This is a genomic window from Brevibacterium salitolerans (genome assembly GCF_039531405.1).
Classification (GTDB): domain Bacteria; phylum Actinomycetota; class Actinomycetes; order Actinomycetales; family Brevibacteriaceae; genus Brevibacterium; species Brevibacterium salitolerans.
The window spans coordinates 284,099-341,205 of the sequence record NZ_BAAAPZ010000017.1 but is presented as its reverse complement, the minus strand read 5'-3'; the positions used below and the strand labels follow the sequence as shown (position 1 = coordinate 341,205).

At 69.2% G+C, this 57,107-nt stretch carries 48 protein-coding genes (2 of these 48 running past the window's edge); 22 read left to right on the top strand and 26 right to left on the bottom strand.

Annotated features, from left to right (window positions below):
* Positions 1–1,182: the 3' portion of an MFS transporter gene (locus ABD240_RS14735; protein ID WP_344338082.1), read on the top strand. The gene continues 162 nt to the left of window position 1, outside the view; 1,182 of the gene's 1,344 nt are visible here — the last part of the coding sequence; the start codon falls outside the window, past its left edge; it ends in the stop codon at positions 1,180–1,182.
* A gap of 114 nt (positions 1,183–1,296) precedes the next feature.
* On the opposite strand, the gene ABD240_RS14730 is transcribed toward ABD240_RS14735, so the two are convergent.
* Positions 1,297–2,733, bottom strand: coding sequence for a YfcC family protein (locus ABD240_RS14730; protein ID WP_344338081.1), 1,437 nt, complete (start codon positions 2,731–2,733; stop codon positions 1,297–1,299).
* 186 nt (positions 2,734–2,919) lie between these two features.
* Between ABD240_RS14730 and ABD240_RS14725 the strand changes: the two genes are divergently transcribed.
* From ABD240_RS14725 to ABD240_RS14705, 5 genes are read left to right on the top strand one after another with little or no spacing between them, the layout of a single operon-like run.
* Positions 2,920–3,486 carry a helix-turn-helix domain-containing protein gene (locus ABD240_RS14725; RefSeq protein ID WP_291795812.1) on the top strand — a complete coding sequence of 189 codons (567 nt, stop codon included), beginning with the start codon at positions 2,920–2,922 and terminating at the stop codon, positions 3,484–3,486.
* On the top strand, positions 3,486–4,379 hold the full coding sequence (locus tag ABD240_RS14720) for an ABC transporter substrate-binding protein (protein ID WP_291795814.1): 894 nt from the start codon (positions 3,486–3,488) through the stop codon (positions 4,377–4,379). Before ABD240_RS14725 ends, ABD240_RS14720 begins: the two co-directional genes overlap by 1 nt.
* Entirely contained in the window at positions 4,376–5,236 is an 861-nt protein-coding gene (locus ABD240_RS14715) for an amino acid ABC transporter permease (protein ID WP_291795817.1), read from the top strand. Before ABD240_RS14720 ends, ABD240_RS14715 begins: the two co-directional genes overlap by 4 nt.
* A 13-nt stretch (positions 5,237–5,249) precedes the next feature.
* Positions 5,250–6,023 (top strand): amino acid ABC transporter ATP-binding protein, encoded by a 774-nt coding sequence (locus tag ABD240_RS14710; RefSeq protein WP_291795821.1) that lies wholly within the window; start codon positions 5,250–5,252, stop codon positions 6,021–6,023.
* A 17-nt stretch (positions 6,024–6,040) separates the two neighbouring features.
* On the top strand, positions 6,041–7,159 hold the full coding sequence (locus tag ABD240_RS14705; protein WP_344338076.1) for an FAD-dependent oxidoreductase: 1,119 nt from the start codon (positions 6,041–6,043) through the stop codon (positions 7,157–7,159).
* A 30-nt stretch (positions 7,160–7,189) separates the two neighbouring features.
* Here ABD240_RS14705 and ABD240_RS14700 read toward each other — a convergent pair whose 3' ends face one another.
* Complete coding sequence (locus ABD240_RS14700) at positions 7,190–8,173, bottom strand: LacI family DNA-binding transcriptional regulator (RefSeq protein WP_344338074.1); 984 nt, start codon at positions 8,171–8,173, stop codon at positions 7,190–7,192.
* A gap of 180 nt (positions 8,174–8,353) precedes the next feature.
* Here ABD240_RS14700 and ABD240_RS14695 point away from each other — a divergent pair, with 180 nt between their 5' ends.
* Entirely contained in the window at positions 8,354–9,745 is a 1,392-nt protein-coding gene (locus tag ABD240_RS14695; RefSeq protein WP_291795829.1) for an NCS2 family permease, read from the top strand.
* Between the two features lie 102 nt (positions 9,746–9,847).
* Positions 9,848–10,849, top strand: a complete 1,002-nt coding sequence (gene add, locus ABD240_RS14690; protein ID WP_344338071.1) for an adenosine deaminase — start codon at positions 9,848–9,850, stop codon at positions 10,847–10,849.
* A 22-nt stretch (positions 10,850–10,871) separates the two neighbouring features.
* Here add and ABD240_RS14685 read toward each other — a convergent pair whose 3' ends face one another.
* The 14 genes from ABD240_RS14685 to pdxA all read right to left on the bottom strand — a co-directional run bounded on the left by ABD240_RS14685 (position 10,872) and on the right by pdxA (position 27,561).
* The gene (locus ABD240_RS14685) at positions 10,872–11,615 is read right to left on the bottom strand and encodes a methylenetetrahydrofolate reductase (RefSeq protein ID WP_344338069.1); all 744 of its coding nucleotides are present in this window, start codon (positions 11,613–11,615) and stop codon (positions 10,872–10,874) included.
* A gap of 4 nt (positions 11,616–11,619) precedes the next feature.
* The gene (locus tag ABD240_RS14680) at positions 11,620–12,849 is read right to left on the bottom strand and encodes an amidohydrolase (protein WP_344338067.1); all 1,230 of its coding nucleotides are present in this window, start codon (positions 12,847–12,849) and stop codon (positions 11,620–11,622) included.
* 174 nt (positions 12,850–13,023) lie between these two features.
* A complete protein-coding gene (locus tag ABD240_RS14675) occupies positions 13,024–13,311 on the bottom strand; it encodes a HigA family addiction module antitoxin (RefSeq protein WP_291796021.1) in 288 nt (95 codons plus the stop codon).
* 10 nt (positions 13,312–13,321) lie between these two features.
* A complete protein-coding gene (locus ABD240_RS14670) occupies positions 13,322–13,600 on the bottom strand; it encodes a type II toxin-antitoxin system RelE/ParE family toxin (protein ID WP_344338064.1) in 279 nt (92 codons plus the stop codon).
* Between the two features lie 89 nt (positions 13,601–13,689).
* Positions 13,690–14,613, bottom strand: coding sequence for a ribokinase (locus tag ABD240_RS14665; protein ID WP_344338062.1), 924 nt, complete (start codon positions 14,611–14,613; stop codon positions 13,690–13,692).
* On the bottom strand, positions 14,610–16,298 hold the full coding sequence (locus tag ABD240_RS14660; RefSeq protein WP_344338060.1) for a dihydroxyacetone kinase family protein: 1,689 nt from the start codon (positions 16,296–16,298) through the stop codon (positions 14,610–14,612). Before ABD240_RS14660 ends, ABD240_RS14665 begins: the two co-directional genes overlap by 4 nt.
* Positions 16,299–16,307: 9 nt before the next feature.
* Positions 16,308–17,198, bottom strand: coding sequence for a dihydrodipicolinate synthase family protein (locus ABD240_RS14655; RefSeq protein WP_344338058.1), 891 nt, complete (start codon positions 17,196–17,198; stop codon positions 16,308–16,310).
* Positions 17,195–18,730: a tripartite tricarboxylate transporter permease gene (locus ABD240_RS14650; RefSeq protein ID WP_344338057.1), complete on the bottom strand. Its 1,536-nt coding sequence runs from the start codon at positions 18,728–18,730 to the stop codon at positions 17,195–17,197. Before ABD240_RS14650 ends, ABD240_RS14655 begins: the two co-directional genes overlap by 4 nt.
* A complete protein-coding gene (locus ABD240_RS14645; protein ID WP_291796036.1) occupies positions 18,727–19,215 on the bottom strand; it encodes a tripartite tricarboxylate transporter TctB family protein in 489 nt (162 codons plus the stop codon). Before ABD240_RS14645 ends, ABD240_RS14650 begins: the two co-directional genes overlap by 4 nt.
* A 38-nt stretch (positions 19,216–19,253) precedes the next feature.
* The gene (locus ABD240_RS14640) at positions 19,254–20,219 is read right to left on the bottom strand and encodes a tripartite tricarboxylate transporter substrate binding protein (RefSeq protein ID WP_291796039.1); all 966 of its coding nucleotides are present in this window, start codon (positions 20,217–20,219) and stop codon (positions 19,254–19,256) included.
* Positions 20,220–20,275: 56 nt separating this feature from the next.
* Entirely contained in the window at positions 20,276–20,956 is a 681-nt protein-coding gene (locus ABD240_RS14635) for a GntR family transcriptional regulator (RefSeq protein ID WP_344338054.1), read from the bottom strand.
* Between the two features lie 181 nt (positions 20,957–21,137).
* On the bottom strand, positions 21,138–24,029 hold the full coding sequence (locus ABD240_RS14630) for a penicillin acylase family protein (protein WP_344338052.1): 2,892 nt from the start codon (positions 24,027–24,029) through the stop codon (positions 21,138–21,140).
* Positions 24,030–24,154: 125 nt separating this feature from the next.
* Positions 24,155–24,937, bottom strand: coding sequence for a DeoR/GlpR family DNA-binding transcription regulator (locus tag ABD240_RS14625; RefSeq protein ID WP_291796047.1), 783 nt, complete (start codon positions 24,935–24,937; stop codon positions 24,155–24,157).
* Positions 24,938–25,014: 77 nt separating this feature from the next.
* Entirely contained in the window at positions 25,015–27,561 is a 2,547-nt protein-coding gene (pdxA, locus tag ABD240_RS14620; RefSeq protein ID WP_344338050.1) for a 4-hydroxythreonine-4-phosphate dehydrogenase PdxA, read from the bottom strand.
* 136 nt (positions 27,562–27,697) lie between these two features.
* Here pdxA and ABD240_RS14615 point away from each other — a divergent pair, with 136 nt between their 5' ends.
* Both ABD240_RS14615 and ABD240_RS14610 read left to right on the top strand, forming a co-directional pair.
* The gene (locus tag ABD240_RS14615; protein ID WP_291796050.1) at positions 27,698–28,678 is read left to right on the top strand and encodes an aldo/keto reductase; all 981 of its coding nucleotides are present in this window, start codon (positions 27,698–27,700) and stop codon (positions 28,676–28,678) included.
* Positions 28,679–28,700: 22 nt separating this feature from the next.
* Positions 28,701–29,594: a dihydrodipicolinate synthase family protein gene (locus tag ABD240_RS14610; protein ID WP_291796051.1), complete on the top strand. Its 894-nt coding sequence runs from the start codon at positions 28,701–28,703 to the stop codon at positions 29,592–29,594.
* 38 nt (positions 29,595–29,632) lie between these two features.
* Here the strand turns inward: ABD240_RS14610 and ABD240_RS14605 are convergent, their stop codons facing one another.
* Complete coding sequence (locus tag ABD240_RS14605) at positions 29,633–30,523, bottom strand: PucR family transcriptional regulator (protein WP_344338047.1); 891 nt, start codon at positions 30,521–30,523, stop codon at positions 29,633–29,635.
* A 306-nt stretch (positions 30,524–30,829) separates the two neighbouring features.
* Between ABD240_RS14605 and ABD240_RS14600 the strand changes: the two genes are divergently transcribed.
* Positions 30,830–31,171 carry a hypothetical protein gene (locus ABD240_RS14600; protein WP_344338045.1) on the top strand — a complete coding sequence of 114 codons (342 nt, stop codon included), beginning with the start codon at positions 30,830–30,832 and terminating at the stop codon, positions 31,169–31,171.
* On the opposite strand, the gene ABD240_RS14595 is transcribed toward ABD240_RS14600, so the two are convergent.
* The 5 genes from ABD240_RS14595 to ABD240_RS14575 form a co-directional block, all read right to left on the bottom strand.
* Positions 31,150–32,226, bottom strand: a complete 1,077-nt coding sequence (locus ABD240_RS14595) for a DUF917 domain-containing protein (protein ID WP_344338043.1) — start codon at positions 32,224–32,226, stop codon at positions 31,150–31,152. The two genes, ABD240_RS14600 and ABD240_RS14595, sit on opposite strands and share 22 nt — an antisense overlap.
* Before the next feature lie 20 nt (positions 32,227–32,246).
* A complete protein-coding gene (locus ABD240_RS14590; protein ID WP_291796056.1) occupies positions 32,247–33,374 on the bottom strand; it encodes an S-methyl thiohydantoin desulfurase family protein in 1,128 nt (375 codons plus the stop codon).
* Between the two features lies 1 nt (position 33,375).
* Positions 33,376–34,944 (bottom strand): hydantoinase/oxoprolinase N-terminal domain-containing protein, encoded by a 1,569-nt coding sequence (locus ABD240_RS14585; RefSeq protein WP_291796059.1) that lies wholly within the window; start codon positions 34,942–34,944, stop codon positions 33,376–33,378.
* An 85-nt stretch (positions 34,945–35,029) separates the two neighbouring features.
* A complete protein-coding gene (locus ABD240_RS14580) occupies positions 35,030–36,364 on the bottom strand; it encodes a purine-cytosine permease family protein (protein ID WP_344338039.1) in 1,335 nt (444 codons plus the stop codon).
* Positions 36,365–36,377: 13 nt separating this feature from the next.
* On the bottom strand, positions 36,378–37,082 hold the full coding sequence (locus tag ABD240_RS14575) for an aspartate/glutamate racemase family protein (RefSeq protein WP_344338037.1): 705 nt from the start codon (positions 37,080–37,082) through the stop codon (positions 36,378–36,380).
* A gap of 189 nt (positions 37,083–37,271) precedes the next feature.
* Between ABD240_RS14575 and ABD240_RS14570 the strand changes: the two genes are divergently transcribed.
* The 5 genes from ABD240_RS14570 to ABD240_RS14550 all read left to right on the top strand — a co-directional run bounded on the left by ABD240_RS14570 (position 37,272) and on the right by ABD240_RS14550 (position 45,345).
* Entirely contained in the window at positions 37,272–38,306 is a 1,035-nt protein-coding gene (locus ABD240_RS14570) for a LacI family DNA-binding transcriptional regulator (RefSeq protein WP_291798182.1), read from the top strand.
* Positions 38,307–38,544: 238 nt separating this feature from the next.
* Complete coding sequence (locus tag ABD240_RS14565) at positions 38,545–40,200, top strand: OPT/YSL family transporter (protein ID WP_291798185.1); 1,656 nt, start codon at positions 38,545–38,547, stop codon at positions 40,198–40,200.
* A gap of 67 nt (positions 40,201–40,267) precedes the next feature.
* Positions 40,268–42,307: a hydantoinase/oxoprolinase family protein gene (locus tag ABD240_RS14560; protein WP_344338034.1), complete on the top strand. Its 2,040-nt coding sequence runs from the start codon at positions 40,268–40,270 to the stop codon at positions 42,305–42,307.
* Between the two features lie 3 nt (positions 42,308–42,310).
* Positions 42,311–44,056: a hydantoinase B/oxoprolinase family protein gene (locus ABD240_RS14555; protein ID WP_291798190.1), complete on the top strand. Its 1,746-nt coding sequence runs from the start codon at positions 42,311–42,313 to the stop codon at positions 44,054–44,056.
* A complete protein-coding gene (locus ABD240_RS14550) occupies positions 44,053–45,345 on the top strand; it encodes a metal-dependent hydrolase family protein (RefSeq protein WP_344338033.1) in 1,293 nt (430 codons plus the stop codon). The genes ABD240_RS14555 and ABD240_RS14550 overlap by 4 nt, the downstream gene beginning before the upstream one ends.
* A gap of 88 nt (positions 45,346–45,433) precedes the next feature.
* On the opposite strand, the gene ABD240_RS14545 is transcribed toward ABD240_RS14550, so the two are convergent.
* Both ABD240_RS14545 and ABD240_RS14540 read right to left on the bottom strand, forming a co-directional pair.
* Positions 45,434–46,378: a phosphoglycerate dehydrogenase gene (locus ABD240_RS14545; protein WP_344338032.1), complete on the bottom strand. Its 945-nt coding sequence runs from the start codon at positions 46,376–46,378 to the stop codon at positions 45,434–45,436.
* Entirely contained in the window at positions 46,378–47,814 is a 1,437-nt protein-coding gene (locus ABD240_RS14540; RefSeq protein ID WP_344338030.1) for an Nramp family divalent metal transporter, read from the bottom strand. The genes ABD240_RS14545 and ABD240_RS14540 overlap by 1 nt, the downstream gene beginning before the upstream one ends.
* A gap of 387 nt (positions 47,815–48,201) precedes the next feature.
* Here ABD240_RS14540 and ABD240_RS14535 point away from each other — a divergent pair, with 387 nt between their 5' ends.
* Together ABD240_RS14535 and ABD240_RS14530 are read left to right on the top strand one after the other, a co-directional pair.
* Complete coding sequence (locus tag ABD240_RS14535; RefSeq protein WP_344338029.1) at positions 48,202–49,569, top strand: sodium/glutamate symporter; 1,368 nt, start codon at positions 48,202–48,204, stop codon at positions 49,567–49,569.
* A 173-nt stretch (positions 49,570–49,742) separates the two neighbouring features.
* A complete protein-coding gene (locus tag ABD240_RS14530; RefSeq protein WP_344338027.1) occupies positions 49,743–50,948 on the top strand; it encodes a Fic family protein in 1,206 nt (401 codons plus the stop codon).
* 41 nt (positions 50,949–50,989) lie between these two features.
* Here ABD240_RS14530 and ABD240_RS14525 read toward each other — a convergent pair whose 3' ends face one another.
* Entirely contained in the window at positions 50,990–52,000 is a 1,011-nt protein-coding gene (locus ABD240_RS14525) for a DUF4349 domain-containing protein (RefSeq protein WP_344338026.1), read from the bottom strand.
* Positions 52,001–52,133: 133 nt separating this feature from the next.
* On the opposite strand from ABD240_RS14525, the gene ABD240_RS14520 reads away from it, so the two are divergent.
* The 4 genes from ABD240_RS14520 to ABD240_RS14505 all read left to right on the top strand — a co-directional run bounded on the left by ABD240_RS14520 (position 52,134) and on the right by ABD240_RS14505 (position 56,746).
* Positions 52,134–52,991, top strand: coding sequence for a MurR/RpiR family transcriptional regulator (locus tag ABD240_RS14520; RefSeq protein ID WP_291794486.1), 858 nt, complete (start codon positions 52,134–52,136; stop codon positions 52,989–52,991).
* A 132-nt stretch (positions 52,992–53,123) separates the two neighbouring features.
* On the top strand, positions 53,124–54,422 hold the full coding sequence (locus ABD240_RS14515; protein ID WP_344338025.1) for a type I glutamate--ammonia ligase: 1,299 nt from the start codon (positions 53,124–53,126) through the stop codon (positions 54,420–54,422).
* A complete protein-coding gene (locus ABD240_RS14510; RefSeq protein WP_291794482.1) occupies positions 54,412–55,578 on the top strand; it encodes an amidohydrolase family protein in 1,167 nt (388 codons plus the stop codon). The genes ABD240_RS14515 and ABD240_RS14510 overlap by 11 nt, the downstream gene beginning before the upstream one ends.
* Positions 55,579–55,591: 13 nt before the next feature.
* On the top strand, positions 55,592–56,746 hold the full coding sequence (locus ABD240_RS14505) for a M20 metallopeptidase family protein (RefSeq protein WP_344338024.1): 1,155 nt from the start codon (positions 55,592–55,594) through the stop codon (positions 56,744–56,746).
* Between the two features lie 16 nt (positions 56,747–56,762).
* Here the strand turns inward: ABD240_RS14505 and ABD240_RS14500 are convergent, their stop codons facing one another.
* Positions 56,763–57,107: the 3' portion of an aspartate aminotransferase family protein gene (locus ABD240_RS14500; protein WP_344338023.1), read on the bottom strand. The gene runs 969 nt beyond the window's last position; 345 of the gene's 1,314 nt are visible here — the last part of the coding sequence; the start codon falls outside the window, past its right edge; the stop codon is at positions 56,763–56,765.

Below are 57,107 nucleotides of genomic sequence, written 5' to 3'. Positions count from 1 at the left end.
ATCTCGCAGATGCTCGCCTACCTCACGCTCTCCCTCACCTTCTTCATCCGGCCCGTGGGCGGAGTGATCTTCTCGCACATCGGCGACCGGATCGGCAGGAAGAAGACCCTCGTCATCACGCTCTCGCTCATGGGCGGGGCCACCGTGGCGATCGGCCTGCTGCCCACCTACGACCAGGTCGGCATCCTCGCGCCGCTGCTGCTCATCCTCTGCCGCATCATCCAGGGCATGGCGATCGGCGGTGAGTGGGGCGGTGCGCTCCTGCTGGCTTTCGAGTACGCGCCGGAGCATCGTCGCGGGTTCTTCGGCTCCGTGCCGCAGACCGGCATCACCATCGGCATGCTGCTCTCCACCCTCGCCTTCTCGCTGGTGAGCTCGCTGCCGGACGGACAGTTCGAGGCATGGGGATGGCGCCTGCCCTTCCTCGCGAGCATCATCCTCGTGATCGTGGGGCTCTGGATCCGCAACGGCCTGGCGGACACGCCGGCGTTCCGGGAGAACCAGGCCTCCGGCAACGTCTCGAAGCTGCCCATCAAGGACACCCTGCGGGACCACTGGCGCTCCGTCCTCGTGGCAGTGGGTGCCAAGGTCGTGGAGACCGGCCCGTTCTACGTCTTCGCGACCTTCGTCGTCAGCTATGCCACCGGCATCCTGGACTTCGAGCGGTCGACGGCGCTCAATGCGGTGAGCGCGGGAGCCTTCGTCAGCACGATCGTCATCCTGCTCATGGGGCGGCTCTCGGACAGGACCGGACGCCAGGCCATGTTCCTCGGCGGCACCGTACTGGTGGGTGTCTTCGCGGTGCCGTTCTTCCTCCTCCTCGACCTGCGGATGGACTGGGCGATCTACGCGGCGGTCGTGATCGGCCTCGGGATCGTCTGGCCGCCGGTCACCGCGACGCTGGGTACCTTCACCTCGGAGATCTTCAGCACTCGCGTCCGCTACACCGGCGTGACGCTGGGGTACCAGATCGGCGCGGCGGTGTTCGGCGGGACCGCACCGCTCATCGCCACCTGGATGCTCTCGGAGTTCGAAGGCGCATGGTGGCCGATCGCCGCCTATCTCATCGGGCTCGCCGTGCTCTCGCTCGTGGCCGTGAGCTGCGCGGGGCCGGTGCGGCGCAAGGAGGCGGAGCTCATGCGCAGACGCGGGCTCGCCGAGGCTGCGGCGACGGTGGGCTGAGGTCTGCGGGGCGGGCTCGCCGGGCCGGGCTCGCCGGGCCGGGCTGATCAGCACGAAGCGGCGCAGAGAACCGGACTCTGCGCCGCTTCCGTCTGCGGCTGAGGGAGGCTCTCCTCAGGCGGGCACGCCGAAGGTCGCGCCGATCACCAGGGCGACGGCGGCGATGACGCTCCAGAGGATGATGAGCCGCCAGATGAACTTCACCCACAGCTCGTAGGGGATGCGGGCGACGGCGAGGTAGCCCATGAGCGCACCGGAGGTGGGGATGATCGAGTTCGTGATCGCGTCGCCGTACTGGTAGGCCAGGACAGCGACCTGCCGGTCGATGCCCAGGAGGTCCGAGAGCGGCACCATGAGCGGCATGGTCGTGGCGGCCATGCCGCTGCCGGAGGGGATGAAGAAGTTCAGGATCGACTGGAAGACGAACATGCCCAGCACGGTGAGCACGGAAGGCCAGTGCGAGATCCCCTCCGCGATGGCGTTGATGATCGTGTCGAGGGTCTGGCCGTCCTGCATGACGACGAGGATCGCCCGGGCGAATCCCACGATCAGCGCACCGAAGACCACCTCCCGCATGCCGTCGACGAGGCCGGCGAACGAACCGTTCACGCCCATACCGCCGATGAGGCCGCAGAGCAGGCCCACCACGAAGAAGCTGGCGGCGAGTTCGTCGAGGAACCAGCCCCACTGGAAGACGCCCACCATGTTCACGACGATTCCGCCGGCGAGTGCGATCAGGACGACTGCGCGGCGCGGGGTGAGCTCCGGGATCTCCTCGCTGACGGCGTAGGCGGTGGATCCGGGCCCGCCGATCCGCCCGTAGAGGATCGAGTTGCGCGGGTCGCGCTTGACCTTGTCCGCGTAGCGCATGACATAGAAGATGCCCACGGCGAGGATGACGACATACACCGCGGCGCGGAACCAGAGGCCGGAGAACAGGGGAACTTCCGCGATCCCCTGGGCGATGCCCACGGTGAACGGGTTCATCATGCCGCCGATGAAGCCGGCCGCGGCCCCCATCGAGACCATCGCCGTTCCGACGATCGCGTCGTATCCCAGCGAGAGGGCGATGCCCACTCCGATGGGCACGAAGATGATGCACTCCTCGGAGAGGCCCACCGTGAAGCCGAGCACGGAGAAGGTGAGCATGACGAGCGGGATGATGAGGCGCTCGCTGCGGCCGATCCGCCTGACCAGCGCATTGATCCCGGCGTCGATGGCTCCGGTCGCCTTGATGATGCCGAAGGCGCCGCCCACGAGGAAGATGTAGAAGACGATCTGTGAGGCCTCCGCGAGTCCGCGGGGAACGGCGGTGAAGATGTCGAAGAAGCCGATGTGGGTCTTCTCCACCGTGGTGAAGGAGCCCGGCACGACCATCTCGCGGCCGTCCTGCTCGATGCGCTCGAAGGCGCCGGAGGGGATGAGGTACGAGGCGATGCCCACCAGCACCACGACGGAGAAGATGAGGGCGTAGGTGTGCGGGATCCTCGGCTTGGACAGGAAGCCCGTCCCGCCGCGCTTGCTGGACGGCTTGTCCGTAGTTTCATGCATAGTTCCGGAAGTTTATACATGACGGTGCTGCGAAGTGCGCGGTGGCGCCGATTCTGAGACTGCCGAGGTGATGACGCGGCACGCGTCTGTCGGTGGGTCTTGACGGTGATGGAAATCACAGTCTAGGTTGAATGAACACTTTCTCCCTTGTGTTCGGCAGGCCGAGCACTACGTGAAGGACTGTCTATGCGATCAGACACCGGTGTCGATCTGCTCGGTGCCCGGCTGCGCACCGCGCGTCTCATGCAGCGCCGCTCCATGCGCGAGCTGGCGAGGGAAGCGGAGATCAGCGTGGGGCATCTCAGCGGCATTGAGAGTGGCAAGGCCAATGCCTCGGTGGCCACTATCAGCGGCCTCTGCAGGGCGCTCGGGATCACGGTCGGGGACCTCTTCGCCCCCGAGCCGCCCCCTCTCACTCCGGTGAGGGGTAGAGAGCGGGAGGTCCTGCGTGCTGATGAGTGCGTTACGAAGAAGGCCATCCTCAAGGAGACCGGGCAGGCCGTCGACATCTACGAGGTCGACCTCCGTCCTGGCGGGTCCACGGGAGGAGACAACAGACACCCGGGCTGCTCGGAACTGATCTACGTCTTGGAAGGCGAGGTTACGGTGCGACTCGACCATTCCTCCGCCGTGTTGGAAGCGGGAGACAGCATCCACTTCCCCTCGGAGGTCGAACACGAGTTCTCCAACACCTCGGACTCCCCGGCGCGGATCCACTGGGTCGTCGTCAGGCAGAAGGGCGGTGTTGTCTGATGCGCCGAGCCGCCGGAACCGCGATCGCGGTCGCCGCTCTCATGTGCGCGGTCGCCGGCTGCACTCCCGTGAAGACGGAGACCACGGGCGCGCTCGCCGTGGGTGACGATGTCCCGCTCACGGGCGAAATCGCCGCGATCGCACAGATGGTGCCCGAGGACGTCGCCGAGGATGGTGCCCTCACTGTGGTGACGAGTGACGGAATGGCACCCCTCAACGTTCCTGACACGGCAACTGGCGAGGTCGAAGGGTTCAATCCCGACCTCGCTCGACAGGTGGGGGCAGTGCTGGGCCTGGAGGTGGACATCCACGCCGTGACCCTCGACCAGATCATCCCCGGCATCGAGGCCGGTCGCTACGAGACCACGTTCTCCAATATGAGCATCGAACCGGAGCGGCTCGAAGTGCTGGACTTCGTGCAGTACTACTTCTCCTCGACCGGGCTGGGAGTCCTCGCGGGCAACCCGGCAGGGGTGGATCCCGAGCGTCTCTGCGGGAAGACAGTGGGTGTGGCGACCGGGTCATTCCAGATGACGAAGGTGCTCCCAGACCTCTCCGAGGAGTGCCGCTCCGAGGGGCTCCCGCCGGTGGACGTCTCTGCCTTTCCTGACCAGCAGAAGGCCGCGCTCGCCCTGCTGAGTGGTCGGGTCGATGCGACATCGATGGACGGGCCCGTGCTGGCCTTCGCCTCGGCGCAGGAGCCCCGGATCGAGGAGGGGGCGCGGATGACCGAGGGCTCCAATGTAGGGATCGGCGTGCCCAAGGATACGGGCATGGCCGAGGCGATGTCGGCTGCGGTGCAGGAGCTCATGGACAACGGGGTCTACGAGAGGCTGCTGGACAAGTACGGGATGCGCGAACTCGGCATCGACGAAGCGAAGGTGGAGAGATGAGCAGTGATGCCCAAGCGACCGTGACCACGGAGATTCTCCCGCCCAGGAAGACCGGAACACGGATCTTCGGCTATGGGGTGCTCGCGCTGGTGGTGGTCCTCACCGCGGTCGTCGCGACCAATCCCAACTTCCGCTGGGCGACAGTGGGCGGCTTCCTCTTCGATCCCAACATCTTCGTGGGCATTGCCAACACCCTCCTCCTCACGGTGCTCTCCATGGTCGCGGGCACCGTGATCGGGACGGTACTGGCCCTCATGAAGCTGTCCAAGGCCACTCAGCTGCACGTCGTCGCTGAGGGCTACATCTGGCTGTTCCGAGGGATTCCGCTGCTGGTGCAACTGCTGTTCTGGTTCAACCTCGCGGCGCTGTTCCCCACGCTGGGCATCGGGGTGCCGGGAACCGGGGCCTTCCTGGAGCTCAACGCGAACGAGCTCATCAGCCCGTTCATGGCAGGGTTCCTCGCGCTCGCACTCCACGAATCGGCTTATATGGCGGAGATCATCCGCTCCGGCATCCTCTCGATCGACCGGGGTCAGACCGAGGCCGCCGAGGCGCTGGCCATGAGGCCCGGGCAGATCATGCGGCGGATCATCCTCCCGCAGGCGATGCGGGTGATCGTCCCGCCCACGGGGAACCAGGTCATTTCGATGCTCAAGACCACATCGCTGGTGAGCGTCATCGCGCTCAACGACCTGCTCTACTCCGCACAGATCATCTACTCGTCCAACTACCAGGTGATCCCGCTGCTGCTTGTCGCCTCCATCTGGTACCTGGTGATGGTCACGGTGCTCACCCTTGTCCAGGGGCGGGTTGAGCGGTACTTCAGCCGGAGTACGCATGTCGTCACATCCAAGTGAGGAGAGTGAACCGATGAGTGGCAACGCGGTGGACATCACCCATGTCTCCAAACGGTTCGGGAACAATGAGGTTCTCACCGACATCAGCTTCGACGTACGAGAGGGGGAAGTCGTCTGCCTGCTCGGGCCCTCGGGCTCCGGCAAGTCGACCCTCCTGCGCTGCATCAACCAGCTCGAGGTCGTCACCACTGGGGATGTGCTCGTCTTCGGCAAGCGGGTGGGCTATGAGGAGGTTGCGCCCGGCACGCTCCGGGTGACATCGCCGGAGAGGCTCGCGGAGTCTCGCCGCGAGATCGGCATGGTGTTCCAGCGCTTCAATCTCTTCCCACACATGACCGCGCTCGAGAACGTCATGGAAGCGCCGGTGCAGGTCCGCCGCATGCCAAAGGTGGAGGCGGCCGAAGCTGCGCGTGCCCAGCTGAAGCGGGTGGGGCTCTCAGACAGGGCCGAGTTCTATCCCTCTCAGCTCTCCGGCGGCCAACAGCAGCGGGTGGCGATCGCACGGGCTCTCGCGATGCAACCGCGGATCATGCTCTTCGATGAGCCGACTTCAGCCTTGGATCCCGAGCTGGTGGGCGAGGTCCTCAGCGTCATCAAGCAGCTGGCTGCGGAGGGCATGACGATGCTCGTCGTCACGCACCAGGTGCAGTTCGCCCTTGACGTCGCCGATCGCGTCGTCTTCATGGACGGGGGAGTGATCGTAGAGGAGGGCCCGCCCGTCCGGGTGGTCGAGCACGCGCAGAGCGAGCGCGCCAGGAAGTTCTTCTCCGAGCTGCGAAGGGCGTGAGAGCGATGAGCGGACACGTGACATACGCCGTAGTGGGGCTGGGCTCCGCCGGTTCCTTCGCTCTGCGCTCCCTGGCGCGGGCCGGCCACAGCGTCGTGGGTATCGAGGCCGGTGGCGTGGCCAACGACCGGTCCGCGGTAGGCGGCGACACCCGCCTCTACCGGCGTCTCTACCTCGAGGGGCCTGAATACCACGACCTCCTCGAACGTGCCCTGGAGCTCTGGGGGGACGCGAACCGGACCAGCCCGGACTCGTTCGTCCAGTGTGGGGCGCTGAGCATTGTGGAGGCCGCAAGTGAGGCCGCGGACACGCTGTCGAGGTACGGGGAGCGTTTCGGCATCCCCTACCGCAGGCTCGACGGGGATGAGCTCAGACGGGAATATCCACAGCATCTCTGCGGCCCGAGTGAGATCGGCTTCCTCGACCTTTCCGGCGGATTCGTGCGCACGGACGTCGTCGTCAGGCAAGCGGTCGAGGACGCCCGCACCGCGGGCGCGGAAGTGGTGGAGGAACAGGTGCTCTCGGTCGAGTCGACAGAGGCAGGGGCGCAGGTGGTGACTGCGGCGGGCACCTGGCAGGTCGAGAAGGTCGTCGTCGCGGCTGGAGCTCGGTCCGGCATGCTCTTGGAGGCCGTGCGCCGCCACACCGAGCCTCGGCGCCTGCTCATGACCTGGTTCCAGGCGCAGGAACCTGTTGCCTATGCGCCGAGGTCCTTCCCCGTCTTCACTCGCGAGACCGGAGACCATCACATGTACGGTGCTCCAGCCCTGGACGGACGGCATGTGAAGGTATCGGGGATCGTCTCCCATCAGCCGCTTGAGTTCGAGGCTGGCGGCTATGACTACGGGCAGGGACCGAAGCAGGAGGAACTGCGCACCTGTGAGGCGGCGGTCGCCGCCTCGTTCGCGGGTCTACACCCCGTACCTGTGCGCTCGGCCGTGTATCCGGACCTCTACTCCGCGGACAGAGGCTTCATTCTCGACTGGGCGGATCGGCACACGCGGATCTTCGCGGCCACTGGCTTCTCCGGCAAGGGCTTCAAGATGTGCTGCGCGCTCGGCGAGCACGCTGCTCAGGTGCTCTCGGGTGAGGCGGCGAGACTCCCGGCCTTCGCTCTTAGTCGGTTCGACCGGTAGCCGCGGTGCCCGAGGGAGACGGAGACCTCCTCAGCTCGGATCTTCGCGCTCCGGGTCGCGGGACATGTCTGCTCGCGCAGTCAGTGTCCGCCGGGGTGTCGCGGCGGACTCCGGAGCGGTTGAATCCAGCTGGGCGAGGACGATGTCGACCATGTCCCGCCCGGCTTCCTCGACCGGTTGAAGCACGGTCATCAGTGAGCTGAGAGCCTGTGCAGAGCCGATGAGGTCGTCACCCGCTGCCACTGTGAAGTCCTCGGGGATTCTCCGCCCTCGGGTCCCCAGTCCGTGCATGAGGCCTAGAGCAAGGAGTCCGTTGTAGGCCACCGCGGCGGTGACACCGGTCGGTGCGAGGAGATCGGCCACCTCGACTCCGGCGCCAAAGGTCGGTTCGACCGGCCCGAATACCTCCACCGCCTGGCCGAACCCAGCTGTGAGCGAGGACAGCCGGGCTCCATCTGCGGCCGAGCCTGCAGGTCCGCCCACGTACGCGACGCGCAAGTGTCCGCCCTCACGCAGCCGCCGGCCCAGCTCTGCGAAGGCGGGAGCTGTGTCGATGGCGACGGAGGGAACATCGGGTACGACGCGGTTGAAGGTAACGACGGGGATCGCGTCCGCGAGCTCGGCGAGGTGGGGGTCGGCCAGGCGTGTCCCGGCGAGCAGCACGGCATCGACACGCCCTCGCAGACGTGCGAGCTGTGAGGCTTCCCGCTGCGGGTCCGAGCGTGAATCCGCTACCACGAGGTCATAGCCGGCAGCTTCGGCGCGGTTCTGTGCACCAGCGATGAGAGGTGGGAAGTACGAACTCGCCAGTGAGGGGACGGAGAACCCGATCAGCATGGTACGCCCTGTGGCCAATGCCCGCGCCGAGGCGTTGTGCTGGTAGCCAAGACGCTCCGCGGCGGAGCGGACGGCCTCACGCGTGGAGGCCGCGACCATCTGCGGGCGGGAGAGAGTGCGCGAGACCGTGGCGGAGGAGACACCGGCCAGGCGCGCAACGTCGTCGAGGGTAACCACCCCTTCTCCTCTCCGTGTGGCCGTCGTTGTCCGTCACAGTAGCCGAAGTCTTGACATTGCTGTGCGGGGGAGTGAACCATGGTCTGCAAGCGCTTGCATCAGCGGTCCGGAGACCTGACTGCTGACGCAGAGGGGCGAACAGCGCAGGGCTGTCGCGGGGAGCTGAGGGGACGAAGATACGTGACATCGCAATTCGCCGGCGGCGCTGAGCCCGTCCGCAACTCTGCAGATGCAACCGGCGTGGCGGGCGGTGCGGAGGACGACCGCTCCGCTCTTTCTGAAAATGCAGGCTGGGGTGAGCGCATCTTCCGGCTGCGTTCCCGGGGCTCGACTGGCTGGCGGGAGTTCACCGCCGGCATCAGCATGTTCCTCGCATCGGCGTACTCCGCAGTCGTCATTCCGGGTATGCTGGCGGATGCAGGTCTCCCCCGCGGAGCCGCGACGACCGCGGTCCTCATCGTCGTGGTGCTCGCCACCGCCCTCATGGGCCTGTACGCGAACATGCCGTTTGTGCTGGCGCCCGGCCTCGGCGGTGTTGCCCTCGTTGCGTACACCCTCGTGTTGGGCGAAGGCGTCCCGTACCCGGTTGCGATGGGAATGGTCTTCTGGTCTGGTGTGGCCTTCCTACTTCTCACTCTCTTCGGAATCCGCGGCCTCATCACGCAGATGATCCCTACGAACATCCGGCTGGCGATCGGCTCCGGCATCGGCCTGTTCATTGCGTTCATCGGGTTCCGTTCAGCGGGTCTCGTGGTTGCAGGTGAGGATTCCCTCGAGCTGGGCGATCTGGGCGGCGCCTCGGCTGTGGTCGCTCTTGTGGGGCTCGTGGCGCTCGTGGGAATGCAGTCGCGGAAGGTGCCCGGATCGTTCGTCATCGTGATCGTGGGGCTGACCCTGGTGGGCATCCCACTGGGGCTCACGGAGATCACCGGCGACCTGCTCCAGCCGCCGGAAGGTGTGGGCCCGCTGATTCTGGACATCGACGTCATGGGTGCACTGGCTCCGCACTATCTTCCCTATCTCTTCGCCTTCTTCGCTGCGGAGTTCTTCTCCGCCACCGGCATCGTCATGGCAGTTTCAGAGAAGGTCGGCCTGCCTGATTCTCAGATGCGCAAGCCCTTCATCGTGGACTCCACCGCGATCATCGCGGGGTCCCTCCTCGCAGCCCCCAGCGTGACGACCTACGCGGAGTCCACTGCCGGGTCCGAGTCCGGCGGTCGTACGGGGCTCACTTCGCTGTGGACAGCGGCCTGCTTCGCGCTGCTTCTCGTGTTCGCACCGTTCGCCGCGGCGATCCCCGCGGCTGCGACCGCGCCGGTCCTCATGTTCGTCGGCCTGAAGATGCTCACCGGTTTCGTCCGCGTGGATGTCTCCGATCTCACCGAAGCAGTTCCGGCGACGCTCGTAGTCGTGTGCACGCTGCTGTGGGGCAACTTCGGCACGGGCATTGCCGCAGGCCTCCTGAGCTACGTGCTGGTGAAGATCTTTGCCTGGCGGCTGCGGGAGGTGAGCGTGGGTATGTGGATCATGGCCCCGTTCCTCGTCTACTTCTTTGTGACTTCCGTTCACTGACCCGTTCGGCTGCCCCGACCCACGGAGGTGCCGCCCTCCCTCGCCGGTCGGCCTCATTCGTCAGTCGGATCCCGCCTGATCCGTTCCGCCCCAAGGAGACCAATGCGCAAGAAGACAGATCTGCACGTCCATCTGCCCGGCACGGTGCGTGCCGATACCTTCGGCGAGCTCGCCGCGACCCGTGGCGTTGAGCTGCCGCTGCCGGCCCGTGAGCTCTATGCCAGGATCAACTCGGACCCTACCGAGGAGGAGCGGACGCGCGGACCGTGGTTCCCCTTGCTGCGTGTCTACGAACTCATCTCTGCGAGCCTGCGTACACGCGACGATTTCGCGCGGGTGGTCTTCGAAGCGATGGAGGACGGTCTGCGGGACAGCCGGGTGATCTATTCCGAGTTCGCCTTCAGTCCCTCCGTGCATATGGCTCTGGGCGTGCCGTATCCGGAGATGGTGGCCGGAATCGAAGCCGGCATCGCGGAGGGGCGCCGGACTCTGGGGACCGATGCGCGTGCGATCGCGGCTGTCAATCGTGAGGACACCGCGGAGGCTGCCCTGGACATGGTGCGGGCAGTGGCCCAGCACCCTTCGGAGGCGATCCCCGGCATAGGTTTGGATTTCTATGAGCTCAAGGGAATGCCGGAGAAGTTCGAAGCCGCCTTTCAGTACGCGGGCGAGGCGGGTCTGCACCGCACTGCGCATGCCGGTGAGCACGTTCCTACGGCGGAGACGGTGATCACCGCGCTGGACGTGTTGGGCTGCGAACGGATCGACCACGGATATCAGATCCTGCGCGATCCGCGGATCGTGGATCGCTGCCGGGAGGCCGGGATCGTGTTCAACGTGGCCTTCACGACGTCTCGCCGGGCGCTCATCCCCTGGCGTCGCGAGTCCATTGCGGAGATGGACGCCCAGGGCCTGCGGCTGAGCCTGAACTCGGACGACCCCGCGTTGTTCCCCACCACGCTGGAGCGGGAGTTCTGGATCGCCGCTGAGATGTTCGGGGAGGAGAAGCTCGACGAGTTCCTTCGCAACGGTGCGCAGGCGGCGTTCCTGCCCGCTGAGGAGAAGGCGGCTCTCCTCTCCGCGCTCGGCATCGGCGCCCGGTAGGGCCTCGGCCAGCGGTCTCGGGCTACTCCGTCCCCATGCTGCGGAGCCAGGCGAGCGCCGCGCCCGGGCTGTCCGAGGGGGAGAGGTGCATGCGGGCTCCCGCCAGATCCGCACCTGCCTCGCGGACGAGCTCCCGGAGGAAGGGCGAGGGGTCCGTGAGCCGGGGGACCGCGATCCGCACGGGCACGGTGATGCCGCGTTCGCGCACCGCATGGATCCAGGCGGCGACCGCAGAGGGATCGAGGACGATCTGTGTCGTGATCTCCACGGAGAGGCCGCGCGCCTCCAGCGCGGAGACCTTGCGCACCAGGGAGCTCATGAGCTCGTTGTCGCTGATCCTCGGGTGCCCGGCGGGGTGCCCGGGCACCCCTACGAGGGCCAGGCCGCGTCCGTCCCTGCCCAGCCCTTCGAGCGCCCCGCTCTCCACGAGGGAGAGCCCGCTCCGATAGGGACCCGCCGGCGCCGGCAGGTCCCCTCCCGTCAGGAAGACCTCTCGGATGCCGCGCTCCGTCACAAGGGAGCGGAGGAGGACCTCCGCCTCGGCGGCGGAGCGCAGTCGGCGTGCGGCGATGACAGGGCGGAGCCTGAGGCCGGCGGCTCCGAGCTGATCCACGGCGGCCAGGCGCGCCTCGGCGGTCGCCGTCTCCGTGTGCGGGACGAGCACCGGAGAGTCCGGGCTCAGCTGCCCGGCCACCGCGAGGAGCTCTGCGGTGTGCCGGAGAGGAGACTCCCAGGACGGAGCCTCCAGCAGCCGGCCGAGGTCCATGGACTCAGGCTCCCGCGCGGGTCAGGAGGGCTGCGAGGCCGGCGCGCACGGAGGTGTCGAGGGAGGTGCGGACGTCGTCGGGCCCGAAGAACGGTGAGTGGTTGCCGCCGGGGATGCCCTTCTCCACGGTCTCCGCCGAGTAGCCTCCGAAGAACCAGTAGACGCCGGGGATGCCCAGCGAATCAGGGAAGTGGCCGAAGTCCTCGCTGCCGGTGACGGGAGGGGCCACGCCCACGGCGTCCTCGCCCAGCTCCGTGCGGAAGGCGGTGAGCAGGGCCTCGGCCTCCGCCTCGTCGTTGAAGCAGCGGGGGAAGCGGTACATCTCCTCGACGGTGGGCGCGGGCGCACCGGAGGCCTGCGCCTCGCCCTCGATGATCCGGTGCACGGCGGCGAGCACCTTCTCCCGCACCTCGGGTTCGAAGGTGCGGATGTTGAGGGTGAGCTCCGCCCTGTCCGGGATGATGTTCTCCTTGGTCCCGGCGTGGAACGTGCCCACGGTGACGACGGCCATGTCCGTGCCGCCGATCTCCCGGGAGACCACCGTCTGCAGGCGCGTGACGATGTGGGACCCCAGGACGATGGGATCGATCGCGTTCTCCGGCTGCGAGCCGTGTGCCTGCCTGCCGTGCACGGTCACGCGCAGCGAGTCCGCCATCGACATGGCGGTGCCCACCGCGAGGCGCACTCCGCCGGCGGTGAAGGGGGAGATGTGCTGGCCGTAGGCGGCCTCGGGCGTGGGCACCCTGTCCCAGAGGCCGTCGGAGATCATCGCCGCGGCACCGGCGGCCGTCTCCTCGCCCGGCTGGAAGAGGAAGACGACGGTGCCGGACCAGGCCTCGCGGTGGGTGGCGAGCAGGCGGGCGATCTCCAGGCCCGTGACGATGTGGGTGTCATGTCCGCAGCCGTGCATCACCTTCGTCTCCGTGCCGTCCGGGAGCGTGCCGGTGGCCCTCGAGGCGTAGGGCAGTCCCGTGGCCTCCTCGATGGGCAGGCCGTCCGTGTCCGCCCGGTAGGCCAGCACCGGACCGTCGCCGTTCCGCAGCTCCGCGACGACGCCGGTGCCGCCGCAGACGAACGGTGCGAGGCCGAGGCCGCGGAGGAACTCGGAGATCCTCTCCGCCGTGCGGTGCTCCTCCATCGAGAGCTCCGGCATCCGGTGGAACTCGCGGTACAGGTCCTCGAGCGCGTCCATGCCGGTGGCGAGGTCGTCGAGAAGGGCGGAGGGGAGGGCCATGATGCTCCTTCGAACAGGATGTGCGGTGCGTCACCTCAGCCTATGTCAGTGCGTTTCCGCTCCTGTGGTCAGGGGTGCTGAGCGGGTGGGCCGTCCGGTCCGACGGGTGCGAGGGAGCGGGACCGCGGTGGCCCCGCACATCAGGTCGTCCTGTGGTTCAGATAGACCTGCAGCTCAGCCCGCGCCGATCAGCCGCGTGACATGTGGAGGGCCGGCTGCGCGTTCCGCGGCGAGGTCGTATGCGGTCTGCATCGCCAGCCACGTCCGAGCATTGCCGACCCCGGCCTCTTCCAACCGCACGGCCAGAGACGGAGAGAGCCGCGAATGCTCATGGAGAACACGGCTGAAGGTGACACGGGAGATCCCAAGCCGCTCAGCCACCTCGCCGACAGTCAGGCCGAGGTCCGGCATGACGTCCTCACGCAGAATCGCCCCGGGGTGCACCGGGCTGTGCATGCTCATGGTCTCCTCCTCAGTGGTAGTCCGTGTAGTCGACGAGTTCCACGTCCTCGCCGATGAACCGGAACGTCACGCGCCAATCCCCGTTCACCTTCATCGACCAGTGTCCTGACATGTCACCGCGAAGCTGATGCAGGCGAAAGCCGGGCAGATCCAAGTCAGGGGGAGATGCGGCGACGTCCAGGATCGTCAGGATGCGCGTGAGCTTCGCGGCGTGGTCCGGACGGACGCCGCGTCTGGAGCCGGTCCGGTACAGCGCTTCGAGGCCGCTGTGGCGGAAGCTGATGATCATGCCCAAGCGTATCGCGTAGCGCTACGCGATACAAGAATCCTCCTCGAGCGGATGGCGAGAACACTTCCGACCTCACTGATCAGCCGCCGTCACCACCTGACCTCGCGCGGATAGGAATCCATGGCGCCTGGGGCAGTGGCCGCCTGCGCGGCGAAGGAGGAGGCTCGCTCCGCGGCGAGGACCGGATCATCACCGCTGGCCAGCCGTCCTACCAGCACACCGGCGAAGGCGTCACCGCAGCCGGTGGTGTCCACGGCCCGCACCGTGGGCGAGGCGATCGCGACGGCGGCGCGACCCGCCTGCGCGAGCAGTGCTCCCCGCGCTCCGCGGGTCATGACCACCGTCGGCACCCCGAGCGCCGAGGCGAGGTCGGGGACCGTGCCGACGGCACCGGGGCCGGCCCACGCCTCGGCCTGTCCTCGGCTCTCGGCCTGTCCCCGGCTGCGGAGCAGGCGCTCCGCCTCCCCCTCGTTGACGATGAGCAGGTCGACGTCCTCGAGAGGGAATCCTGCCTCCGGCACGGGCGACAGGTTCAGGGCCACCGCGGCCCCGGCGGCACGGGCCCGCGCGGCGACGCCTGCCACGGCCTCGGCGGGCACCTCCATGCCCAGCAGCACCCACCGGGCGGCGTGGAGCAGAGCCTCCGGGCAGTCCGCAGCGGTGACCTCGCCGTTGGCACCGGGGATCACGACGATCGTGTTCTCCCCGGCATCGTCCACTGTGATGATCGCGGTGCCCGTCGTCGTGGAGGACACGGTCACGGAATCGGTGCGGACTCCGCACGCACGCAGCGCCTCCATCGCCATCGCGCCCCCGGGATCGGTGCCCACTCTGCCTGCGAACGCGGTGCGTGCCCCGCTCAGTGCGCCCGCGGCCGCCTGATTGGCGCTCTTGCCGCCGGGCGAACGGCTCAGACTGCGTCCGCTGAGCGTCTCCCCGGCGGCCGGGAAGCGACTGACCCGGACGCTCAGATCCTGATTCACGGAGCCGAAGACGACGAGGTCCGCGGTCATGAGCCCTCGCCGGCCCGCCGGAGGGCGGTGAGGAAGCGGGTGACGGCCACCGCGCCCGGATCCGGCAGGCCCCTGGTGCGCTCGCCCTGCCAGGCGGCCCGCCCGCGGCGGTTCTGCAGCGGGGTGCTGTCCGCGAGCAGCTGCTGCGCGGAGGCCTCGATCTCAGCGAGGTCCACCTCCGCTCCCACGGAGTCGAGCAGCGGGAGGAGGACGTCGAGGAAGGTCTTGTCGCCTCGCTGCGCACCGCCGCGTTCGCTCACCCGGGCGGTGAAGGCGCCGAGACCGGTGGCGAACCGCTCACCCGCGGGCCGGTCTGCCACCGCGTCCACGGCCTCCGCTGCGGCGATGAGGCCGGTGCCCACGAGCGCGGCGAACGTGGAGGGATTGGCCGAGGCGAACGCCGAGGCCGCGGCGAGCAGCAGCGTGGGCTCCGAGGCCTCGGCGGGGAGGTCCGAGACCGCGCGGAGGACGGCCTCGGACCCGGCCGCCACCGTGATGCCCAGGTCCCCGTCGCCCACGTCCGCGTCGAGCTGACGCAGCTCCTCCGCATGCGCGGGCATCGCCGGGAGCGCGCCCAGCAGCAGGGTGCGCAGTCCGCTCGGCCGGTCGGTCGTCCGCACCTCGACGGCCGCGGCCGCGGAGTCCCGCAGCGGGGTGCCCTCCGCCGCCGTTCCCGCGGACCCCGGGCGGAAGAACGGGGATGCCGCCGGTGCTCCGAGGAGTGCGTCGAGTTCGTCGTCGAGGAGCATGATCGAGACGGAGACGCCCGCCATCTCCAGGCTGGTGACGTACTCGCCGACGAAGCGGTGCGCCACGCTCACCCCGCGGGAGGCGAGCGCGGAGCGGAGGTGCCGGTAGACGACGTAGAGCTCTTCCAGCGGAGTGGCGCCCAGCCCGTTGACCAGCACCGCCACGCGGCTCCCGTCGAGTAGGTCGAGCTCCTCCGCGATCGTCTCCAGGAAGCGGTCCGTGATCGCATCCGCGCTCTCCAGCGGGCCGCGGTGGATGCCGCGCTCGCCGTGGATCCCCACCCCGATCTCCATCTCGTCCGGACCGAGTTCGAAGGTGGGCTCGCCTGCGGCGGGGAGGATCGTGGGAGCCAGTCCCACGCCCATCGTCCGCGTCCTGTCAGCGGCCTTCTGCGCGACCCGTGCCACCTCGTCCAGCGGCAGCAGCGCTTCCGCGGCGGCACCGGCCGCCTTGTAGACGAGGACGAGCCCGGCGACGCCGCGCCTGTCCCCGGCCTGTTCCGCCGGTGCGGAGGTGATGTCGTCCGTGCCGAGCACCGTCCGCACCCGGGTGCCCTGCGCCCGGAGGAGATCCGCGGCGAGGTCGAAGTTGTAGACGTCCCCGCCGTAGTTCCCGTAGAGGAAGAGGACGCCGGCTGCCGAGGCCACCGAGCTCGCCGCGGCGTGGATGAGTGAGGCCGACGGCGAGGAGAACACGTTGCCCACCGCCACCGCGGAGCAGAGCCCCTGCCCCACGTAGCCCAGGAAGAAGGGGAGATGCCCGGATCCGCCGCCCGTGACGATGGCGACCCGCTCCGGGTGCGGCGCATCGCACCGCCCCAGCGAACGCAGGTCCGTGGTGAGCGGGCGGACCTCTCCGGCGTGCGCGGCGACGATGCCCTCCATCACCTCGTCGACGAAGTCCTGCGGGTCATTGATGATCTTGCGAAGTGCCATGTGAGGTCCTCAGCTCGTTGCGTGTGCGGTGGACGATTCGAAGTGCGCGGCGAGCTCCTCGATCGTCCTGAGGTCCGCCGGCGTGGTGCCTGCGACGGCGGAGCGGACGGGGCCGCCGCGGAATCCGCGTGCGCTCACGCCCGCCTTCAGGTGGGTGAGGCTGCCGGCCCGCACCGCGTGCACGGCGCGTGCGACCTCCTCCTGCCACCCGGCCGCAGCCTCCGCGTCACCGGCCGCCACTGCGTCGCGCAGTGCGACGAAGGGCTCCGGGTACACCGACGAGACCCCGGAGACGATGCCGCTGCCGCCGGCGGTGGCGAGCCAGCCGAACGAGATGTCGTTGCCGGAGAAGACCCTGAAGCCCGCGGGGCTCTGCTCCAGGTAGGCGGCGACGGACTCGTCGGACTCGCCGCTGAGCTTGACGCCGGCCACGCCGATCTCCGCGAGCCGGGGCAGGAGGGAGGGTGCGGAAACGGTCGTCGTGCGTGCGGTGAAGAGGTAGGCGTAGACCTCGGCCTCACCTGCGGCGCGCACCAGCCTCTCGTAGTACTCGAGAACCTGTGCCTCCGGTGCCGGCTGGTAGTGCGGTGTGACGGCGGCCAGGCGCGTGGCGCCGGCCTCCGCGGCCGCACGGGTCAGCTGCTCCGCCTGCCGCGCCGCTGCGGCACCCACGTGGAAGTAGGCCTGCCCCGGGGCGAACACCTCCAGCGTGGTCGCCAGCACCGCGAGCCGCTCCTCGTCCGCCAGCGCAGGGAACTCGCCCGTGGTCCCCGCGGCGAACACCGCGTCGACCCCCTTGTCCCTGAGCCACGCGAGGTGATCGCGAGCCGCCCCCAGGTCGAGGGTCTCGTCCTCGTGGAAGAGGGTGGGGGTCGCGGTGATGACGATGGGGTGATTCATTGTTCTCCTTCGGAAGGGGCGGTGGTGGCAGGGGAGGAGGGCGCCTGCTCCCGGGCAGTCCGGGTTCTCCCGCGCAGGGTGCGGAGGAGCGGAGGCACCGTGACGGCACCGAGCGCGACGAGCAGGAAGCCCACCGCGATGGGGCTGGTGAGGATGTTCGCCGGTCCTCCGATCTCCAGGGCGCGCCGGAGGTTGCCCTCGGCGAGGGAGCCCAGGATGAGTCCGAGGACCACGGGGCCGGCGGGGAACCCGAACCGGCGCATGAAGAGTCCGATCACGCCGAAGACGAGCATGACCGCGACGTCGACCGTGCTGTTGTTGACCGCGTAGGTCCCGACCATGCAGAACACGATGATGACGGTCCAGAGGAACTGCGGGGGCAGCTCCAGGAGCTTGGTGACGCCGCGGGTGCGGATGACGCTGAGCCCCAGCGTGAGGACGGTGGCGACCACCATGATCCCGGCGATCGTGTAGACGAGGTCCGGCTGGCCGGCGAAGAGGCCGGGGCCGGGCTGGTAGCCCCAGATGACGAGCGAGCCGATCAGGACCGCCATGACGGAGTCCCCGGGCACACCCAGCGCGAGCGTCGTGGTCACCGACGGGCCCAGTGTGGCGTTGGAGGCGGTGTCGCTGGCGGTGAGGCCCTCGAGGGAGCCCTTCCCGAACTTCTCCGGTTCCTTCGACGCCTTCCGCGCCGTGCTCCAGGAGAGGATGCCCGCGATGTCGCCTCCCGCGGCGGGGACCGCTCCGACGACTCCGCCCACCGCGGAGCCGATGCCGAGCGGCTTGACCATCGTCCGCAGCTCGCCGCGGTTGGGCCACCAGCGGCCCATGTTCGTGATCGGCGAGTGGTGCTCGCTGCGATGGGTGAGCATCTGGTCCAGGACGTCGGCGATGCCGAACAGGCCGATGATCACCGCGATGAAGGGGAGCCCGTCGGAGAGGGCGAGCACGTCGAAGGTGAAGCGCTCCGTCCCGGTGATGGGATCCCTGCCCACGGCGGAGAGCGCGAGCCCGAGAGCGCCCGCGGCGAGGCCCTTGAGCACATTCTCACCGGAGACGCCTGCCATCATGGTCAGGCCGAACACCACGAGTGCGAACATCTCGGCCGGGCCGAACATCAGTGCGACCTTCGACAGCGGGATGGCCACGGTCACGAGGACGACGAGTCCCACCAGGGTGCCCACAGCCGAGGCCATCGCCGAGGTGGTGAGGGCGATGCCCGCCAGTCCCTGTCTGGCCATGGGATTGCCGTCGAACGTGGTGGCGATCGAGGCGGGCGTGCCCGGGGTGTTGACCAGGATGGCGGGAACGCGGTCGCCGAAGTTCGCGGCGACGTAGATGGTCAGCAGCACCGCGAGGCCCGGAACCGGGTCCAGCGTGAGCGTGAAGCTGCTCGCGAGCGCCACCGCCATCGTGGCGGTGATGCCCGGAAATGCGCCAACGAGCATTCCCGCGAGCGCGCCGACGAGTATGCAGACGAGGACCAGCGGATCGGCCAGCTGCGCGAGGCCTTCTGCGAGGGGGCTCATACCGGCACCCGCAGCAGCAGTCCGAACAGGAGCCACAGCACGAGGGTGACCGCCAGGGGGAAGAGCACGAGGGCCTTCCAGCCGCGGCCGCCGCCGATCGCCACGAGCGCGGCCAGCAGGAGGACGGTGACGACGCGGAAGTCGAAGAGGAACCAGGCAGCACCATAGGCGGCGACCGCGAGGAAGACGAGGGCGACGCGGATCGCTCCGCGAGTCGTCCCCGCCTCCACGGCACCGCCGAAGGACTGCGGGCGCAGCCCGTCCCGCACCGCGGCGGCGAGGGAGAACAGGATGACCGCCGCGCCGGAGATCTGGGGCCACCAGCGTGGGCTGAACAGGGAGTCCACGCCGTCGACGGGGATCGTCTGGCTGAGGGCGATGACGAGCGCACCGGCGGCGATGCCGCAGAGCGGACCGACGAGCGCCCTGCCCCGGGACTGGGACACGGCGGTCCCGGCGCCTCCGCCTTCTGTGGTGGGTGACATGGGGTCCTGCTTTCGTGCGGGAGGACGGGGGCGAGAGCTCAGTCGCCGAAGATGCCGGCGAAGCGCTCGTTCTCCTCCTCGTAGTACGGCTGGAAGTCCTCCGGGGAGACGTTCATCGGAATGTTGCCCGAGCTGCTGATGATCTCCTTGAACGCCTCGGTGTCCGCGGCCTCCGCGACGGCGGCGGACAGAGTCTCCTTCACCGCAGGATCCAGGCCGGCGGGCGCGCCGAGCGCACCCCAGCCGCCGATCACCACGTCGTGGCCGGCCTCGGCCCCGGTGGGCACGCCTTCGAGCGCGGCAGAAGGCTCCTCGTCGAAGACCGCCAGCACGCGGAGGGTGCCGTCGGCGTGTGCAGGGGAGGTCTCCGAGATGCCCGCGATGACGGCGTCCACCTGTCCGCCGACTGCTGCCGTCACCGCCGGCGCGCCGCCGTCGAAGGGCACCGGCTTGAGGGAGGCTCCGGACTCGTCCGCGAGCGCGGTGGTCGCGGCCTCCCAGATGGAGCCCGTGCCGGAGTTCGACACGGTGATCTCGCCGTCGTCCGCGGCCGTGAGGAGGTCGTCGAGGGTCTCGTACTCGCTGTCCGCGGGGACGGCGATGGTGGCGGGCACGGAGACCATCTGGCCGAGCGGTTCGTAGGCGGCCGGATCGATGTCGTAGCCCTGGTGGCCGAGCATGACGGTCTCCACGGGGAGATATCCCACCGTGTAGCCGTCGGCCTCCTGCTTGGCAAGGTAGTCGAGGCCCACTGAGCCGGCGCCGCCGCTGCGGTTCTCCACGACGATGGACGTGTCGAGGCTCTTCTCCATCTCCGTGGCGAGCGTGCGGGCGGCCAGATCGGAGGCGCCTCCCGCGTCGTAGGGGACCACGAGGGTGATGTCCCCGTCCGGGAACTCTCCTCCCTCCGCTGCGCCGCCGCGATCCGCGCAGGCGCTGAGGGCGAGGGTGCCCACTGCGGAGAGGGCCGCGAGCGTGAGCAGGCGTGAGTGGGTGCGGTGCATGGCTGTCACTTCCTTGTGATGAGGGGTGGTGCGTACGTGCGGTGGGTGTGCGGGGCTCAGGGGCGTGGGTCGGAGGGGGCGGAATCCTCGTAGTGGTTGCGCACCCTCGCGCGGGAGGCGTCGACGTGGTTGGCCAGCTCCGCGAGGGCTGCGCTGTCGTTGCCGTCCTCGATCATCACCAGGAGCTGCTGGTGCTTGCGCAGGGACGGCTGCAGGTCGAGGTGGTCGAGGTTGGCGACCAGCAGGAGGTTCGAGATGGAACCGCGGTACTGGTTCCAGACGCTCTGCACGCGGCGGAGACCCGAGGACTCGCCGAACGCGCTGTGGAAGGTGAGGTCTGCGAGGGTGAACGCCGCGGGGTCTGCGGCGGACACTGCCGCCTCCATGGCTGTGATGGAGGCGCGCAGGAGGCGGAGGAGCTCCGGGCGCCGGGTGCCGAACGCCTCTGTGAGGGCCATCTGCTCCATCGCCAGACGGAGACGGAAGAGCTCGTCGATGTCGTCGCGCGTGAGCCCGAGCACCCGGACGCTGCGTCCGCTGGTCTCGACGAGGCCCTCGGTGGCGAGTTCGCGGAGCGCATCGCGGACGGGGCCGCGGCTGACCTGGTAGATCTCCGCGAGCCTGGTCTCGACCAGAGTGCTGCCTGCCTCGATCTGGCGTGTGACGATCTGCCTGCGCAGATCGTCCGCGACCTGGTCTCCCAGTGCGCTGCCGCGATGGGGCGGTGACGGCTGCATCCTCGGCTCCTTCTCCGTTTACTGTTTACTGTTAACAGTCAGATCATGATGACACACGTCTGTCGGATGCGCCACAGTTCTGCGAGGGGAGTTCCGCGCGGGGTGGAAGCAGCAGGTGCCGGGCAGCCCACGGCGCCCACGCGGAGCGGATGTCGCGCGTGGGCTCGCCGCCGCCGGGCGATCAGGCCGGCTCGAGGATGAGCGTGTCCTCTGTCGCCTTGCCGACGGCACCGGGGGAGTAGGCCCACGGGTGCTGCTCACCGCGTGCCCAGGCCTCCGTCTGGTCCGCATAGTGCGGGTGGAAGGCGTGACCGCTCGCCCCGGTGAGGTGGTGCCAGGTCGAGGCGTCCCAGTCCTCCAGGTCGATGACCATGCGCATCGAGGGGACGGTGCTCGTCTCGTAGCCGTCGTCCAGACCCCAGCCGGTCGCGTTCACCACGCCGGATCCGCCGCCCACCGGGTACGGGCCGCGGTTGAACAGCGCCTCGACGGGCGCGATCCCGCTCTCGCCGAAGGTGCCGCTGCGCAGGGTGAGCGCGTGGAGCTCGCCCCAGTTCCACTCCGCGGGGTCCGCTCCCTGCGCCTGCGTGAGCTCCTCGTAGGCGTCGACGGCCGCGGTCTGCAGGAGCCGCGTGCGGGACCCGCCCCACCACGGGCTCTCCTCGTCCTCGAGCTGCAGCGCGAACACGCGTGCGAGACGGGACTGATCGTCCCGGGCGATGCCGATGTCCTCGGCCTCCGCCTCGGCGTCCTTCTCTGCGTGCTCCTGCGGCTCCGCAGTGCTCCTGTCCGCCGCGGAGTCCCGCATCGCGGTCGCCTGCGTGGACATCATGCCCTCGGTCACGTGGTTCCACAGCACGTTGGCGTAGGCCGCGGCGGGGGAGCCGGCATCGTTCTGTCCGTCCCATTCGGCCAGCAGACCCAGGGCGTCCCTGACACGGGGATTCCCGGGCGGGTCGATGCTCGCGTACGCCCCCTGCAGAGCGTCTGCGAACGGCGCCTCGTCGTCCATCTGCACCTGCTCCATGTCCTCGCTCGTCACGGGCCCCGCGGCGATGCGCTCGCGCAGCAGCTCGTCGATGCGGGCGGCGCGGTCGCCGTAGTCCCAGTCGCGGCTGAGGAGATGAGGGTAGTCGTCGTTCACGATCGCATTGTTGGCGGTGACGATGTATCCGGAATCGGGGTTGTAGACGACCGGCTGCTCCTCGAAGGGGATGAAGCCCTGCCAGTCGTAGGCGCTGTCCCATCCCGGCTGCGGCAGCCAGCCGTCACCCGCCCCGCGGAGGGGCAGCCGGCCGGGAGCTTGGTAGCCGATGTTCCCCTCCCGATCCGCGTAGACGAGGTTCTGTGCGGGCACATCGAAGCGCGAGGCGGCCTCGCGGAAGTCCGCGAAGTCCTCGGCGAGGTTGAGGGTGAAGATCGACTGGGCCGTGGTGCCGGGCTCCAGTGCAGTCCAGCGAAGGCTGAGGGCGTTCTCGCCGGGCGGCGGACCCGTACCCTCCGAGGCGTCTGCGCCGGTGGGAGCTGTGCCGGCGTCCGAGGCCCCGGCATCCGCATGGTCCGCGGGGTCCACCGGGACCTCGTCCTCCCCGGTGCCGGCGCCCACCCGCGGCTCTGCGGCGATGTCCGTGAACTCCGGCGTGAGATCGGAGACGAGCGGGCCGTGCCCGGTGGAGCGCACCTCGATCTCCACGTCCTCGCCCCCGGCCACCCGCAGCGTCTCCGTGCGGGTCTCGAAGGCGTGCTTCTTGCCGTCCTTCCAGTAGCCGTCGTCCTCGACGCGTTCGACGTAGAGGTCCGCCACGTCCGTGGTGAGATTCGTGAAGCCCCATGCGATCTGCCGGTTGTGGCCGATGACGATGCCCGGGAGGCCGGAGAAGCTGAAGCCTCCCACGTCGAACGGGCACTCGGGGGAAACGGTGCTGCAGCGCAGCTGCATCTGCGTCCAGACCGACGGCATGGAGGCGCCGAGGTGCGGGTCGTTCGCCAGCAGCGGCGCACCGGACTCCGTGTGTTCACCGGAGACCACCCACGAGTTCGAGCCGATGCCCTCGCCCTGCGCGCTCACCAGCGCGTCCACCCTGCCCAGGAGGTCTCCGAGGGAGGGGAGGCCGGCCTCGGCGGCAGAGGTCGCCGCAGCTGAGGCGGTGGTGGAGGAGACCGAGGACGCGTCATCACTCTGCGGCCCAGCGGGGTGGGGTCCGCCGTCCTGGCCGGCCTGCGCCTCGCCGGCAGAGCCTGCAGAATCCGCAGGGTCTGCGTCGCTGCCGGACGCGCCCGTGGGAGCCGGCACCTCGGCCCTGGCGATCTGCTCCCCGGCGGGATCCTCGGCCATGATGACGGGATGCTCCTCGAAGGGGTAGCCCGGATAGAGTTCGGCCAGCCGCTCCGGGTCCAGGTCCCGGGCGAGCAGGGCGCGGGCGGTCTCGTCCTCGATGTTGGTCCGCAGGTCCCACGCCACCGCCTTGAGCCATGCGGCGGAATCCGCCGGCGTCCACGGCTCCGGTGTGTATCCGGGGTTCTGCAGGCCCAGGACGGAGTACTCGAGGGCGAGTCCTCCGCCTCCGCGCTCCTCGAGGTAGGCGTTCACCCCGGCGGCATAGGCCTCGTAGTAGGAGCGTGCCGCGGGCGGCATGTCCTCGACCTCCTGCTGCGCAGTCCTGTGCCAGCCCAGCGTGCGCAGGAACGCATCCGTCCCCAGCTGGGACTCGCCGAACAGCTCCGAGAGCCGCCCGCTGGTCATGTGCCTGCGGAAGTCCATCTCCCAGAAGCGGTCCTGTGCGTGCACGAAGCCCTGTGCGAAGAAGAGGTCGTCGGAGCGGGACGCCGTGAGCGTGGGGATGCCGTGCGCGTCGCGCTGCACCGTCACCTCACCGTGGAGCCCGGCGGCCTCGAGGGCACCGGTGGTCTGCGGGAACGCGCGCCTCACGGACCAGATCCCCAGTACGGACGCCACGAGGGCGAGCACCACCACGGTCGCCGTGGTCCAGGCGAGGAACCGCCGCAGCCGAGGGCGGTGCCGGGCGCGCTTCCCGGTGCCGGGCAGGCGGGTGCTGAGGAGGTGGTGTGGCATGCGTGCGTCTCCGCTCTGAGGACTCTGTGCGGGGACTCCCCCGGCTTCGCTGCCGGGGAAGTCCTGGACTGCTTGCGCTCAGTCTGCCACTTCCTGGACAGTGCGGGAGGCGAAGCAGATGCCGCTCAGCCCACCGCCTGACCGCTGCGATCCACGCGGACCACCGTGATGCCGCGGTCCGTGAACGGGGCGATCTGCTCGTGGGCCGCGGACTCGTCCGTGACCAGCGTCCATCCGGCGCCCAGATCCGCCCAGGCGTGGAACGGATGCCGCCCCAGCTTCTCCGCATGGGCGACCACGAAGACGCGCTCCGCACGGCGGCTCATGAGCTCCTTGAGCCTCACCTGCTGGAGGGACGCCTCGCAGACCCCGTGCTCCGCCGTGACGGCGTCGGCGCCCAGGAACGCCGTGTCGAAGGTGAACCTCTCCAGTCCGGCCTCCGTGAGCGGTCCGACGAAGCCCTGGCTGATCTCCCGGTACTGCCCGCCCAGCAGGGTGATGTCCGTCCCCTGCAGCCCGGCCAGCTGCTGCAGGGAGGTAAGTCCGGTGGTGACGACGGAGAGGGGCGAGGTGTCCCGCAGCGCCCAGGCGATCTGCGCGGTCGTGGTCCCCGCATCGAGGAGCACCTGTGAGCCCGCCGTGACCTGGCGCGCGCACCACACCCCCATGGCGCGCTTGACCTCGGTGGCCTCGTGCGAGCGCTCCGCGAGCGGACTCTCCTGGTGCGCGGACACCGCGATCACGCCGCCGTAGGTGCGGGCCAGGTCCCCAGCGGCGGTGAGGCGTGCGAGGTCGCGGCGGATGGTCGAGGCCGTGACGCCCAGTGACTCCGCGAGGTCCTCCACGCTCAGCTCGCCCTGCGTACGGGCCAGTCGGACGATCTCCTCGCGCCTGTCACCAGCGTTCATGTGTCACCTCGGAGGCCGGGCCGGGCCCGTGCGGGCACAGCGTGGATGGATGCGGCCCTGCGGGGACCGCCGGGGGTTCAGACGGACGCGAGCGCGGCGGCCTGCCGCATCGCCTCGCTCATGCTTGCAGTGTCGACCTTACCGGTGCCGGCGATGTCGAACGCCGTCCCGTGGTCCACGGAGGTACGGATGACCGGCAGGCCCACCGTGATGTTCACGCCGGCCTCGATCCCGAGGACCTTGATGGGGCCGTGGCCCTGATCGTGGTACATCGCGACGATGAGGTCGTAGTCGCCCCGGCCGGCGAGGAAGAACGCGGTGTCCGCGGGCAGCGGACCGGCCGCGTCGATCCCCTCGGCGCGCAGGACTTCGAGCGCGGGCGTGATCTTCTCCGCCTCCTCGCCGTAGCCGAACAGGCCGTTCTCCCCGGCATGCGGATTGATGGCGCACACGCCGATCGCGGGGTTCTCGATCCCGGCGCGCACCAGGGCGCCGTGGCCGCGGCGGACCGTGCGCTCGACCAGTCCGGGTTCGATCGCGGCGATCGCGTCGATGAGTCCCATGTGCGTGGTCACATGGATGACCCGCAGCCTGGGGGAGGAGAGCATCATGGAGACCTCCTCCGTGCCGGTGAGGGCGGCGAGCATCTCCGTGTGCCCGGGGTACCTGTGCCCGGCCGCGTGAAGGGCCTCCTTATTCAGCGGTGCCGTGCAGATGGCCTGCACCTCGCCCGCCATCGCGAGCTGCGCGGCGCACTCGATGTACCGGAACGCGGCGTCGCCGGCGAGGGGGGAGAGCTCGCCCCACGGGAGGTCCTCCGGCAGCAGACCGAGGTCGATGACGCTGATGCGGCCCGGGGAGGACTCCGCCTCGGCGGGCGTGCCGATGACGGCGATCTCCGCTTCACGACCGAGGACCGCGGCCGCCTGGCGCAGACGCCGGGCATCGCCGATCACCACGGGACGCGCGACGGCGAGCACGGTCGGATCGAGGCAGGCGGCGACGCAGATCTCCGGGCCGACGCCGGCTCCGTCGCCCATGGTGACGGCGACGGTGGGAAGAGCGGACATGCGATCTCCTTCGCTGATGGCGGCAGCGGTGCTGCCGTGGGGGACGGTGGTGGAGGCAGCGCCGGTGCGGTTCGCAGAAGTCCGCTGCCCGGCGCTCAGCGCTCGGTGGATGAGAGTGAGGGAGTGGCGCTCGCCCTGCCCTCCCGGGCGGGTGACGACGCGGCGGAGGGCACGAGCGGCTCGCGGTGCCGGGACCGGGAGCACAGGGTCCGGCAGGGCCGGGTCCGAGGCGAGCCGGCCCTCGGCCGGGACCGCCTCGGAGAGCACAGCACCGGGGTGGACCTCAGCCAGGACCTCGAGCGCGCCGATGTGCAGGCGGTCGAACACCGCGCGGGCGGTCTCCCCGCCGGCCGCGGCGAGGTGCACCGGTCCCGAATGCGCCAGGACCGCCTCGACGAGCCGGGCGAGCAGGCCGGGCAGCAGACGAGGGTCGGCGGGTTCGCCGTCGTCCGTGAGCCGGAGGGCCAGATCACCCTCCCGCAGCCGTGCCACCACGCGCGCGCAGATCCTCTCGAACGCGTGCGCGTCCGTCCTCCAGCGCTGTGCGTGCGAGGCGGGGACCTCCAGGACGGCGGTGCCGGTCTGCGCGCGCAGGTGTGCTGTCTGGCCGTCCACGCGGCGGGCCGCCGTGCCCAGCACCATGAAGACGGGAGTGCGCCCCGGTCCCGTGCGGCTCGGGGCGGCGGCCTTCGGAGTCGCGCCCGCATGCGCTGCGGCTCCGGGCTCCGCCGAGGCCGGGACGGCGGACGGTGCCGGGCCGGCGCACGCCTCGGTTCCTGCGGGAGCCGGTGGTAGGACACCGGCGGGTGGTCCTGCCGGAAGCTCTGTGCGGGACTCCGCGCGCACCTCGGCGTACGCTCGCGCGAGCGCGGCGGAGCCCACGAGGACGGCGTCCGCCGCGAGCGCCAGACGCACGAGCGCGCGCAGATCAGCGGGGGTCTCGGCATCTGCGATGAACAGTCGCGCCGAGGTGCACGGGTGTGCGTCAGCGAGAGGGCGCTCGAGGGCGTGGTTGCGCACATCGTGCAGGGTGAGATGTGCTGACGGTGCGCTGCAGAGCTCTGCGAGCCGCTGGGGCGGAGCGCCGTCCTCCACAGCCCAGGCCGGTGTCTGCGCGAGCGGCACGCCGTCCACCAGCGGTACGCCGTCCACCACGGTGCGGCCCTGCTGCGGCAGTGCGGGTGCGAGAAGGACGGGGCCGGGAGTCGCGGCCAGCGCCGCACCGACCTGGGCGGGCAGGTTCCCGCGCAGCAGCGAGTCGATCTTCACGAGGACCGTGCGCGGAGGGGAGCCCCGGAAGGCGGTGAGTGCGTCGGCCGTCCGGCGGCGCGCGGTGTCCGCCGAGAGGTAGCGGCAGTCGAGATCGACCGCGAGGTCGGTCCCGGGGTCGTTCCGCCCGTGCTTGGGGGCAGTCGCGGCGGTGTCCTCGGCGGCATCGGACGTGCCGTCCGCGTGCAGGTGCACGCGGATCGGAGCGCCCAGGGTGACAGCGGCCTCCGCGGCACCGCTGAGGTCATCCGCCAGCACGAGCATTCCGGGAGGTGTGGCGGGCATGACGCTCCTTGGGAACCGGCTGGCGGGAATGGCTCAAGCCTGACATCTCTGCGTGAAATGCGCAAGCAATTGCACGCTCCGCGCAGATGGTGGAGAATCGGTGCAGCTCGCCCGTTCGCTTCGATGAGGAGACCCCATGCCCGCAGACAGGAACCTGACGATCGAGGGGGCGCCGGTGCCGCTCACTCCGCTGGTGCTGGGCACCATGACCTTCGGCGACACCGTGGACGCCGCGGCGGCGCAGCAGGTGTTCGAGGCGGCGCTCGCCGCGGGCATCACCGGCATCGACACGGCGAACGGCTACGCCGGAGGAACCACGGAGGGCCTCATCGCGCCGTGGGTGAAGGCCCATCGTGACCGCATCGTGCTGGCGACGAAGGCGGGCATTCCCCACGCGGATGCCGGGGAGCACTCTCCTCTCTCGGCCGCGGGCCTCCGGGCCAGCGTCGAGGGCTCCCTGCGCCGCCTGGACGTCGAGAGGATCGATCTCTTCTACCTCCACCAGCCGGACAGGGCCGCGTCGCTGTCGGAGACGCTGACGACGGTGGCGGAGCTCCATGCGGAGGGGCGGATCGGGGCGCTGGGCATCTCCAACTACGCGGCCTGGCAGGCCGTCGACCTGCTCGCCGCTGCGGATGCGGCAGGAGCGCCGCGCCCCGTGGTCGCGCAGAACGTCTACAGCATCCTCGCCCGCCGGATCGAGGACGAGTGGCTGGAGTGCGGTCGCACCCACGGCGTCGCCACGATGGCCTACAACCCGCTGGCCGGAGGTCTGCTGGCCCGGCGGCCCTCGGTCTCGGGCGCGCCGGAGCGCTTCACCGCCTCCGTGCTCGCGCAGATGTATTCGCAGCGCTACCTCTCGGACACCGTGACCGCCGCCTGCGAGGCGCTGGCTGACGTGGCGGAGGGAGCCGGCATCTCGCAGGCGGAGCTCGCACTGCGGTGGGTCGCCGGGGCCGAAGGCGTGAGCGCGCTGCTGCTGGGCGCCAGCCGCGTCTCCCAGCTCGAGTCCAACATCGCCGCGGTGGCGAAGGGGCCGCTGCCGGAGGACGTGCTCGCCGCCGTCGACTCCGCGACCGCTCCTCTGCGCGGCTCCATGCCGCTCTACAACCGCTGACCCTCCACGGAAGGACCTTCCCATGACCGCACTCAGCGGAATCCTCGCAGCGATCGCCACTGCGTTCGACGATAACGAGCAGTTCGCGGAAGCCGCCATGCGTGCGCATGTGCGCAGGCAGCTCGAGGCCGGTGTGCACGGCATCTTCGCCCTCGGCACCAACGGCGAGTTCTACGCGCAGTCCGCGGCGGAGCGGGCCGAGGTGGCCCGCGTGGTCGTCGACGAGGTGGCGGGCGCGGCACCGGTGGTGATCGGGGCGGGGGCGATCACCACCCGTGAGACCGTCGCCATCGCCCGGGACGCGGCCGCGGCCGGCGCGGACGCGCTGTCGATCATCACTCCGTACTTCGCCGCGGCCTCGCAGCCGGAGATCGAGTATCACTTCCGCGCGGTCGCCGGTTCCGTGGACGTCCCGGTCATCGTCTACAACATCCCCGCGCGTACGGGCGTCAACGTGGCTCCGGCGACGCTGGAGCGGCTGGCGGAGGTGGAGAACATCGTGGCGGTGAAGGACTCCAGCGGCAACTTCGACACCATCCTGCAGTACCTGGAGCGCACGGACCGCGAGACGTTCTCCGTGATCTCCGGCAACGACTCGCTCATCCTCTGGACGCTGCTGGCCGGCGGCACGGGAGGCATCAGCGGGATCGCGAACATCTATCCGGAGACCATGGCGGCCATCTACGACCGCTTCGCGGCCGGTGACATCGACGGTGCCCGGGAGGTGCAGGACAGCATCCGGCCCATCCGCAACTGCCTGGCGCTGGGCAATCCCAACACGGTGGTGAAGCATGCGGCGAACGTCCGCGGTGCGGCGGTGGGGCCGGCGCGCGCGCCGTTCACCATGCTCTCCGCCGAGGCGCAGGCTCAGGTGCGAGAGACCGTCGCGGCGGATCTGGCGCGCGGGCTGAGGTGAGATCCGTGCAGGGGGAGGGGCGGAAGCCCTGCGAGGGTTCAGCCAGAGGCTACGGCGCGCAGCGCGAGGTGGAGCGCCAGCCTTTCGTCCCGGTCGTCGAGGTCGACATTGAGTACCTCCCGCACGCGTGCAACGCGAGTTCTGATGGTGTTCCGGTGCACTCCGAGGGCAGCGGCGGTGTCAGTGACGGACATGGAATGGTCGAGGAAGGTCAGGACGGTCGTCCGATGGGCGTCCGAGAGGGTGTCAAGGGGCTGCAGAACCTGCGTTGCACGCGGCAGAAACGGTGCAGATTGGGTCCACGAGAGCAGCAGTGCGGCCGCGCCCAGACCTTCCACCCTGACGAACCGTCTCCCGGCGGGACGGCTCGCCGCCAGTTTGGCGGCATCTCGTGCTTCCGCCAGCGAGTCCCGGAGCTCATTGGCTCCCTGGACCAGTCGTCCTATTCCCATGCTGATCGATACGTCGCGGGAGATGCGTGCGTAGGCGCGACGGAGGGACGTCACACCCGCTTTCACCCGAGCAGGTGAGGCGGTCCGAGGGAACTGCACCCAGCATGCCCAGCCTTCATTACGTGGCACCACAGCTGTACTGAGGTTCTCCGCGCGCAGCCCGCGCAGCAGGATGTCCTTCACTCCGTAGAACGAAGACCCGGAGGTGACGAAGAACGGCAGGTTCGCACCGGAGTATCCGATGCCCAGCTCCGCCGCACGATGTTCGAGAGCACGCGCCTGTTCCTGACCTGAGAACACCTGTTCCAGTATCGCATCGCGTGTGGAATCTGCCACCTGTCCCTCGAGCTGCTGCTCGGCATACCAACGCGCGGCGTGAACGGCTCCGATGCTGAGCACCCGTTCCGCCCGTCGCACGGCATGTGCCGGTGCGTCTGCGTCCATCTGTGCTATCAGGCCGTAGTGTTCGCCGGCCACGGCGAAGGGTCTGGCGACGAACAGACTCCCCTCGGCAGTGCTCATTCGGGAGAGACCTGAGCTTCCTGGCCATCGCGCCGGGATCGAAGGAGGCGCATCTCCGGAGTAGACGAGGACCGGCCCGCCGTCGGCGATGAGGAACACCGGTGCACGGGCCAGCGCGGCCATACGATCCAGCACACTTTGGATCGGCAGCTGGTGGTGCCGCCGCTCCGCCTGTTCGAGTGCGTCGAAGATCTGAGCGTCGTGCAGAGCCGGCTCTGCGAGATGGACGCCCAGGGCCACCGCGAAGTCCAGGATCCGGTCATGTTCTCCGAGGACCTGGACGATCGTCACTCCCAGGCGCTTCGCAAGGTGATCGGCACTTTCTCCCAAGCCACTGTCCGCGGCCGTCACCAGACCTGCGGCGCGGGCATCCCGGATGCGGCGAATGAGCGCGTCCCACCACCAGTTCTGCGCGGTGTTCCCCACAACCACCTGCAGTTCCCCGGTGGAGGGAGCGACCATGGTGCTGCCTGCCTGTACGAGACGTACTGCTGTCACCTGGAGGGATTCGGCGAGTGGTGCGCCGAGGACACAGAAGGAGGTGCCTTCGCCCGCGCTGCGGAGAAGCTGCCGCATCGTCATCATGGCAGCACCGGAGGATGATCGATGCCGAAGGCGTGCGGCCCGGTACCGTGTCTGTAGCCTGCCGCGTTGCGGGGAAACCTCGCGGGAAGCACGAGGACGGAGACCTCGGTGCCCACTGCGATCTCATCGGCTCCCAATGGGGTGAACCGCCGCACATCGAGCACTCCGATGATCGCGGGAGTGGTGCACACCACCTCGCCGTCGATCGACACGAGCAGGAACTCATTCTGCATGTCTATGCGGATCAGACCTGTCCGGGATTCGACGGTGAAGCACCCCGTGGCCTGAGCTCTTGGTCGCGAGAGGCTGCTCACCGTGCCGTGGCCCAGCAGAGTGCCTTCATTCGTCCGCGCCCAGAGCGCAAGATCGGAGGAAGACGAGACCGATGCCAGTCCGAGGCCCAGGTCACGTGCCCGCGTGAGGGTGTGAGGGACCACTGCCTCTGCGAGGCCACCTGTCGCACCCACTGAGAAGCCGAGCACGGCCCACCCCGCGCTTTCGCGGACCAGGGCGCGGATGAGGCGTTCGAGATAGTCGGCATCGGAGCATCCGCGGAGATCCGTCTCGACGCCTATGCGGTGGCCGAAGCAGTCCACGAGCACTGCAGGGAGCGGCGACCGACCACTCAGACAGGAACTGAACTGATCGATGCGCGGGAGGGCCCTGCCCGCCAGATCCGCATCGACGACCGGGAGTCCGAGCTGTGAGGCTGCGGCGACGGCCGTGAGCCCGTTGATGCCGCCCGCCTCCAGCGGTACGACGGCAGCCGGAGCTATCCCCCACCGGGCGAGCTGTGAGACCGCGGCCGCGAACTCGTCGCCGCTCGGCAAGAGCTCCGAGAGAAGCTCGGTGCCGGCACCGACGATGCCGAGGGCGACGGCATCGCCTTCGGCATGTCCGGCGTCTGCCCTGCACAGCGGATCGATCATCTCGATTGCGTCCTCGCAGAAGTAGCGCTCGCACAGTCGCAGCCCTATCGCGCTGTCCCCGCCTCCGCCGCAGCCCAGCAGGCGCGATCCCAGCGCGATCGGCTCCAGGCTCTTCCCGGACAGCCGTCCGGTTCTCGTGCGCACGGCATCCATATCGATCCGGGTCAGTCCTCTCCCACGATGCTTCCTCCCAGGGACTCCACAGCCGTGAATTCATCGTGCAGGCCGAATGCCTGCGGCCCGAACACCGCCAGGGCTTCCTGCGTCCTCATCATGGCAGGTGTGGAGATGCCGATGACCTTGACCCGCTGCCCGTAGCGGAGCCCTTCGGTGGTGATCGGTTCCGCGGAGTCCGCTTCCAGTATGCAGATGAGATCCGGGACCACCGCGAGCAGCTCTCCGTCGGCCTCGGCGCGCAGGTTCTCGTTCTGGAACCCGATTCGCAGTTCGCCTGCGGCCGAGCTTCCGGGCCTGGAGCCGGAGATCCGTGCCGCACCCCGGACGAAGGCGCCGTCGGTGTTCCGCTCCACGTCCACCACTTTGCCCGTGAAGAGGTGCCGCAGGTGTGCGTAGGGCGTGGTGCCGAGGAACTGTGCGAGCCTGTGCAGAGGATCCTCGTTCGCCTCTCGTGCCGTTCGGATCGCCCTGCCCACACCCAGCGCGAGGCTGAGGGTGCGGGGCACCGCCACCCGTTTCACCTCTGCTCCGCTCATGGCGTACTCCGCGATGTGCGCCACCCCTCCCAGCTGCACGGTGAGAGCGCGAGCGAAGTCCTCCATCCGCTTGTTGTCCGCCCCGGTGTCGATGACGGCTTTCTCACCGGCTTCACCGGCGATTGCGAGAGGTGAGCCGCTGACGCCGTACACCGAGAACGTCTCCATCTGCAGCTCCGGAAATGCTCTGCCCATGCCGTCGGCATCGACCACCGGCAGTCCCCGCACAGCAGCGAGCTGGAGCGGGATCATGGAATTGACGCCGCCGCACTCGATCGGCATCGTCGCGAATGCGGTTCTTCCGAGGTGCTCCTCGAGAGTGGTGAGGGCCCGGCTTCCCTCTGTGCCCGCAGGGAGCTTCTCTGCCACCACAGTGGGCGCGCCCATCTGCGCGGTAGGGATGATGAGTACGTCGTCGTCGAGTTCTTCCGGGTCCAGGATCGTCAGCGGTCCGTGCTCCCGGATGGCCTCGGCGACGAGGAGCCGGCCCACATGTGGGTCGCCTCCTCCGCCGGTGCCCAGCAGAGCGGCTCCGCGGGCGAGGTCGTGCAGGTCGTCCAGATCGAGGGTCCAAGCCATCTCAGCGTGTCTCCTTTGCGCTGCGCGGAGCCGTCTGGAGATCCCCGACAGCTTTGATCCTGATTCGCGTGGCGTTGCCTGGCAGATATGGGATCGGCACGTCGTCCTGGTCCACGATCTCCACCGAGCTCGGTGAGGCTCCTGCAGCCACCGCCCTGTCCACGGCCTCCTGCCGAGCCTCGTCGAGCACGTTCTGCCGGCGTCCCGGTTCCACCGCGAAGATGCGGTCCACCTCACCGGAGACCTGAGCGATCGCTGCGCCGACGGCATTGGCGACGGCGAAGTTCTCCGGTCGGATCACGGGTCCGACTCCGTCGAGGTGCTCTGGCAGGAGGGCTGAACCGCCGCCGACACCGACGACCGGGATCTCCTCCGCCGAGGTGCGCATCGAATCGACGAGGGCCGCGGCTCGGGCGGCGATGTCCGAGAGCGCCGCACGGACCATCGCAGGGTCCAGGCCCCGCACCAGGGAACGGTCGCCGATCTCCGCGCGCCCGGCCGCCACAGCGATGTCTGTTGCCGTGAGCACCGAACCGCCGAACACGAGGGCCTCCTGCGGCAGCCGGTAACCTACGGAATCAGGCCCAACACGAGCGCCTTCGGCGAGGTGCACGCGGCTGCCGCCGCCGATCCCGATCGAGACCACATCCGGCATCCGGAAATTGGTTCGCACACCGGCTACCTCCACTGCCGTATTCGCCTCCCGCGGGAAGCCGGCACGCAGGATGCCGACGTCGCTGGTGGTCCCGCCGATATCGATGACCGCGCAGTCCTTGAGGCCGGACAGCACTGCAGCGCCGCGCATCGAATTGGTCGGTCCGGAGGCGAACGTCGACACGGGGTACTCCTGCACGGTGTCGAGGTCCATGAGAGTGCCGTCGTTCTGTGAGAGGAACAGAGGAGCGGAGATCGAGAACTCCCCGAGGACATCGCGCAGTCCTGAGGCGACCTGAGCGGCCAGCCTGCGGAGCGAGGCATTGATGATCGTCGCATTCTCGCGCTCCAGCAGGCCCACCCGTCCGATGCGGTGCGACAGTGAGATGGGCACGTCCGGGAGTTCCGCGGCGAGGATCTGAGCCGCCTGCTCCTCGAGGTCTGCGTTCACGGGAGAGAATACGGACGTCACCGCCACGCTCTCCACGCCGGCCTCGCCCAGCTCCGATGCCAGCCTCCGCAGCTCGCGTTCGTCCAGCGGCGAGATCTGGCGTCCGTTGAATTCGTGCCCGCCCGGTGCCAGGTGTGCAGTGCCGTGCATGGCGGTGCGCAGGCGCTGCGGCCATTCGACGAACGGCGGCAGTGCTGCGGTTGCAGGCAGACAGAGCCGAATGGCTGCCGTCCTGGCCAGTCGGTCCGCCTCGACGAGGGCATTGATGAAGTGCGTCGTGCCGATCATCACTCCGTCGACCTCCTCGGGTGCGAACGGGTGCTGGCGGAGCAGTTCGGCAAGTGCCGTGCGGATTCCACCGGTCACGTCACCGGTGGTGTGCTTCTTGGTGGCGGCGGCCACCGCATCTCCATTCATGAGGACGGCGTCGGTGTTCGTGCCGCCCACATCGATTCCTATGCGCAATGTGGTCCTTTCGTGAGTGTGACTGCTCGAATCCCTGTCTGTCGCGGTGGGCCATCGCTCTCCGGCGAGTGACGGCAGCGGTGTTTCAGATGGTTCGCGCATGCTCTGCCGTGGCGCTGCGTCCAACCTCCCTCACCCATCCGAGTCTGCCTGCGACGACGTAGAGTGCGAACGCGACGATGAGAGAGCTGATCGCGGGGATACCCCAGGTGACGAAGAATCCGATGCCGGAGGAGATCACCCAGATCACCAGTGTCGCGGGCACCCAGTTGGGCTGGGTCTCGGGGAGGATCCGCTCAGTGTGTGCGAGATCGATTTCGGCGCGCCACCGCCGGACCACGAAGTATTCGGCCACCATGATCGCCGCAACTGGCGGAAGCAGGACGCCGAGTGCGTTGAGGAAGCCGGTGAAGTGATCGAGGATGCCGGCTGCGCCCAGCACTGAGCCCAACACCCCGACCACGAGCGTCACCACCCGGCGATCCGCAGTACGTCCGAAGACTGCTGACACGAAGTTGAGGAGGCCGAAGACGGAGGAATAGAGGTTGATGTCGTTGATCTTGATGGTGCCCATGATGATCACGAGGACGCCTACCCAGCCCACGGAGGAGAGGATGATCGTCGTGACGTTGTCGGAATGGATCGCGTGGGCCAGCAGGACACCGATCAGCCCGATGAGATATTCCCCCAGGCTGATGCCGACCACTGTCTGTTTGACGACGTCTGCTGCGGAACGGTTGTACCGGGTGATATCCGAGTTGATCACCGCGCCCACGATGAAGCCGCCGGCAACGAGTCCTGTTCCCGCGAGCAGGCCCACCTCTGGTCCCGGTGGTGGAGAAGTGGCGAGTTCCCAGAGGCTGTGCTCCCGGAGTTCCAGGGCGACTGCCCAGAGCACGAGGACGAGGAAGGCGGGGACGGCCAGGAACGCGACTCGGGCGATCATCCTGAAGCCGAACAGGACAACGGCGGTGATGGCCAGTCCGAAGAGGAGTGCCCACGCCCATTCGGGCATGATGCCGACGGTCGACGCGAGGCCTTGGGCCGAGACGCCGGACTGGATGCCGAACCAGCCGATGGAGGTGATGGCGATGACCGCTCCCACCACGGCTGCACCGCCTCGACCGAAGCCGGTCCAGCGGGCGAGGATCGATGTGGTCAATCCTGTGCGCATCCCGATGATGCCCACTGCGATGGAAACCACCTGCAGGATGACAGATCCTATGGTGATCGCCAGGAACGCGTTGAGGAATGTCATTCCGAACCCCAGCGTGGATCCCAGGAGGAACTGACTCAGGGCGGAGACCTGGCCGAACTTCGTGACGGCAATGGGGAACCAGTGCCGCCGTGCGGAGCCCGGCACCGGCGCATCTGCGTAGTCGCTGTCCGGCTGACTGTTGTCGGGCGGTTTTGTGCTCATCGTGGTTCCTTGTTCAGGTGCGCTGCTTGGGTCGCGGAGGATGGTAGGCACGAGCGCTCGGGCGTATGCCCAGGCGTACCGCCGTCTCGAGGGCCAGGATCGCCGCGCCGGTGGGATCGACCACCGGTATCTCTCCGAACGTGGGACGCAGGCGCTGCTGCAGGCCGGAAGCGACACCGAGCATGCCCGTGCAGCCGAGCACGAAGGCCTCGGCTCGAACACGCGCGATCTGGTCGGTCGCGACGTGCTCGAGTCGATCGAGGAGGAGGTCATGCTGGTCGACGTCGAGAACCGGCATGTCTATGACCCCGACATCCACTATTCGCTGCGAGAGGCCGTATGCCGCGATCTTCCTGTCCAATCCAGGCACGACGTCGGGCAGAATGCTGAGGATGCCGATGCGGTCAGCCATTCCGAGTGCGGCATGGACGGACGGTTGGAAGCCGCCGAAGACGGGAAACGGTGCGATTTCGCGCGCCGCGTGCACGGCCGGCTCTGCGAAGCACGAGATGAAGACTCCCTCGACTCCGTCTTCAACGGCCTGACTGACGGCAGTGAGGATTCCAGGGGTTGCAACGGCTTCGTCGTAGTCTGACTCGATGGATTCGGGCCCATGCGCGATCTGGGCGCAATCCACTGTCACGCCTGGAGAGGCCCAGCTTTGGGCCTCTTCAAGGACAGGCTGCAGCAGTTTCCGGGCGGTGACGGGAAGGATCACTCTCAGGTGCATTCGTCCTCCAGCTGGTCGATGGTTCCGGCTTGCGGAGAAGCGCCGCCGGATGGAGCCAGAGTGTATGGATGGGGCACGCGGAGCGGTATGTGTGATCTGCACCGCATTTGTCCCGCGCTGTGCAGATCGTCCACCGGCGCGGGCGGAGGTCGGAGCCCGCCCCCATAGAATCTGAGCATGGGTCAGAAGGGTCGGGATGCGCGTCTGCGCCAGCCTCGCGTCACCATCAAGGACGTGGCGCAGGCTGCCGGGGTCTCGCCTTCGACGGTCTCTCACGCGTATTCCGGTCGCCGGGCGATCTCCGCGAAGACCAAGGAGCGCGTGTTCGCGGCCGCGGAGGCCCTCGGCTACAGTGCGGATCCGCATGCGCGGTCCATGCGCACCGGCCGCTCGGAGATGATCGGTCTGGTGCTGCGACCGCGCTTCGCGGCGACCGGGGCCCCGGAGACGTCCGAGACCTTCAACCGGCTCGCGGGCAGCATCGCCATCGAGTGCCTGCGGCGGGGCATAGGCCTCGTCCATGTCCCCGATCCGACTCGGCAGGAGCACTCGGCGGTGCCGATGGACGGATGCATCGTCGCTCATCCCTACGCCTCCGACCCCACCATCGACTTCCTCGAGGCGCGCGGCATCCCCGTCGTCTGCGCCGACCCGGATCCGGACCGGCCCGCGCTGCCCTGGACCGTGGGCGTCGACTACAGCACGGGCATGAGGGCGGCATTCGAAGCGCTCGGAGTGGGGCCCGGACGACGGGTCTGGCTGCTGCCGGGCTCGGAGGACAACGCGTGGAACCGGGAGGCCCGCCGTGTCCATGCCCGGTGGTGCGAGGACAGTTCTCTCCGGACGGAGGTGCATGCGCTCAGCGAGAGCCTTTCACCGGATGAGGCCGAGGCGCTCGTGTCACGGCTGCTCGCCGATCACGGCGCGCCGGATGCGCTCGTCTTCTCCCTGAGCAAGACCAGCGGTCCGGTGCTGCGCGCCGTCGCGTCCGCCGGGCTCCGCGTGCCGCAGGACCTCAAGCTCGCCACGCTCACGGATTCGTCCTTCTCGCGGACTGCGCGGCCTTCCATCACGGCGCTGGACCTCAATCATGAGGGTCTCGCCTCTGCTGCGGTCGACCTCATGATGCGCCGGCTGGGAGGTGAGGCGCCGCCGGGGGGAGTCGTCCCTGTGGCGCCCGTGCTGCACGCGCGTGAATCCACGTCGCGCTGACCCTCGCCGTCCCAGTGCCTGAAACTCTCCCTTGACGTGATGGGAGTCACTGATGGAGACTCTGCAGAGTCAAATCGTTTTGACTCGGAGTTTCCGCGCTGCTGCGAACGCAACCGGGTGAGCGGCACGGGCGCGATCTCGCCTCTGTTCCCATGACTCTGCGCCCTACGCGCGGAGGCATGCCCCGAACGCAGGCCGAGCGCGCCCACGGCGGCTCCCCGACGAGAGAGGCCCGGCAATGACAGCAGATGCGAGGTCCGGAGCGGACCAGCAGATACCGCCCCACCCGAGGGCGTTCGAACCCGGCACGCTCGTGCTGACGGTCGTGCTCGCGGCGGTGGGCGCCTTCATCGGCATCCACCTCATCACCCAGCTCGGAATCTCCACCCACACCTCCGTCATCGGTGCCCTCATCGCGATGATGGTCGGCCGGATCGGCCTCTCGGGGTTCCAGAAGTTCCGCAGCGTGCACCGCCAGAACCTCGCCCAGACGGCGATCTCCGCCGGCACCTTCGGTGCGGCGAACGCCATCATCACCCCTCTGGCGATCACGTGGGCGTTCGGCCGTCCGGATCTCATCTGGCCGATGTTCATCGGGGCCGCCGGAGGGCTCGTCGTCGACGCGTGGATCCTCTACCGTGCCTTCGGTTCGAAGTTCCTCTCCGCGCGGAACGCGTGGCCCCCGGGAGTCGCGGCGGCGGAGGCGATCAAGGCCGGGGACCAGGGCGGCCGCCGCGCCAAGGTGCTGGTGGCCGGCGGGGTGATCGGCTTCGTCCTCGCCTGGTTCGGCCTCTCCGCCTCCGCGGCGGGGGTGGCTCTCATCGGCAACGTCATCGCACTCCTGATGTTCGGCCTGGGCCTCCTCATCGTGCAGTACTATTCGCTGCTGCCGGGGCTTGCGGACTTCTCGCTGGCCGAGAACTACATCCCCCACGGGATCATGATCGGCGCCGGAGTCATCGCACTTGTCCAGGCGGGGTTCATCCTCTTCCGGCGGCAGCGGGCGAAGCGGGACGCACAGCCCGTTCAGGAAGCCGCCCCCGATCCGGACCCGGATCCGGCGATGGCGGACACCGTGAGCCCGCGCCGTCTGCGCGGCGGGCTCGGTTCGGGCTTCCTGCTCTTCATCGCGGTGGCGATCCTCCTCGCCTTCGTCTCCGGCATCTACGCGGAGATGTCGATCCCGGTGCTGATCGGCTGGGTCCTCTACGCCGCAGTCGCCGCGTTCGTCAGCGAGCTCATCGTCGGCCTCGCCGCGATGCACGCGGGGTGGTTCCCCGCCACGGCGATCACCCTGATCTTCCTGGTGCTCGGGCTCGCCATCGGATTCCCGCCGGAACCGCTGCTCGTCCTGGTGGGCTACACGGCCTCCACCGGTCCGGCCTTCTCCGACATGGGCTACGACCTCAAGACCGGATGGATCCTGCGCAAGGTGCACTCGCGTCACCCCGGATACGCCGACTACGAGCGCTCGGGACGGAAGCAGCAGTACTACTCCGCGATGATCGGATTCGTCGTCGCCATGGGAATGGCCGCCCTCCTCTGGAAGCCCTACTTCGAAGCAGACCGCATCCCTCCGGTGGCGGTGGTCTTCGCAGACACGATCAAGGTGGGGCTTACGAACACCGAGGCGCTGCAGACCATGCTCCTGTGGGCGCTGCTGGGTGCGGCGCTGCAGGCGGCGGGCGGGGCCACCCGGCAGATGGGCATCATGCTCGCCACCGGCCTGCTCATCGCCGCCCCCTACGCCGGCTGGCTGGTGCTGGGCGCCCTCGCGGTCAAGCTCGTGGTCGTGAGGCTCAAGGGCCGCCAGGCGGAGGAGGACCTGCAGCTCATCGGCGCGGGGATCATCACCGGCGATGCGTTCGCCTCCCTGGGCCGCATCTTCAGATAGCGGACCTGCCGCTGCGCACAGCGGCGGAGAGCACACAGCAGAGAACATCGAACAGAACAGGAAACACATGCAGTCAGGGACACGGATCTCCGTCGACGTGGGCGGCACCTTCACGGACGTGGTGCGGCTGGACCCGGCCTCGGGCGCACTGCGCTTCGAGAAGGTGCCCACCACCCCGCAGGCTCCCAAGCGGGGGGTGCTCCACGCCTTCGGCAAGGTCGAGGCTCCCATCGACCAGGTGAGCACCTTCAACCACGGGTCGACGCTGGGACTGAACTCCCTCCTCACCCGGACCGGGGCGCGCATCGCCGTGATCGGCACGCAGGGCTTCCGCGACGTGTACCTGCTGGGCAGGGCCGGCAGCAGGGTGATGTACGACATCACCTTCCGGAAGCCCGAGCCGCTCGTGCGGCGCCGTGACACCTTCGAGGTCCCCGAACGCACCCTCTACGATGCCACCGTACGCACTCCGCTGGACAGGGAGGCCGCCGCGGAGGTGGCGCGCGAGATCGCCGCGGGCGGATACGAGGGCGTGGCCGTGGGCTTCCTCCACGCCTACGCGAACCCGGAGAACGAGATCGCGATGGGCGAGGTGCTCAGGCAGTTCGCGCCCGAGGCCGAGGTGACCCTCTCCCACGAGCTCTCGCGCGAGTACCGGGAGTACGAGCGGACGAGCACCGCCGTCCTCGACGCGTACATCAAGCCGATCATGCGCCGCTATCTCACCGATCTCGGGGAGGATCTGCGCCGGGCGGACTTCGACGGCAGGTTCCTCATGTCCCGGTCGGGCGGAGGCGCGATGACCGCGGCGGCTGCGGCGGAGCAGCCGGTCAACCTCATCCTGTCGGGCCCGGCCGGCGGCGTCGTGGGGGCGGCAGCCCTGTCCAAGGAGCTGTCCGAACCCAATGTCATCACGATCGACATGGGCGGGACCAGCCTCGACGCCTCGCTGATCCTCGATCACGAACCCGTGCTCCACCAGGGTGCGGAGTTCGAAGGCCTGCCGATCAACACCCCATCGCTCTACATCCACACGATCGGCGCCGGCGGAGGCTCCCTCATCTCGCTCGACAAGGCCGGTGCGCTGCAGGTGGGACCGCAGAGTGCGGGCGCGGACCCGGGGCCCGCCGCCTACGGCCGCGGCGGGGAGCGGCCCACGTTCACGGACGCCGCGGTCTCCCTGGGGTACATGGGCGGCGACCTCGCCCTCGGCGGCGACCTGGTCCTCGACGAGGAGCGCGCTGCACAGGCGCTGGCCCCGGTGGCCGAGGCGCTCGGGCTGTCCGTCCCGGAGCTTGCGCGGGGGGCGGTGCAGATCGCGAACATGAAGATCGTCGGCGCCGTCCGGTCGATCACGGTGGACCTCGGTCGCGATCCGCAGGACTTCGCCCTCATGTCCTTCGGCGGTGGGGGCGGCCTGGTCGCCGTCGACGTGGCGCGTGAGCTGAGCATCCCGCGCGTGATCGTGCCTCCGGGCCAGGGCGCGTTCTCCGCTCTGGGCATGCTCATGGCAGATGTTCAGCACGACTTCTCCCGCACAGCGGTGCAGCCGCTCGCCGATCTCGACGCGGAGTTCTTCGCGCAGACCTACGCGAGCATGGAGGACGAGGGCGGTACAGCGCTCCTCGGAGAGGGCTTCGGGCCGGAGGCGCAGACGTTCCAACGCACCGTCGACGTCCGCTATCAGGGGCAGGAGCACTCCGTCTCCGTCCCGTATCCGAGGGAGAGCGCCGATCCCGTCGCCGCCCTCGCCGCGGAGTTCGCGCAGATGCACCGGCGGCTGTACGGGCACACCATGACGGACCCGCTCGAGGTCACGACGCTGCGGGTCAACGCGGTGGGCGTGGTGGAGAAGCCGGCGTGGCCCGCGGCGCAGGTGCGCGTGGACGGCGAGCCGACGCCGGTGCTCACGCGCACCGTGCACGTGGGGGAGGAGCCGCAGGAGTACCCCGTCTTCACCCGGGAGGCGCTGCTCGCCGGGGACCGGCTCTCCGGGCCCGCCATCGTCGCAGAGCACACCGCGACCACCGTCCTCCATGCCGGTGACGCACTCCGTGTGGGCGGCCTCGGCGAACTCGTCATCACCCTCGGCGCAGAAGGAGTCTGAGTCATGACCAACCCCATCGTCCTCGAGGTCATCCGCCACGCGCTGATCGCGAGCGCGGACGAGATGGCGCGCAACCTCTGCCGCACCGCGTACAACACGGTCGTCTACGAGATCCACGACTACGGCATCGGCCTCCACGACGCCCAGGGCAGCGTCGTCGCGGACTCGCCCGGATTGGCGATCTCCACCGGCGCGAACGACTACGGGATCCGGAAGTCGATCGAGTTCCTCGGCACGGACGCCATGCGGGAAGGGGACGTCTTCATCCTCAACTACCCGTACTGGTCCTCCGCCCACACTCTCGACCCACTGGTGTTCGCACCCGTCCACCACGCGGGGGAGATCATCGGATTCGCCTCGTGCCGCGTGCACGTGCTGGACCTGAAGCAGAAGAACGCGGGCTACGTCCTCGACTCCACCGATGCCTACCAGGAAGGGCTCATGTTCCCGGCGAGCCGGCTCTACAGCGCCGGAGAGCCCAATGACGACGTCCTCAACGTCATCCGCTTCAACTCGCGGATGCCCGAACGCACCCTGGGCGACATCCATGCACAGGTGTCCGCCTGCTGGAGCGGGACTCAGCGGATGCAGGAGCTCGCCGCCAAGTACGGTGCGGACGTCCTCCAGCAGGCCATGGCGGACATCCAGTCGCACGGTGAGCGTCTCGCCCGTCTGGCGCTCGCAGAGCTGCCGCACGGCACCTGGACGGCGGAGGACTTCGTGGACTCCGACGGGATCGATCTCGACACCCCGCTGCGGCTGCGAGCCACGGTGACCGTCACGGACGAGGAGATGGTGATCGACTGGACGGGGAGCGAGAAGGATGTGAAGGGGCCGTTCAACCTCCCCGTCGGCAAGACCCATGCTCTCTCGGGACTGATCTTCAAGTCGCTGACCACTCCGGACTCACCCGTCGCGGCCGGCAACTTCGCCCCGCTCCGGGTCGTCACGGAGCCGGGATCCATCATGCACGCGGTCGATCCGATGCCCACCTTCACCCAGTGGACCGGGATCCTCGCGGGCGAGGTGGTGCTCAAGGCACTGGCCCAGGGCATGCCGGAGCGGATCCCGGCGAGCTCCGGCGGAGACGTCTCCTCCATGATGGGGTGGGGCACGGACCCGCGGACCGGCAGGGCGTGGCTGGAAGCCACCAATGAGGCGATCGGCTACGGCGGGCACCGGGGCGGGGACGGGCAGGACGGCATCATGCACCTCACCCAGCCCGGGTGCCGGAACAATCCCGTGGAGGTGCTGGAGACGAAGGCGCCCCTCTTCATCGAGGCCTACGGGTACGAACAGGACTCCGGCGGAGCGGGCATGCACCGCGGGGGAGTGGGCGTCCACCGCCACTACCGGTTCGAGGCGGACTCCACCGGAATCTGCCTCGTGTCCAAGACGAAGTCCCCGCCGTGGGCGCTGGCCGGAGGCCGGCCGGGGCGTCCCGCGAGCGTGGTGCTCGACGCGGGCACCGAGGCCGAGGTCGTGACCGGTGGCGGGACCTACCCGCGGCCGGCCGGCTCCCGTCTGGACAACCGCACCGGCGGTGGAGGAGGGTACGGCGATCCGCTCGACCGCGATCCGCGGAGGGTGCTCGAGGACGTGCTGGACGGGTACGTCTCACGGCGTGCGGCCGAGGAGGAGTACGGCGTCCTGTTCGCGAAGGACTCCTCCGCCTCTGTGGATGCCGCGGCGACCCGGCGGCGGCGAGACGCGATGAGGCGGGAGCGGACGGAAGGGGCAGCGGAATGAGACAGGGCGACTCGACCCATCCGCGCGCGTTCGGACCGCGGCCCGGACGCGGCTGGAACGCCGTGCTCCGCAACGGCCGCTTCCTGGACCCGGAGACCGGCCTCGTGGTCGAGGGGGACATGCGCATAGAGAACGGCGAGATCGCGGAGATCGGAGAGATCGGTGCGGTCGCGCGCACCGGTGCATCTCCGGAAGACGGGCCCGGCGGGTACGTCGAGACGGACCTCGGCGGCACCACCGTCACTCCGGGACTCATCGACGCGCACTTCCACGCCTATGCGGCCGGGATGGGCGGGATCATGATGGCGACCCGCACCACGAGCTTCGTGGTGATCAACGGCGTGAACCGGCTGTCCGCCGCGCTGAGACGCGGGTTCACCACCGTGCGTGATGTGGCGGGCGGGGACATCGGGCTGCAGCAGGCCATCGAGCGGGGCATGGTGGACGCGCCCCACTACCTGTTCAGCGGCAGAGTCCTCAGCCAGACGGGCGGGCACGGGGACGTGCGTCCGGCGGAACACGACCTGCACGCAGGCTGCGATCACACGCACGAGGTGGTCGACGGGATCGATGCTCTGCGCACGGCGGTGCGGGAGCGGCTGCGGACCGGGTCGCACGTCATCAAGATCATGGCCTCGGGCGGGGTGATCTCACCGACGGACCCGCTGACGGTGCCGCAGTACTCCGCGGAGGAGATCGCCGTGGTGTGTGAGGAGGCGGGGCGCCGCGGCCGGTACGTCGCCGCCCATGCCTACTCCGCCGAGGCGGTGATCCATGCCGTGACGAACGGCGTGCGCTCCGTGGAGCACGGCAACCTCATCGATGTCGAGGCCGCTCGTGTGATCGCGGACAACGGAGCGTTCCTCGTGCCGACGCTCGCCGCCTACGACGCGATGCGCAGGCGGGGAGAGGAAGCCGGCCTGAGTCCGGTGGGGCGGGAGAAGAACGCCGAGGTGCTGGGGGCCGGGCAGCAGGCGATCCGGCTGGCGCGGGAGGCTGGCGTGCGCGTGGGCTTCGGCACGGATCTCATGGGTGACCTGGAGGACGAGCAGCTCCGGGGCATCGAGCTGCAGGCACAGGTGCTCGAACCGCTGGAGCTGCTGCGGTCGATGACGGTGGAGAATGCCGCGCTCATTCAGGATCCCGGGCGGGGGAACCTGGCCGTCGGAAGCGCCGCGGACCTGGTGGCGTTCCGGGAGGACCCGCTCGAGGACGTGAGCGTCCTGTGGGATCAGACTCGCCCGCGCGTGGTCATCCAGGGCGGAGCCGTGGTGTGGGACGAGCGGTGATGGGCACACAGAGCTGAAGGGCGGCTCCTCGTTCGTGAGGGGTCGCCCGCTCTGCCTCCCTCCGGAAGGTCAGCCTCCAGTTGGAAGGTCAGCGCACCGGGAAGCGGGGCTCCTCGCCGCTGAGCACGCGCACGACGTCCTCGACCGCCCAGGTGCCCATGTTCGCATTGGCGACGTCCGAGTACGCGCCGATGTGCGGAGTGGCGATGAGGCGGGGCGCGTCCAGCAGCGGATGGTCCGCAGCGGGAGGCTCCGAGGAGAACGCGTCCAGCGCGGCGAAGGAGAGCCTGCCCGCGTGCAGCGCCTCGGCGAGGGCGGTCTCGTCGACCAGCCCGCCTCGGGCGGCATTGATCAGCGCCGCGCCGCGGGGCATGGTCGCGAGGAGGTCCGCTGTGAGAAGGGGACCTCCGCCGCCGGGCAGGTGGAGGGAGAGGAAGTCCGAGGTGGCCACGGCCTCCTCGAGGGACAGCGGCTGCGCGCCGGCCCCGACGATCGCCTCGTCCGGGACGAACGGGTCGTAGGCGGCGATGCGCATGCCGAACGCGGCCGCGCGCTGCGCGACGGCGCGCCCGATCCGGCCGAAGCCCAGGATGCCCAGCTGCCTACCGGCCAGCTCCGTGCCGAAGAAGACCTCCCAGCGCCCGCTGCGCAGCGAGTCCTCCGCCTCCCGGATCCGGCGGGAGCCCATGAGCATGAGGCCCAGGGTGAGATCGGCGACGGAACCGGCATTGGCTCCGGGTGTATTCACCACGATGACTCCGGCCGCGGCGGCGGCCTGCAGGTCGATGTTGTCGACGCCTGCTCCGTGCTTGGCGATCACCCTGAGGTCCGGACAGACGGCCAGCATCTCGGCGGTGACGGAATCCAGACCCACGAGGACGGCCTCGGCCCCGGCGATCGCCTCGACCAGGTCCTGACCGGACTTGGGATGGCTCTCGGTGCGGTGCTCGAGCTCCAGTCCCAGTTCTGCCGCGCGCCGGACGGGGGCCTCGGACAGCTTTCCGAACGAGGGTGTGAGGACGGTGAGGCGCATCAGGCTCCGATCTCGATTCCGAAGGTCTCCAGCGCGGAGTAGACGCCCAGGGCGGCGATCGCGAGCGAGGAGAACACCAGCATGACGGTGAAGAAGTGGTTGGACCTGAACTCCGCCGGCACCTCGCGGGAGCGCAGGAACCACACGGCGACGACGACGGCCACGAGGAAGACGCCGCTGGCGACCCCGCCGATCTGCACCATGAGCACGGGGGACTGGATGACGAGGAAGCTCAGCGCCCAGATGACGGGGAAGGCCACCGTGAGGACGCGGATGATGCGCGTGCGCGTGGCGAGGTCGTGCCAGTCGAAGGCTCCCAGGAGGGAGACGGTGTTGGTCCACAGGCGGGGCACGCTCGCGGTGGAGGCGATGAAGGTGGAGAACAGCACGGCGAACGCGCCGATGAGGAAGATCCAGTGGCCGGGCTCGCCCATCACGGAGGTGTACATGACGGACAGGGTGGTGATCATCTCGTTGCCCTCCGGCACGAGGTCCTGCGGGTGGAGGATGGCCGCGCCGATCACGTAGAAGGACATCGTGCAGACGGTGGAGATGATCCAGGAGACGAGGACGTCCGTGCGCATGACGGAGATCCAGCCGTGGGCGCGGCGGGCGCGTTCGGCGGAGCCGTCGTCCGGTCCCGTGTAGCGCGCGTATCCCTTCTCGAGGCACCAGTAGGTGTACGTGGTCATCTCATCCGCGCCCACGCCGGTGATGCCGAACATGGCGACGGCGAAGCCCAGGGTGCCCGCGGGGATGGCGAAGCTCAGCCCGCTCATGATGTCTCCGCCGGTGAAGGCGAAGTCCGTGAACGGCAGGGAGAGGGCGAGACCCACCGTGGAGAGGGTGAAGATGATGACGGCGGCGACGGAGAACTTCTCGACGATGCCGTACTTGTTGGTCACCAGGAGAGAGATGACCACGGCGAGTGCCACGACCGTCCAGAAGACGAGGGACGGGGTGCCCAGAGGTTCGCCGACGACGGGGAACATGATGCTCAGTGCGGCCACGGCACCGCCGATGATGCCGCCGCGCTGCAGCACCTTCGCGAAGTCCATGAGGATCCAGAGGAGATTGATCCAGCCGGCGCGGCCGATGAGGCGCGGGCCGACGCTCGCGTAGCCCTCCAGTGCGGGCTTGCCGCTGAGGATCGTCCACTGGGCGAGCTCCAGCTGCACCCACACCTTGATGGCGGTGGAGATGATGACGAGCCACAGCAGGATGAATCCGGCCTTGGCGCCCAGCGCGGTGGTGGTGATGAGTTCGCCGGAGCCGATCACCGCCGCGGAGATGATGAGGCCCGGGCCCAGGTACCTGAGCCTGCCCGCGAACGTGGTGGGCGGCTCGATGACGTCCTGGGGGTCGAGCCGGTACGGGTCCGCGGTGGTGTGCGCCGAGGCCTGTGCCGGGGCGGGGTCCACGCTGTTCTGTGTCATGGTCGGCTTCCTTGCGCGAAATGTGCAGTCCGAAGAGAAGGCGCCGGGACTGCGACATCTCACGCGTCACCGTGTGTGTGTGACGGTACGAGGCCGCTTGCCAGGCTGTTCCGAGTCTGCCACGTGAAGCGCAGATCACGCAATGCACGTGCGCAGTGTGTGCATCTTCCGGGAAGGGAGCGGTTCGTCATGAGCGCGGTGGGATCTGCTCTCCCGCTGCCTGTCCCGCTCGACTTGCCCCTGCACCCCCGTACCCCTCAGGCTGTCCTGGGCCCATCTGCGGCCCGCCTCCTGCGGGGTCTCCCCGCAGCACCCGTGCGCGGCGTCCCGCGCCTGTTCATGCGCGGTGATCCCGCGCGTCCCGAAGTGTTCGAAGGGAGACGATAGATGGAGACGAGTGAGTTCAGCCCCTGGGCCCTCCTGGTCGATGCCGGAATGATCGGCGCACTGCTGGCGGTGGGGACCATCCTCCGCGCCCGGGTCAGATTCCTGCAGTCGATGATGATCCCGGCGGGAGTCATCGCCGGCTTCGCCGCACTCCTCCTGGGACCCAATGTGCTGGGCTGGCTGCCGTTCTCCGACCAGCTGGGAACCTACACCTCGCTGCTCATCGTCTTCGTCTTCGCCTGTCTGGCGCTCTCCAGCGACTTCAACATCCTCAAGATCGGTCGGAACGTCGCCGGCTTCGCCAGCTACGGTGTGCTCATCTACGCGGCCCAGACCGCGATCGGCATGCTTCTGGTCCTCGCTCTCCTCGGGCCTCTGCTGGGCGCGCCGGACCACACGGGCCTCCTGCTGTTCGCGGGCTGGGCCGGAGGATTCGGCTCCGCCGCGGCACTCGGCACGGCCTTCGCGGACGCGGGAGACCCCACGGTGCAGTCGCTCGCGTTCACCTCGGCGACGGTGGGCCTCCTCGTGGGCGTCATCGGCGGGATCGTCCAGGCGAAGATCGGAGCCGCCCGAGGCCATGCCCAGGAGTTCGCGGGCGTGCAGCAGATCCCGGACGACCTCCGCACGGGTGTGCTCGACCAGCGCGAGGAGCGGCCGCCTATCGGTACGCACATGTTCTCTGGCGGCACCATCGAGTCCCTCACCTTCCAGGCGAGCATCATCGCTGCGGTCTCCGCTGCCGCCTACGGCGTGAACCAGGTGCTGGGCGAGCTGGTCCCGGCGGTCTCGTTCCCGCTCTTCTCCATCGCCTTCATCGTGGGCCTGGTGCTGCGCGGCCTGCTCGTCGCCACCCGCACCACCCGCTTCATCGACCGGGACTCCATGAACTCGATCTCCGGCCTCTCCACGGACCTGCTCATGGTCTGTGGCATCGCCTCCGTCGTCCCCAGCCTCGTCGCCGACAACTGGGTCGCCCTCGTCATCCTGTTCGTCGTGGGACTGGCGCTCTGCCTGTTCCTGGGCCAGTTCATCGCCCCGCGCGTGATGACGGACGGCTGGTTCGAGCGGCAGCTCTTCACCTGGGGATGGGCGACCGGCGCGGTCGCCACCGGCATGGCTCTCCTGCGGATCGTGGATCCCAAGCTCACGTCCCGCACCCTCGAGGACTTCTCCCTCGCCTACCTGCCCGTGGTGCCCGTGGAGGTGACCGCCGTGACCTTCGCACCGATCCTCGTCATCGCCGGAGCCTCCTGGGCGGTGGTGGGCATCTGGGGCGCGATCACCGTCGTGGCGCTCGTGGTTGCCGCGGTGATCGCCGCGACGAACAGGAAGGCGGGCGCTGCGGCTATGTCCGCGGGCGTGTAGCCGTTCCGCTTTGCGTGCGGTGACGGGGCGCGTCCTGCACACAGTTGCCGGCCACGACGCATCTCCACACACGTGGCTGTTGTGTGGAGATGCGGGGAAACACTTCCACACAAGTGGCAGTTGTGTGGAAATGTTGGGTGACATCTCCACACAACGGGCCGTGTCGTGGAGATGTGGACATCGCACGCTTGGGACCGGAGGCCAACGGGCGGCTGGTCGACATCGCCGGCCCTGGTGAGGAGCTGGACTCGGGGTGGAAGCACAAAGCATTCGTGCCTGCTCCGCTGGGCGCAGAAGTGCCGGAACTCAGTCCAGTGACGTTTCTGCAGGTGGCTGAGGCTCGAGCAGCGCTCGCAGCGCTGGACAGCACTGCCAAGCGTCTCCCCAACCCCGCGCTGCTGCGCACGCCTGCGCTGCAGCGCGAGGCTCAGAGCACTTCAGCTCTCGAGGGAACGTATGCGCCGCTGGGAGAGGTGCTGACTGCAGATGCCGGCGGACCGCGGTCGCTGGAGCTCACTGAGATCCTCAACTACGTGCACATGGCCAATGCGGCATTCGACGCATTGGCGGATGGCTACCCGCTGACCGTCACATTCCTGGCGGAGCTGCAGGGAATCCTCATGACGACGACGCCGCTGGAGGCCGTGTCCGGAACGATCCGAGACAGCCAGGTCGTGATCGGCATCCGAGAAGATGCTCCTGTCAGCGGTCATCGGATCCACGCGGCGGAGTTCGTGCCGGCTCCTCCGGGTCCCCTGCTCACAGATGGCATCGAAGACTTGGTCGCATGGATGCGCGACGATCATGCGGGCACCATCGATCCGGTCGTGGCTGCGGCGATGTCGCATTACCAGTTCGAGACGCTGCATCCCTTCCGTGACGGCAACGGGCGGGTGGGGCGACTGCTCATCGTGCTGCAGTTGACGATGACGGGTGCACTCTCGGAACCCACGCTGACTGTTTCGCCGTGGTTTGAAGCGCGCCGCAGGGAGTACTACGCGGCGCTGATGGCTGTCAGTGCTGCGGGGGACTGGGACAGCTACATCCGCTTCTTCGCCGCTGGTCTGGCGCAGGCAGCCAGCAGAACCCACACGCAGATGCTCGACCTCGTCGAGGTGCAGGCGCAACTGAGGGAGGAGGTGGTGACTGCCGGATTCCGCTCTCAGAATGCGCTGGCTGTGGTGGACATTGCAGTGGCGAACCCGACTTTCACCGTTGCAACCGTGAAGGACGAGCTTGCTCTGGCAGCGAGCGGTGCCTCTCGCATCGTCACGCAGTTGGTCGACCCGGGCATTCTGTCCGTAGTGGATCCAGGTGCGTACAGGAAGCGCTACTTCGCGCCGCGTGTCTTGGACGTTCTCTTGCGCGACTCGCGGTGAGGCGTGGATGCTCTGCGAAGCGGTGGCGGGCTGAGGGCCGTTCAGCCGCGCGGTCCTGGGCCCGTGGAGTCCTTCTCGCCTTCTGCGAGGCTCTCTGTTGCTTCCGCAGCGCTTCTGGCCTCGTCGTCCGTGTCCGGCCCGACCGTCGCTGCACCCGGCTGGTTCTGGGAGCCGGGGTTCTGGGAGCCGGGGCCTCGGCGGCGTGAGCGCTGGCGCTTGCGGAGCCAGCGGACGAACAGGTAGGCAGGAATGCCGAGCACTGCCAGCCACGGCAGGAACGCTGCGAGGACCACCACCAGTCCGCCTGCGGAGTGCAGCAGCGTGGTCCGCACATCGTTGAGCCAGCCGGTGAGTCCGCCCGAATCGTCCGCCCTCTCCGTTTCGCGCAGCTCGACCCGGAGGGTGGACATCGACACCTGGTCCTCCAGGTCCTTGCGCTGGGCGACGTACTCCTCCAGCTCACCCTGCCGTTCGCTCAGCGCCGCTTCCGCCTCGAGCAGATCGGCACTGGTGTCGGCCTCGGCCATGATGTCCTCCAGCCGCTCCGTGGAGATCTCCAGCGCATGGATGCGCGCATCGAGATCGCGGACGGCTCCGGTCACGTCCTCCGCATTCTGGCTCCGCTGCACCACCTCGCCGCTCTCGCTGACATCGGCCATCAGCTGCTCGAACGCCTCGGCGGGGACGCGCAGCGTGACCACCACGGTGGCTTCGCCGCCACGGTCGGTCCGTTCGTCACGGCTCTCCACGAAACCGCCGCGAGACTCACCGTGCCCGGCGATGTCGTCGGCCGCCTCGGCGGGATTCTCCGTGATCACCTGCATGTCACCCGTGGAGACGACCTGGCGGTCGCTCTCGGACTCCTCGGGTTCTGCGTCCTGCGCTCCGCCGCCCTGTGCGCCGCTGTCCTGCGCGCCGTCTGAGCCCGCTGCGCCTTCCGAGCCTGCGGAATACTCCGGCGCTCTCGCGTCTCCCGCCGATGGCGACGGGGAGGCGCAGCCGGCCAGAACGAGGCCGAGGCCGAGGGCGAAGGGAGCGATGATGCGTCTCATGTCCACAACCTAGGCCGGTGCGACCACGCGCAGGGCGGTCTCGCGTGGCAGGTCTGGAACGTCGGTTCACCGGCACACGCTCCCCGCCTGCCGTGCACCGTTCCTCTCCGCCCCCGCGTATATCATCGGAGTCATGCCCGCCCCGGACTCTCCCACACCCTCCATCCGTGCCCGCGTCCAGGAGTCCATGGCGGATCTGAGCAACGCGGAGCGCAAAGTGGCGCGCGCCCTCCTCGCGCGGTACCCGGGCGCCGGTCTCACCACGGTGGCGGCCCTCGCCCAGGAGGCCGGCGTGAGCGCTCCCACCGTCCTCCGGTTCGCCGCCCGCCTCGGCTGCTCCGGCTTCCCGGAACTGCAGCGGGCGCTGGTCGCCGAACTCAATGCGCTCGGCTCCCCGCTGCTGCAGTACGAGGCCAAACGCGGCATGGGGGCGGGCCCCGGGGTGCTGGAGAAGATGGGGGAGTCCTTCTCCTCGCTGCTCACCGCCTCCTATGCGGAGGTGCCGCCCTCGGAGTTCGCCGCCGTCGCCGCCCTCCTGGCGGATCCGTCCAAGCAGGTTCTCGTGGTGGGCGGACGCTTCTCCGGTCTGCTGGCCGAGTACCTGGTCCTCCATCTCCAGCTCCTCCGCGCCGGTGTGCAGATGCTGCCGCCGGAGGGCATCGCCCGGCGCGGGGCGGTGCTGGCGACCTCGCACAGCACCGTGCTCCTCGTCTTCGACTACCGGCGCTACACGGAGACCAGCCGCGAGCTCGCGCACGAGATGCACGCGCGCGGGGCGACCGTCTGCCTCATGACGGACAACTGGCTCTCGCCCATCGCCGAGTTCGCCGCGCACGTGCTCCCCGTCCACGTGGACAACGCCTCGCCCTTCGACTCGCTCGTGCCCGCGACCGCCGTGGCGGAGAGCCTGGTCGCCGGCGTGACGGAGATCCTCGGCGACGCCGGCATGGACAGGGTGGCGCAGTTCGAGGGACAGTCCGAGCTTCCCTGAGCCTCGCCGTGTAATGTTCGTTACAAGAACTGGCGCGAAGGTCTGCTCTGTAAGAACAGGGTGCGCACCGTCACGCCGCCCCGCCCAGTGCTGCGAGCCCGGCCCAGCACGTGCAGACCTCGGTGAGGAACCATGACCCTTCCAGCGCTGACCTTCATCGCCATCAACGACCTGGTCGGACACACACGAGGACGGTCGGTGCCGTCAGCGGAGACGACCAGAGCCCTCCGCCGAGGCGTGGGCTGGGTGCCGGCCAACCTCGCCATCAACTCGTTCGGCGAGATCGCGGAGGAGAACGTGTTCGGCGCCTCGGGCGATCTCCGGCTGATCCCGGACCTGACCACCGGGATCGACATCCCGGCCGGTCACGGCAGGCCCGATCTCCGCCTCCTCCTGGCCGAGCAGCGCCTGCCGGACGGCGGCGAATGGGGCGGCTGCCCGCGCACCTTCGCCCGCAGGGCGCTGGCGGACTTCACGGAGGCGACGGGCCTGGAGGTGGTGGCCTCCTTCGAACACGAGTTCACACTGCGGGACGCTCCGTCCACCTCTCCCTTCTCCCTGCGCCGCTTCCGGGAGGCGGAGCCGTTCGGCACCGAGCTCGTCGAACTTCTCGACACTGTGGGCCTCCAGCCGGAGAACTGGCTGCCGGAGTACGGTGCGCAGCAGTACGAGATCACCCTCGAACCGGCACCCGGTCTGGTCGCAGCGGACCGGGCCATCCTGGTGCGGGACCTCGTCCGCGATCTCGCCGCGCGCCACGAGCGCAGCGTCACCTTCGCTCCGCTCTCCGCCCCCGGCTCCGGCGGCAACGGGGTGCACGTCCACCTCTCGCTCCGCGATGCGCAGACGGGCGCCCCGGTCCTCTTCGATCCCTCCGCGCCCGCGCAGCTCTCCCGCGAGGGCCTCCGCTTCGCCGCCGGAGTGATCCGCCACGCGGGTGCGCTCACCGCCCTGAGCGCCAGCAGTCCGTCCTCGTACCAGCGGCTGGCCCCGCACACCTGGAGCGTGGGCGGTGCCTACCTCGCCGAGCACAATCGCGAGGCGCTGCTGCGCATCTGCCCCACCTCGGAGCTGGGCGGCGGGGATCCCCGGAGGCAGCTCAACCTCGAGTTCCGCGCCGCCGATGCCACCTCGAACCCCTGGATCGTCCTGGGCGCCCTGGTCCGCGCGGGCCTGGAGGGCTTCCAGCGCGACTACGAGTCCCCGGTCATCTGGCCGGAGGAGACCACCGAGGACCAGCTCGCGGAAGTGCCCCGCCTCCCCGCCAGCGTCGAGGAGGCGGTCGCGGCCCTCATGGCGGACGAGACCGCCGCAGGCTGGTTCCACCCGGACCTGCTCCGGACCTTCCTGGACATCCGTCGTTCCGAGACACTGGCCGTGCAGGGGCTCACCCCTGCCGAGATCTGCGCAAAGGTCGCCGATGCCTACTGATCCCTCTCTCCTCGCCGCCGCCATGGACGTTCCGCTCGTGGATCACCACGTCCACGGCCCACTCGCCCACGACGTGACCCGTCGCGAACTCGAGATGCTGCTGACCGAATCGGACCGGGAGATCCCCGCCGGCACCACCGTGTTCGACTCCCAGGTGGGCTTCGCCGTCCGCCAGCACTGCGCGCCCCTGCTGGGCCTGCCCGCCGGTGCGAGCCCGGAGGACTACCTCGCGCGGAGAAGCGAGCACACCGCAGCGCAGCTGGCGCACATCTTCCTCGAGCGTGCCGGGGTCTCCGACTGGGTGGTCGACACCGGGTTCGGCACGGACGCCATCTGGTCGCTGGAGCGCATGGACGCAGAGCTGAGCGGCCGCACGCATGAGATCGTCCGGCTCGAGGCCCTGCTGGAGGAGGTGGCGGCGGGCGCCTCGGCGGCGGATCTGCAGGAGCGGTTCGAGGCGGCGGTGAAGCACGCGGCTCAGCACGCCGCCGGCTGGAAGTCGATCATCGCCTACCGCTACGGCTTCGACTTCGACCCCGCCCGGCCCGGCGCCTGCGAGATCCGTGAGGCCGCGCAGCGGTGGCTCGGCGGCAGGTCCTCTGACGCGGAGGACGACGTCCCGCTCCGCGTCGACGACCCGGTCCTGCTGCGCTGGCTGCTCCACGTCGCCTGCGACACGGGGCTCCCCGTCCAGCTGCACTCCGGCTACGGTGATCCGGACCTCGACCTGCACCGCTGCGACCCGCTGCTGCTCACGAACTGGCTGCGCGAGGTGGAGCACACCGGCAGCAGCATCATGCTCCTGCACTGCTATCCCTTCCACCGCCACGCCGGCTATCTCGCCCAGGTGTTCCCGCACGTGTACTGCGACGTGGGGCTGGGGATCAACTACTCCGGTGCGGCCTGCCGCCAGATCGTCTCCGAGTCCATGGAGCTCACGCCCTTCAGCAAGCTCCTCTTCTCCTCCGATGCCTGGGGGCCGCCGGAGCTGCACTACCTGGGCTCGCTCCTGTGGCGCCGTGCGACGGCCGCCGTCATGAGCGAGTGGGTGGAGAACGGGGACTGGCCCGCGGCCGAGGCCGCGCGCATCCTGCGCATGGTGGGCCGTGACAACGCCGTGCGGGTGTACGGCCTGGAGGGCGTCCGTGCAGAGTGAGGACAGCCGTGCCGTGAGGCTCTGGAACGCGCTGGAGAATCACATTCCCGCCGCCGTGCGGCTGCGGCACGAGCTCCACCGCATGCCCGAGGTCTCCGGCGAGGAGTCACGCACCCGCGATGCCGTGGCCGCAGCCCTGCCCGAGGCCATGCGGGCCTCACGGACGGAGGTCGCGGAGACCGGGGCGGTGCTGCGCCTGGGCGGACCCGGCCGGGCCGTGGGCATCCGGGGTGAGCTCGACGCGCTGCCGGTCACGGAGACGACGGGGGTCGAGTGGCAGTCGCAGGTCCCGGGGGTCATGCACGCCTGTGGGCACGACGTGCACCTCGCCGCCCTCGTGGCGCTCGCACACGCCGTCGCCGAGGCCGGGGCCCCGGTCCCGCTGCTGGCCGTGCTCCAGCCCCGTGAGGAGACCTATCCCTCCGGCGCCGAGGACATCATGGCGTCGGGGGTGCTGGGCGCACAGGAGTGCGCGGCGATGATCGGCGCGCACCTCCAGCCGACTCTCGCCCGCGATGTGGTCGCCTGCGTTCCCGGCGGGGTGAACGCGGCCGCGGACGAGTTCGTCATCGAGGTCACCGGTTCGCCCGGTCATGCGGCGTACCCGCATCTGGCCGAGGATCCCGTGCTCGCGACGGCACAGGTGGTGGTTGCTCTGCAGACGGTGGTCAGCCGCCGGGTGGATCCCATGCGCGCGGCGGTGCTGGGCGTGTCCTCCATCGAGGCGGGCACGGCGGCGAACGTCATTCCCGGCACGGCACGCGTCTCCGGGACTCTGCGCGCACTCGACACCGAGACCCGAGCACTGCTGCGCAGGCAGCTCGAGGAGGTGGCGGTGGGGGTGGCCGCGGCACACGGCTGCCGCGCACAGGTGACGGTGACCTCGGGGGAGCCGGTGCTGGAGAACCACCCGGAACTCGCCGCGCTGGCGGGGAGGGAGCTGGCCGCGCGCGGCTTCGAGATCTCGGACACCCTGCGTTCGCTGGGTGCGGACGACTTCTCCTTCTACGGAGCGCAGGCCCCCTCGCTCATGATGTTCGTGGGGACGGGTGCGGCCGCGGGTCTGCACACCGCGGACTTCCTCCCCGGTGATGACGATGTGCGGCGGGTGGCGCAGGCGATGGCCGCCGGCTACCTCGCCGCGGCGGAGATGCTCCGGGAAGGCTGAGCGGGCGGAGCCCGTCTCACCACCCGCCGAACGCGGCCGCCGCGTCGCAGTCGACCTCTCCGGCCTCCACGTCCGTCAGCGCGGCGTCGAGGACATCGAGACCGTCCCGAAGCTGCCTCTCCGTGATGACCAGGGCGGGGGTCAGCTCGATGACATTCGAGTCCGGACCCACGGGGTAGGCGACGGCACCCAGCTCGAACGCGCGGCGCAGTGCGCCGGCGGTCTCCCGGCCGGCGGGACGCCCTCCCTCTGCGGCGGACGAACGAAGCTCTATCCCTGCGAGCAGTCCGCGGCTGCGGACGTCTGCGATGAGCGGGTGGCGCTCCCGGAGCTCCGTCAGCGCGGTTTCCAACACGGTGCC

Coding starts and splice junctions, on each gene's coding strand:
- ABD240_RS14730 (WP_344338081.1), bottom strand. CDS start 2,733: ATGCATGAAACTACGGACAAGCCGTCCAGCAAGCGCGGCGGGACGGGC.
- ABD240_RS14725 (WP_291795812.1), top strand. CDS start 2,920: ATGCGATCAGACACCGGTGTCGATCTGCTCGGTGCCCGGCTGCGCACC.
- ABD240_RS14720 (WP_291795814.1), top strand. CDS start 3,486: ATGCGCCGAGCCGCCGGAACCGCGATCGCGGTCGCCGCTCTCATGTGC.
- ABD240_RS14715 (WP_291795817.1), top strand. CDS start 4,376: ATGAGCAGTGATGCCCAAGCGACCGTGACCACGGAGATTCTCCCGCCC.
- ABD240_RS14710 (WP_291795821.1), top strand. CDS start 5,250: ATGAGTGGCAACGCGGTGGACATCACCCATGTCTCCAAACGGTTCGGG.
- add (WP_344338071.1), top strand. CDS start 9,848: ATGCGCAAGAAGACAGATCTGCACGTCCATCTGCCCGGCACGGTGCGT.
- ABD240_RS14685 (WP_344338069.1), bottom strand. CDS start 11,615: ATGGACCTCGGCCGGCTGCTGGAGGCTCCGTCCTGGGAGTCTCCTCTC.
- ABD240_RS14680 (WP_344338067.1), bottom strand. CDS start 12,849: ATGGCCCTCCCCTCCGCCCTTCTCGACGACCTCGCCACCGGCATGGAC.
- ABD240_RS14675 (WP_291796021.1), bottom strand. CDS start 13,311: ATGAGCATGCACAGCCCGGTGCACCCCGGGGCGATTCTGCGTGAGGAC.
- ABD240_RS14670 (WP_344338064.1), bottom strand. CDS start 13,600: ATGATCATCAGCTTCCGCCACAGCGGCCTCGAAGCGCTGTACCGGACC.
- ABD240_RS14665 (WP_344338062.1), bottom strand. CDS start 14,613: ATGACCGCGGACCTCGTCGTCTTCGGCTCCGTGAATCAGGATCTGAGC.
- ABD240_RS14660 (WP_344338060.1), bottom strand. CDS start 16,298: ATGGCACTTCGCAAGATCATCAATGACCCGCAGGACTTCGTCGACGAG.
- ABD240_RS14655 (WP_344338058.1), bottom strand. CDS start 17,198: ATGAATCACCCCATCGTCATCACCGCGACCCCCACCCTCTTCCACGAG.
- ABD240_RS14650 (WP_344338057.1), bottom strand. CDS start 18,730: ATGAGCCCCCTCGCAGAAGGCCTCGCGCAGCTGGCCGATCCGCTGGTC.
- ABD240_RS14645 (WP_291796036.1), bottom strand. CDS start 19,215: ATGTCACCCACCACAGAAGGCGGAGGCGCCGGGACCGCCGTGTCCCAG.
- ABD240_RS14640 (WP_291796039.1), bottom strand. CDS start 20,219: ATGCACCGCACCCACTCACGCCTGCTCACGCTCGCGGCCCTCTCCGCA.
- ABD240_RS14635 (WP_344338054.1), bottom strand. CDS start 20,956: ATGCAGCCGTCACCGCCCCATCGCGGCAGCGCACTGGGAGACCAGGTC.
- ABD240_RS14630 (WP_344338052.1), bottom strand. CDS start 24,029: ATGCCACACCACCTCCTCAGCACCCGCCTGCCCGGCACCGGGAAGCGC.
- ABD240_RS14625 (WP_291796047.1), bottom strand. CDS start 24,937: ATGAACGCTGGTGACAGGCGCGAGGAGATCGTCCGACTGGCCCGTACG.
- pdxA (WP_344338050.1), bottom strand. CDS start 27,561: ATGCCCGCCACACCTCCCGGAATGCTCGTGCTGGCGGATGACCTCAGC.
- ABD240_RS14615 (WP_291796050.1), top strand. CDS start 27,698: ATGCCCGCAGACAGGAACCTGACGATCGAGGGGGCGCCGGTGCCGCTC.
- ABD240_RS14610 (WP_291796051.1), top strand. CDS start 28,701: ATGACCGCACTCAGCGGAATCCTCGCAGCGATCGCCACTGCGTTCGAC.
- ABD240_RS14600 (WP_344338045.1), top strand. CDS start 30,830: ATGTTCTCCGAGGACCTGGACGATCGTCACTCCCAGGCGCTTCGCAAG.
- ABD240_RS14590 (WP_291796056.1), bottom strand. CDS start 33,374: ATGGCTTGGACCCTCGATCTGGACGACCTGCACGACCTCGCCCGCGGA.
- ABD240_RS14580 (WP_344338039.1), bottom strand. CDS start 36,364: ATGAGCACAAAACCGCCCGACAACAGTCAGCCGGACAGCGACTACGCA.
- ABD240_RS14570 (WP_291798182.1), top strand. CDS start 37,272: ATGGGTCAGAAGGGTCGGGATGCGCGTCTGCGCCAGCCTCGCGTCACC.
- ABD240_RS14565 (WP_291798185.1), top strand. CDS start 38,545: ATGACAGCAGATGCGAGGTCCGGAGCGGACCAGCAGATACCGCCCCAC.
- ABD240_RS14560 (WP_344338034.1), top strand. CDS start 40,268: ATGCAGTCAGGGACACGGATCTCCGTCGACGTGGGCGGCACCTTCACG.
- ABD240_RS14555 (WP_291798190.1), top strand. CDS start 42,311: ATGACCAACCCCATCGTCCTCGAGGTCATCCGCCACGCGCTGATCGCG.
- ABD240_RS14550 (WP_344338033.1), top strand. CDS start 44,053: ATGAGACAGGGCGACTCGACCCATCCGCGCGCGTTCGGACCGCGGCCC.
- ABD240_RS14545 (WP_344338032.1), bottom strand. CDS start 46,378: ATGCGCCTCACCGTCCTCACACCCTCGTTCGGAAAGCTGTCCGAGGCC.
- ABD240_RS14540 (WP_344338030.1), bottom strand. CDS start 47,814: ATGACACAGAACAGCGTGGACCCCGCCCCGGCACAGGCCTCGGCGCAC.
- ABD240_RS14535 (WP_344338029.1), top strand. CDS start 48,202: ATGGAGACGAGTGAGTTCAGCCCCTGGGCCCTCCTGGTCGATGCCGGA.
- ABD240_RS14525 (WP_344338026.1), bottom strand. CDS start 52,000: ATGAGACGCATCATCGCTCCCTTCGCCCTCGGCCTCGGCCTCGTTCTG.
- ABD240_RS14520 (WP_291794486.1), top strand. CDS start 52,134: ATGCCCGCCCCGGACTCTCCCACACCCTCCATCCGTGCCCGCGTCCAG.
- ABD240_RS14515 (WP_344338025.1), top strand. CDS start 53,124: ATGACCCTTCCAGCGCTGACCTTCATCGCCATCAACGACCTGGTCGGA.
- ABD240_RS14510 (WP_291794482.1), top strand. CDS start 54,412: ATGCCTACTGATCCCTCTCTCCTCGCCGCCGCCATGGACGTTCCGCTC.